The 57,671-nt window shown below is 50.2% G+C and carries 50 protein-coding genes and 1 pseudogene (2 of these 51 only partly in view); 44 read left to right on the forward strand and 7 right to left on the reverse strand.

Going from position 1 to position 57,671, the window contains the following annotated elements:
* From ACFQ88_RS18195 to ACFQ88_RS18235, 9 genes are all read left to right on the forward strand, one after another.
* On the forward strand, positions 1-159 hold the 3' portion of the coding sequence (locus tag ACFQ88_RS18195; RefSeq protein ID WP_379455079.1) for an RbsD/FucU family protein. The gene continues 294 nt to the left of window position 1, outside the view; only the last 159 of its 453 coding nucleotides appear in the window; the start codon falls outside the window, past its left edge; its stop codon occupies positions 157-159.
* Positions 156-1,205 carry an aldo/keto reductase gene (locus tag ACFQ88_RS18200; protein ID WP_379455080.1) on the forward strand — a complete coding sequence of 350 codons (1,050 nt, stop codon included), beginning with the start codon at positions 156-158 and terminating at the stop codon, positions 1,203-1,205. Before ACFQ88_RS18195 ends, ACFQ88_RS18200 begins: the two co-directional genes overlap by 4 nt.
* Positions 1,206-1,289: 84 nt before the next feature.
* Positions 1,290-2,081: a sugar phosphate isomerase/epimerase family protein gene (locus ACFQ88_RS18205; RefSeq protein ID WP_379455081.1), complete on the forward strand. Its 792-nt coding sequence runs from the start codon at positions 1,290-1,292 to the stop codon at positions 2,079-2,081.
* A 15-nt stretch (positions 2,082-2,096) separates the two neighbouring features.
* On the forward strand, positions 2,097-3,065 hold the full coding sequence (locus ACFQ88_RS18210; protein ID WP_379455082.1) for a Gfo/Idh/MocA family protein: 969 nt from the start codon (positions 2,097-2,099) through the stop codon (positions 3,063-3,065).
* Positions 3,066-3,094: 29 nt separating this feature from the next.
* The gene (locus ACFQ88_RS18215) at positions 3,095-4,057 is read left to right on the forward strand and encodes an ABC transporter permease (RefSeq protein WP_239625768.1); all 963 of its coding nucleotides are present in this window, start codon (positions 3,095-3,097) and stop codon (positions 4,055-4,057) included.
* A gap of 17 nt (positions 4,058-4,074) precedes the next feature.
* A complete protein-coding gene (locus ACFQ88_RS18220; RefSeq protein WP_379455083.1) occupies positions 4,075-4,968 on the forward strand; it encodes a carbohydrate ABC transporter permease in 894 nt (297 codons plus the stop codon).
* Positions 4,969-5,020: 52 nt separating this feature from the next.
* Positions 5,021-6,685 carry a type 2 periplasmic-binding domain-containing protein gene (locus tag ACFQ88_RS18225; RefSeq protein WP_239625764.1) on the forward strand — a complete coding sequence of 555 codons (1,665 nt, stop codon included), beginning with the start codon at positions 5,021-5,023 and terminating at the stop codon, positions 6,683-6,685.
* Positions 6,686-6,771: 86 nt separating this feature from the next.
* Positions 6,772-7,770 (forward strand): hydroxyacid dehydrogenase, encoded by a 999-nt coding sequence (locus ACFQ88_RS18230; protein ID WP_379455084.1) that lies wholly within the window; start codon positions 6,772-6,774, stop codon positions 7,768-7,770.
* A gap of 219 nt (positions 7,771-7,989) precedes the next feature.
* Complete coding sequence (locus ACFQ88_RS18235; protein WP_379455085.1) at positions 7,990-8,787, forward strand: putative protein N(5)-glutamine methyltransferase; 798 nt, start codon at positions 7,990-7,992, stop codon at positions 8,785-8,787.
* Positions 8,788-8,852: 65 nt separating this feature from the next.
* On the opposite strand, the gene ACFQ88_RS18240 is transcribed toward ACFQ88_RS18235, so the two are convergent.
* A complete protein-coding gene (locus ACFQ88_RS18240) occupies positions 8,853-9,593 on the reverse strand; it encodes a helix-turn-helix transcriptional regulator (RefSeq protein ID WP_379455086.1) in 741 nt (246 codons plus the stop codon).
* An 87-nt stretch (positions 9,594-9,680) separates the two neighbouring features.
* A pseudogene (locus tag ACFQ88_RS18245) lies at positions 9,681-10,127 on the reverse strand (helix-turn-helix domain-containing protein); the annotation flags it as partial.
* 186 nt (positions 10,128-10,313) lie between these two features.
* Here ACFQ88_RS18245 and ACFQ88_RS18250 point away from each other — a divergent pair.
* Together ACFQ88_RS18250 and ACFQ88_RS18255 are read left to right on the forward strand one after the other, a co-directional pair.
* Positions 10,314-10,463: a hypothetical protein gene (locus ACFQ88_RS18250; RefSeq protein ID WP_379455087.1), complete on the forward strand. Its 150-nt coding sequence runs from the start codon at positions 10,314-10,316 to the stop codon at positions 10,461-10,463.
* 53 nt (positions 10,464-10,516) lie between these two features.
* Positions 10,517-11,563: a DUF1835 domain-containing protein gene (locus tag ACFQ88_RS18255; RefSeq protein WP_379455088.1), complete on the forward strand. Its 1,047-nt coding sequence runs from the start codon at positions 10,517-10,519 to the stop codon at positions 11,561-11,563.
* A 98-nt stretch (positions 11,564-11,661) separates the two neighbouring features.
* Here ACFQ88_RS18255 and ACFQ88_RS18260 read toward each other — a convergent pair whose 3' ends face one another.
* Both ACFQ88_RS18260 and ACFQ88_RS18265 read right to left on the reverse strand, forming a co-directional pair.
* On the reverse strand, positions 11,662-11,961 hold the full coding sequence (locus tag ACFQ88_RS18260; protein WP_379455089.1) for a hypothetical protein: 300 nt from the start codon (positions 11,959-11,961) through the stop codon (positions 11,662-11,664).
* Positions 11,962-12,497: 536 nt separating this feature from the next.
* Positions 12,498-13,418 carry an AraC family transcriptional regulator N-terminal domain-containing protein gene (locus tag ACFQ88_RS18265; RefSeq protein ID WP_379455090.1) on the reverse strand — a complete coding sequence of 307 codons (921 nt, stop codon included), beginning with the start codon at positions 13,416-13,418 and terminating at the stop codon, positions 12,498-12,500.
* Between the two features lie 185 nt (positions 13,419-13,603).
* Here ACFQ88_RS18265 and ACFQ88_RS18270 point away from each other — a divergent pair, with 185 nt between their 5' ends.
* From ACFQ88_RS18270 to ACFQ88_RS18335, 14 genes are all read left to right on the forward strand, one after another.
* Positions 13,604-14,341: an SDR family oxidoreductase gene (locus ACFQ88_RS18270; RefSeq protein ID WP_379455091.1), complete on the forward strand. Its 738-nt coding sequence runs from the start codon at positions 13,604-13,606 to the stop codon at positions 14,339-14,341.
* Positions 14,342-14,525: 184 nt separating this feature from the next.
* Entirely contained in the window at positions 14,526-15,050 is a 525-nt protein-coding gene (locus ACFQ88_RS18275) for a GrpB family protein (protein WP_379455092.1), read from the forward strand.
* A 150-nt stretch (positions 15,051-15,200) separates the two neighbouring features.
* Positions 15,201-16,634, forward strand: coding sequence for a DHA2 family efflux MFS transporter permease subunit (locus ACFQ88_RS18280; protein WP_379455093.1), 1,434 nt, complete (start codon positions 15,201-15,203; stop codon positions 16,632-16,634).
* Between the two features lie 156 nt (positions 16,635-16,790).
* On the forward strand, positions 16,791-18,632 hold the full coding sequence (gene ftsH, locus ACFQ88_RS18285; RefSeq protein ID WP_483875131.1) for an ATP-dependent zinc metalloprotease FtsH: 1,842 nt from the start codon (positions 16,791-16,793) through the stop codon (positions 18,630-18,632).
* 127 nt (positions 18,633-18,759) lie between these two features.
* Positions 18,760-20,490, forward strand: a complete 1,731-nt coding sequence (locus tag ACFQ88_RS18290) for a Rieske (2Fe-2S) protein (RefSeq protein ID WP_379455094.1) — start codon at positions 18,760-18,762, stop codon at positions 20,488-20,490.
* A gap of 334 nt (positions 20,491-20,824) precedes the next feature.
* The gene (locus ACFQ88_RS18295) at positions 20,825-21,814 is read left to right on the forward strand and encodes a cation diffusion facilitator family transporter (protein WP_379455095.1); all 990 of its coding nucleotides are present in this window, start codon (positions 20,825-20,827) and stop codon (positions 21,812-21,814) included.
* Between the two features lie 80 nt (positions 21,815-21,894).
* Positions 21,895-22,401 (forward strand): DinB family protein, encoded by a 507-nt coding sequence (locus tag ACFQ88_RS18300; RefSeq protein ID WP_379455096.1) that lies wholly within the window; start codon positions 21,895-21,897, stop codon positions 22,399-22,401.
* Positions 22,402-22,585: 184 nt separating this feature from the next.
* Positions 22,586-23,470 carry a carbohydrate ABC transporter permease gene (locus ACFQ88_RS18305; RefSeq protein ID WP_239625731.1) on the forward strand — a complete coding sequence of 295 codons (885 nt, stop codon included), beginning with the start codon at positions 22,586-22,588 and terminating at the stop codon, positions 23,468-23,470.
* A gap of 63 nt (positions 23,471-23,533) precedes the next feature.
* The gene (locus ACFQ88_RS18310) at positions 23,534-24,334 is read left to right on the forward strand and encodes a carbohydrate ABC transporter permease (RefSeq protein WP_239635460.1); all 801 of its coding nucleotides are present in this window, start codon (positions 23,534-23,536) and stop codon (positions 24,332-24,334) included.
* 69 nt (positions 24,335-24,403) lie between these two features.
* A complete protein-coding gene (locus tag ACFQ88_RS18315) occupies positions 24,404-26,185 on the forward strand; it encodes a histidine kinase (RefSeq protein WP_379455097.1) in 1,782 nt (593 codons plus the stop codon).
* Positions 26,163-27,767, forward strand: coding sequence for a response regulator (locus ACFQ88_RS18320; RefSeq protein ID WP_379455098.1), 1,605 nt, complete (start codon positions 26,163-26,165; stop codon positions 27,765-27,767). Before ACFQ88_RS18315 ends, ACFQ88_RS18320 begins: the two co-directional genes overlap by 23 nt.
* Before the next feature lie 192 nt (positions 27,768-27,959).
* Positions 27,960-29,300, forward strand: a complete 1,341-nt coding sequence (locus ACFQ88_RS18325; protein WP_379455099.1) for an ABC transporter substrate-binding protein — start codon at positions 27,960-27,962, stop codon at positions 29,298-29,300.
* Positions 29,301-29,336: 36 nt separating this feature from the next.
* Positions 29,337-30,359 carry a Gfo/Idh/MocA family protein gene (locus ACFQ88_RS18330; protein ID WP_379455100.1) on the forward strand — a complete coding sequence of 341 codons (1,023 nt, stop codon included), beginning with the start codon at positions 29,337-29,339 and terminating at the stop codon, positions 30,357-30,359.
* Positions 30,356-31,390, forward strand: a complete 1,035-nt coding sequence (locus ACFQ88_RS18335) for a Gfo/Idh/MocA family protein (RefSeq protein WP_379455101.1) — start codon at positions 30,356-30,358, stop codon at positions 31,388-31,390. Before ACFQ88_RS18330 ends, ACFQ88_RS18335 begins: the two co-directional genes overlap by 4 nt.
* A gap of 112 nt (positions 31,391-31,502) precedes the next feature.
* On the opposite strand, the gene ACFQ88_RS18340 is transcribed toward ACFQ88_RS18335, so the two are convergent.
* The gene (locus ACFQ88_RS18340; RefSeq protein WP_379455102.1) at positions 31,503-32,096 is read right to left on the reverse strand and encodes an NAD(P)H oxidoreductase; all 594 of its coding nucleotides are present in this window, start codon (positions 32,094-32,096) and stop codon (positions 31,503-31,505) included.
* A 175-nt stretch (positions 32,097-32,271) separates the two neighbouring features.
* Between ACFQ88_RS18340 and ACFQ88_RS18345 the strand changes: the two genes are divergently transcribed.
* Positions 32,272-32,643: a winged helix-turn-helix transcriptional regulator gene (locus ACFQ88_RS18345; RefSeq protein WP_239625715.1), complete on the forward strand. Its 372-nt coding sequence runs from the start codon at positions 32,272-32,274 to the stop codon at positions 32,641-32,643.
* A 726-nt stretch (positions 32,644-33,369) separates the two neighbouring features.
* The gene (locus ACFQ88_RS18350; RefSeq protein ID WP_379455103.1) at positions 33,370-35,124 is read left to right on the forward strand and encodes a glycoside hydrolase family 2 protein; all 1,755 of its coding nucleotides are present in this window, start codon (positions 33,370-33,372) and stop codon (positions 35,122-35,124) included.
* Between the two features lie 92 nt (positions 35,125-35,216).
* Here the strand turns inward: ACFQ88_RS18350 and ACFQ88_RS18355 are convergent, their stop codons facing one another.
* Positions 35,217-36,053: an AraC family transcriptional regulator gene (locus ACFQ88_RS18355; RefSeq protein WP_379455104.1), complete on the reverse strand. Its 837-nt coding sequence runs from the start codon at positions 36,051-36,053 to the stop codon at positions 35,217-35,219.
* Between the two features lie 132 nt (positions 36,054-36,185).
* Here ACFQ88_RS18355 and ACFQ88_RS18360 point away from each other — a divergent pair, with 132 nt between their 5' ends.
* The 6 genes from ACFQ88_RS18360 to ACFQ88_RS18385 all read left to right on the forward strand — a co-directional run bounded on the left by ACFQ88_RS18360 (position 36,186) and on the right by ACFQ88_RS18385 (position 44,273).
* Positions 36,186-39,089: a fibronectin type III domain-containing protein gene (locus ACFQ88_RS18360; RefSeq protein ID WP_379455105.1), complete on the forward strand. Its 2,904-nt coding sequence runs from the start codon at positions 36,186-36,188 to the stop codon at positions 39,087-39,089.
* A gap of 108 nt (positions 39,090-39,197) precedes the next feature.
* Positions 39,198-40,481, forward strand: a complete 1,284-nt coding sequence (locus tag ACFQ88_RS18365; RefSeq protein ID WP_379455106.1) for an ABC transporter substrate-binding protein — start codon at positions 39,198-39,200, stop codon at positions 40,479-40,481.
* A 20-nt stretch (positions 40,482-40,501) separates the two neighbouring features.
* Positions 40,502-41,956 (forward strand): LamG-like jellyroll fold domain-containing protein, encoded by a 1,455-nt coding sequence (locus ACFQ88_RS18370; protein ID WP_379455107.1) that lies wholly within the window; start codon positions 40,502-40,504, stop codon positions 41,954-41,956.
* 383 nt (positions 41,957-42,339) lie between these two features.
* Entirely contained in the window at positions 42,340-42,702 is a 363-nt protein-coding gene (locus ACFQ88_RS18375; protein WP_239625701.1) for a cupin domain-containing protein, read from the forward strand.
* A 16-nt stretch (positions 42,703-42,718) separates the two neighbouring features.
* Positions 42,719-43,708, forward strand: a complete 990-nt coding sequence (locus tag ACFQ88_RS18380; protein ID WP_379455108.1) for a Gfo/Idh/MocA family protein — start codon at positions 42,719-42,721, stop codon at positions 43,706-43,708.
* Between the two features lie 133 nt (positions 43,709-43,841).
* On the forward strand, positions 43,842-44,273 hold the full coding sequence (locus ACFQ88_RS18385; protein WP_239625697.1) for an SRPBCC family protein: 432 nt from the start codon (positions 43,842-43,844) through the stop codon (positions 44,271-44,273).
* A gap of 69 nt (positions 44,274-44,342) precedes the next feature.
* Here the strand turns inward: ACFQ88_RS18385 and ACFQ88_RS18390 are convergent, their stop codons facing one another.
* Entirely contained in the window at positions 44,343-45,638 is a 1,296-nt protein-coding gene (locus ACFQ88_RS18390; protein WP_379455109.1) for a 3D domain-containing protein, read from the reverse strand.
* A 195-nt stretch (positions 45,639-45,833) separates the two neighbouring features.
* Between ACFQ88_RS18390 and ACFQ88_RS18395 the strand changes: the two genes are divergently transcribed.
* The 11 genes from ACFQ88_RS18395 to ACFQ88_RS18445 all read left to right on the forward strand — a co-directional run.
* Positions 45,834-47,039: an MFS transporter gene (locus ACFQ88_RS18395; RefSeq protein WP_239625692.1), complete on the forward strand. Its 1,206-nt coding sequence runs from the start codon at positions 45,834-45,836 to the stop codon at positions 47,037-47,039.
* An 85-nt stretch (positions 47,040-47,124) separates the two neighbouring features.
* Positions 47,125-47,613, forward strand: a complete 489-nt coding sequence (locus tag ACFQ88_RS18400; protein ID WP_379455110.1) for a shikimate kinase — start codon at positions 47,125-47,127, stop codon at positions 47,611-47,613.
* A gap of 39 nt (positions 47,614-47,652) precedes the next feature.
* Positions 47,653-48,180, forward strand: a complete 528-nt coding sequence (locus ACFQ88_RS18405) for an NUDIX hydrolase (protein WP_379455111.1) — start codon at positions 47,653-47,655, stop codon at positions 48,178-48,180.
* A gap of 159 nt (positions 48,181-48,339) precedes the next feature.
* A complete protein-coding gene (locus ACFQ88_RS18410; protein WP_379455112.1) occupies positions 48,340-49,695 on the forward strand; it encodes an ABC transporter substrate-binding protein in 1,356 nt (451 codons plus the stop codon).
* Between the two features lie 65 nt (positions 49,696-49,760).
* Complete coding sequence (locus ACFQ88_RS18415; RefSeq protein WP_379455113.1) at positions 49,761-50,546, forward strand: AraC family transcriptional regulator; 786 nt, start codon at positions 49,761-49,763, stop codon at positions 50,544-50,546.
* Positions 50,547-50,573: 27 nt separating this feature from the next.
* The gene (locus ACFQ88_RS18420) at positions 50,574-51,398 is read left to right on the forward strand and encodes a hypothetical protein (RefSeq protein ID WP_379455114.1); all 825 of its coding nucleotides are present in this window, start codon (positions 50,574-50,576) and stop codon (positions 51,396-51,398) included.
* On the forward strand, positions 51,395-53,272 hold the full coding sequence (locus ACFQ88_RS18425) for an FAD-dependent oxidoreductase (protein WP_379455115.1): 1,878 nt from the start codon (positions 51,395-51,397) through the stop codon (positions 53,270-53,272). The genes ACFQ88_RS18420 and ACFQ88_RS18425 overlap by 4 nt, the downstream gene beginning before the upstream one ends.
* Before the next feature lie 235 nt (positions 53,273-53,507).
* Positions 53,508-54,662: a type III polyketide synthase gene (locus tag ACFQ88_RS18430; RefSeq protein ID WP_379455116.1), complete on the forward strand. Its 1,155-nt coding sequence runs from the start codon at positions 53,508-53,510 to the stop codon at positions 54,660-54,662.
* A complete protein-coding gene (locus tag ACFQ88_RS18435) occupies positions 54,655-55,386 on the forward strand; it encodes a methyltransferase domain-containing protein (RefSeq protein WP_379455868.1) in 732 nt (243 codons plus the stop codon). Before ACFQ88_RS18430 ends, ACFQ88_RS18435 begins: the two co-directional genes overlap by 8 nt.
* On the forward strand, positions 55,377-56,543 hold the full coding sequence (locus ACFQ88_RS18440; RefSeq protein ID WP_379455117.1) for an NAD(P)/FAD-dependent oxidoreductase: 1,167 nt from the start codon (positions 55,377-55,379) through the stop codon (positions 56,541-56,543). The genes ACFQ88_RS18435 and ACFQ88_RS18440 overlap by 10 nt, the downstream gene beginning before the upstream one ends.
* Positions 56,544-56,595: 52 nt before the next feature.
* On the forward strand, positions 56,596-57,671 hold the 5' portion of the coding sequence (locus ACFQ88_RS18445) for an MMPL family transporter (RefSeq protein ID WP_379455118.1). 1,069 nt of this gene lie beyond the right edge of the window; only the first 1,076 of its 2,145 coding nucleotides appear in the window; its start codon is at positions 56,596-56,598; the stop codon falls past the right edge of the window.

Raw genomic sequence — 57,671 nt, forward strand, 5'->3', positions numbered from 1 at the left:
GATTTCGTTGATTTTGACTATGTGGAGCGGTTCGCCTTTTACAGCAGAGCGAAGGAGGCTTTTGCCGTTATTGCGACCAGCGACGAGGCGTATAAGGGCAATTTGATTTTGAAAAAAGGCGTGATCCGAACTCCCTCCATAAAGGAGGCGGAACGATGAAAGTACGGACACTTGGAGCTACGGATCTGAAGCTGGGCGTTCTCGGCATGGGGTGCTGGCAATACGGCGGAGGGGCTTATTGGGGGGACCAGTCTCAGAAGGACGTGGATGAAGTCGTACATAAGGCTTTGGACATCGGGATCAATTATTTCGATACGGCGGAAATCTATAATGATGGGGAAAGTGAAATATCGCTCGGGATTGCGCTTAAGGGGCGCCGTCACGAGGCTGTTATCGGCAGCAAGATCAATACGGCGAATGCGCGACCGGATTTGCTGAGGAAGGGCTGCGAGGCAAGTCTAAAGCGTCTGCAGACCGACTATATCGACCTGTATATGCTGCATTGGCCGATATCGCCGTTGGCGATTCGGCATTTTACGACAAACCCCGGATTGATTGCGAGCCCGCCAACCGTCGAAGAGGTATTCTGTACGCTCCGGGAGCTGCAGAAGGAAGGGAAAATTCGCCATATCGGGATCAGCAATCACGGGGTTGCACAAATGGAGGAGGTGCGTGCGACCGGAGTGAAAGCAGCAGCCAACGAGCTGCCGTATAACTTGATATCGCGGGCGATCGAGGAGACCATCCTTCCATATTGCCAGAAGCATCAAATGGGTGTAATCGGCTACATGCCTTTGCAGCAGGGCTTATTAACCGGCAAATACGCCGATCTGGCGGATGTGAAGCCCATGCAGGCAAGGTCCAGACACTTCCATCACAGCAGGGGGCAAGGAACCCGCCATGGAGAGGTAGGAGCCGAAGCGGAAATCAATAACGTGCTGAAGGAAGTGCAGACGATAGCTCGTGAGCTGGACCTCCACATGATTGTGCTATGCCTGGCTTGGGCAATTACTAACAGTGCCATTGCCACGACTATTGTCGGGTCGCGCAACGTGGAGCAGCTGGAGCTGAATGCGCAGGCGGCGTCCGTGGAGCTGAGTCGAGATGTTATGGAGAGGCTGAACCGGGTTAGCGAACCGGTGCTTCGCAAGCTTGGGCCTAGTCCTGATTATTACGAAAACAGGAACCATAATCGGATCCGGTAAAGCCCGTAAGGAAATAAGTGGATATTATATTGTTGACTCAGACTCATAAGAAAAAATATCAAAAAAGCAAAGGATGTGCTCACCATGGCAGATCAATCCGTTTTGTTCTCTGTGTTCACGAAGCCTTGGAAAACCTTATCCGTCTGGGATTTGTGCAAATTCGTTAAGGAACTCGGCTGCGACGGTGTCGAGTTTCCGCTGCGCGACGGCTTCCAAGTCGATCCGGCGAACGCCCATCAGCTTCCGAAGCTTGCAGAGCAATTCGCCGACCACGGGCTAAGCATTTTCAGTGTGGCAAGCGGTACAGACGAGCGAGTGTTTGCCGGTTGTGCGGAGGCGGGAATTCCGATGATCCGGATTATGCCTACGATATCGCCGGAGCTTGGTTATGTAGCTTCCGAGAAGCGGGAACGCGAGAAATTGGAAGCGCTTATCCCACTATGCGAAAAGTATGGGGTGCAGGTTGGGGTACAGCAGCACTACGGCAATTTCGTCACCGATTCTATGGGGATGCTGCATTTGCTCGACGGACTATCGCCTGAATGCGTAGGAGCGATCTGGGATTGCGCCCATGATGCTCTGGCCGGACAGCAGCCGGAATACGGTCTGGATATCATTTGGCCTCACTTAGCCATGGTGAATTTGAAGAACGCTTATTATCACCGGTTGAACGGGCCTGAAGGGCAGAACGCCGAATGGAAGCGATACTTTACGTCCGGGCGTCAGGGACTCGCATCTTGGCCACGGGTTGCGGCTTATCTGCTGCAGCGCAATTACAGCGGAGTCGTCTGCTTGTCGGCGGAATACACGAACGATAAGGACGTGGACCGGCTGATTCGAGAAGACATGGATTACGCGAAGTCATTATTCGCTTAAAGGAGGAACTGCGATATGACGGATAAAATCAGAGTAGCCATTATTGGCGCCGGCCGAATGGCCAATTCGGTGCACTACCCGTCGCTAGCTTATATGGATGACGTGGAAATAGCCGGGGTATGCGATCTGAATCCATTAGCGCTGCAGCAAACGGCAGATCAATACGGAATTGAAAACAGGTATAGCGACTACCGTTTAATGGTAGAAGAAGTCAAGCCGCAAGCCGTCTATGTGATCGGTCAGCCGCATCTCATGTACGACATATGGGTATGGTGCTTGGAGCAGGGCTTAAACCTGTACATTGAGAAGCCTTTGGGTATTACGATACATCAAGCACGGTCGTTAGCCCACTTGGCTGAAAAGAACGGCTGCATCACCCAAGTCAGCTTTCAGCGTCGCAGCTCACCGATGGTCACGAAGCTTAGAGAGGAATGCTTGCAGCGAGGTCCGATTACGCACGCAGTATGCCGATTTTACAAATCCGAGATCAAGCCGTACCTTCATGCCAGAGACCGGATGATGGACGATACGGTGCACTCCATCGACACGGTGCGCTGGATGTGCGGCGGTGAAGTCGTCCATGTGGAAAGCATGACCAAACGGGTTCAGGTGCCGGATATCAACTTCATTTCGGCTACGCTCCACTTTGACAACGGCTCGACGGGCTACCTGATCAATAGCTGGTCCAGCGGACGCCGTATTTTTTCCGTTGAAATGCATGCTCCCAACATTTGCGTAGAGGCCGAGCATGAGACCAAAGGCTTCCTATACGCCGATGGAGATACCCAAGGAATCGAATACGATGCCCGGGAAATGGCGGGGGGCCAGGAGCTGTTCCAGTACGGAGGATTTCTTGCGAAGCATCAGGAATTCATCCGCTGCTTGAAGTCGGGGACATTGCCTTCCTCCCACTTTGGTGACGCATTGAAGACGATGGAGGTAGCGGAGACTATTCTTGCGCAAGCGATGCTCGCCGGCAGATAAATGTTCTATTCCCGTAGGAGGTGGCACCAATGGAAACGGCAAGTACGAAGCAATTGTCCCATGCGGTTCCTATGAGCAGACACAGAAAATTGCTGCGGGACATGGGGAGGGTCTGGCAGCTATATTTGCTGATGGCGCTCCCGTTTGCTTTTATCATTATATTCAAATACGTTCCGATGTACGGAGCTCAAATTGCATTTAAGAACTTCGTCGCAAGCAAAGGAATCTGGGGGAGCAGCTGGGTCGGCTTCGATCATTTTGTCCGCTTCTTTGAATCCTACGAGTTTTGGAACATTATGTGGAACACGATTGCCCTCAGCTTCTATCAGCTGGCTGCAGGCTTTCCGTTTCCGATCCTGCTGGCTCTGAGCCTGAACTACGTCATGCATGAGAGGTTTAAGAAGACGGTTCAGATGGTTACTTACGCACCGCACTTTATTTCGGTCGTTGTCATGGTCGGCATCATCTTTCAGGTGCTTGATCCGCGAATCGGGATTGTTAATGTAATCATCTCCTGGTTCGGATTTGACCCTGTGAACTGGATAGGCGAGGCATCGTACTTCCGCAGCATTTATGTGTGGTCGGGCGTATGGCAGAACGTCGGCTTCAGCTGCATTATTTATTTGGCGGCGCTGGCAAGCATCGATCCTTCTCTTCATGAGGCTGCGGTTGTAGACGGGGCTTCCAAGCTTCGCAGAATCTGGCATATCGATATTCCCGGCATCTTACCCATCGCGATTATTCTCCTTATTCTGGATGTCGGCCGGATGCTGGAGATCGGTTTTGAAAAAGCATTCCTGATGCAAAATCCGCTCAACCTGCGGACATCCGAGATTGTGGATACGTACGTGTATAAGGTTGGCTTGGCTTCGAATATTGTCAATTTCTCTTATTCGAGCGCGATTGGATTGTTTAAGAATATCATCAATCTCATCCTGCTGATCTCCGTGAACCGGCTTGCCAAAAAAATCGGCCAGAGCAGTCTGTGGTAGGGTAGGGGGAATGACGCATGCATCGTAGCATAAGAGAAGCTACCGGTGACAAAGTATTTAACATAGTTAACTATACGATATTATCAATATTTTTCTTATCCATGCTGTATCCGCTAATATATATTGTCAGCGCTTCCTTCAGCTCCTCGGAGGCGGTAATTTCCGGCAGAGTTTGGCTGTGGCCTGTGGATCCGGGGCTTAAAGGGTACGAGGCGGTGTTCAGCAACAAAGCGGTATGGACCGGATTCGCCAATTCGCTGTTCTACACGGTAGCAGGCACGATAATCAATGTCGTGCTGACGTTAATGGCGGCTTACCCGCTGGCGCGAAGAGATTTCATTGGAAGAAACCTGATCATGTTTATTTTTGTATTCACCATCATGTTCTCCGGCGGCCTGATTCCCAACTATTTGCTGGTAAAGGATTTAGGCTTGCTGGATACGAGATGGGCTATGATCATCCCTTCCGCCCTCAGCGTATTTAATGTGATCATTACGCGCACTTACTTTCAGACGAATATCCCTAATGAGATGCTCGAGGCTGCACAGGTGGACGGTTCAACCGACTGGCAGTTTCTCACCCGGATTGTCCTGCCGCTGTCCGGACCGATAGTAGCGGTTATCTCGCTATTTTATGCGGTCAACCATTGGAACTCCTATTTCAGCGCTTTATTGTACTTGAAGGACCGGGAATTATATCCGCTGCAGCTGGTGCTTCGCAGCATCTTGATCCAGAATCAAATCGATCCGAGCATGGTGATGAGCGAAGAGGATTTGGTTGCCAGACAGGGCTTGGCGGACCTGCTTAAATACTCGCTGATCGTAGTTGCTACCGTCCCCGTGCTGGTGATATATCCGTTTGTGCAAAAGCATTTTGTTAAAGGGGTGATGATCGGATCCATTAAAGGGTAAGCGGCAACGGTCTTAAGGGTGAGTGAGCATTTGATTATGGGAGGTCAAGACCATGCGAAAAAGGATAGTGCTGTTGTGGACGATCGTCTTTTGTCTCTCGTTACTGCTGTCAGCGTGCACGTCGGATCCCGGTGAAACAGCCAAGGAGGGTGAGAACAAACAAAGTCCGACGGCAAACAAAGTGAATCCGCCCGGCCAATTTCCCATCGTAAATGAGAAAATCAAGCTGAAGGTGCTTGTCCGCGGCAACAGTCTGGTGGAGAACTTCAACACGAACGGCTATACGAAATGGCTCGAGAATAAGACGAATGTCCAGGTGGAATGGATCGTTACGGATGAGAAGAACTATCTGGAGCAGCTGAACCTGGTGCTGTCAAGCGGCGATCTGCCGGATGTCATCCTGAACATGGGGATCTCTCCCGAGCAGCAGATGGTGTACGGAGAACAGGGAGTGTTCGTCTCCTTTACCGACTTGATTGAGAAGTACGGACCGAATACGAAGAAAATATTCCAGGAAATGCCGGAGGTCAAGGATGCGGTAACGGCGCCAGGGAATAAAGTTTATAGCTTGCCGTATGTCAACGAATGCTATCACTGCTCGATGAATTTTAAAATGTATGTGTATAAGCCATGGCTCGATAAGCTCGGATTAAAGGAGCCTGCAACGCTTGACGAGTTCTATCAAATGCTCAAGGCATTTAAGGAGAAGGATCCGAACGGCAACGGCAAGCCGGATGAGCTGGCGCTGGCTGGAGCTACCGGGACGAGAACTCTCATCGATCCTTTTATTATGAATTCGTTTATTTATGACGACGGTATGAAACGGATGATCGTCAATGGCGGTAAAATCGATGTCGTATACAACAAGCCCGAATGGAAAGCGGGACTGCAATATTTAAATAAGCTATATAAAGAAGGCTTGATTGCTCCGCAATCCTTCACTCAGGACGACGCAGGACTTAAGAAAATCGCGGAAAATCCGGATATTGCCATCGCAGGGGCTATGCCGGCGCATTCGCCGTCGACCATTACGATCGTTGAAGGACCGAGCGGCAGATGGCTCGATTACCAGCCGATAGCTCCGCTCAAGGGACCTTCCGGTAAGCAGACCGCATTCTGGAATCCATATGACAAAATCCGCTCGGGCAACTTCATCATGACCAACACCAATAAGTACCCGGAAGCAACGATGCGCTGGGCGGATGTGATGTATGATTTCGAAGCCAACCTGTACTCCAACTTCGGCGTGGAAAACTCGTCGTGGTCTTGGCCGCAGCCAGGCGACCTGGGCAGGGACGGTCAGCCTGCGAAATACCGGCTGCTCATTCCATTCGGCCGGGTACAGAATGAGGGCTGGGCCCAATACGGCTTGAACTACCGGACGGATAAGGATTGGTATGCAGGTCAGGCGGTGCTGAAGCTGCCGGATAAAGAAAAGATGTACTACGACATTACGAAGAAAAATTATGAACCGTTCAAGCCGGATATCAAGACGCTGGTTCCGCCGTTATTCTTCCCGCCTAGCGATTCCCAAGTGCTCGCCGAGCTGGACAAAACGATCAACGACTATGTGAAAACCATGATCGCCCGATTCGTGACAGGGGATGCGGATATCGAGAAGGAATGGAACAACTACGTGAGTACGCTTGATAAGATGAACCTTAAAAAGTACTTGGAGATTTACCAAAAAGCCTATGATGCACAGCAGAAGAAATAGGATTTGATAAGGAGACCGGGGTAGATGGAGCAATCCGTCTACTTCGGCATTTTCCTCCTGACGGAGATGAGGAGATGGAAGCAAGTATGCGGACCATTTTAGTGCAAATACCTAATAATCAGATCAGCGCTTTCTTGACGGAGGAGACGAAAGCCCAGCTGCAGTCTCTGGGACATATTGAATGGAACCCGTATGACCGCCCCTTCACCAAGGAAGAGCTTGCGGACAGAGTAAAGGGAGCGCATATCATCATCACAACCTGGAGAACTTGTCCGCTGGACGACGAGGTGCTGGAGCATGCAGAGCAGTTGGAGCTCGTTGCGCACATGGCCGGCTCCATTCGCCCGGTGCTGCCGACAACGAAGGTGTACGACCGTGGAATCCGCGTGCTTAACAGCAACTATGCTATTGCCGTATCCGTGAGCGAATCGGTGCTGGCGCTTATTCTTGCGTTGGGTCATCGGATTATCAGGGTTCATGAAATTATGAGCACTGGCGGAAACGCCAAGCTGCCGGCATTGGAAACGTATGAGCTTCGTGGAAAAACGGTCGGTTTGGTCGGATTGGGCATGGTGGCGCGAGAGGTCATCAAGCTGCTTCAGCCGTTCGGTGTTAGCATCCTCGGCTATGATCCGTTCCTGTCGGAGGACAAAGCCGCCGAGCTGGGGGTTCGGCTAGCCTCGCTGCACGAACTGCTGTCATCGTCAGATATTATCTCTTTACATGCGCCGAAGGTGCCGGAAACGTATCGGATGATCGGGGAGAAGGAGCTGTCCCTGATTCGGGCCGGCGCGATGCTGATCAACACGGCCCGAGGCGATTTGATCGACGAAGATGCGCTGCTTGCAGAGCTTCGCAAGAACCGTTTTCTGGCCGGGTTGGATGTATTCTCCGTAGAGCCTCTTCCTCCGGACAGCGAATTCAGGCGGCTCGGTAATGTGATAGCCAGACCTCATCTTGCCGGAGTCAATCCGGACTCACGACTACGGATCGGTACAATGATGGTGGAGGAGATCAGGCGTTTCTACGCTGGAGAACCGCTTGCCTTCGAGGTGAAGCGGGAGCAGCTGGCCATTATGACGTAGGAATGATGGAGAGTGTTAGTGTTTTATTAAAAGGAGGCCGCATATGCGGCTTTTTTGCTTTTGAATCATGCTCGTGAAACCAATATAATAAGGTGAATTATGGAAATGGAGGATTCTGCCGTCGGGACAGTTTAACTATAAGAATTTTTGACATATAAGTCCTCTAACGCTTCCATGTAAACTGGTTTTAGTAAATCTTCAGGTAAAGAAGGATGATATGTGGAATATCGCGAAATAGGAAGCAGCGCTTGGGACTCAATCGTATGGAAGCTGCGGGCAGCCGGATGTGTTTTTGCTGAGGATGAGGCTCGCTTGTTAATAGCTGCATCACAGAATAATACCGAATTAGCCCACCTAGTGGATCGGAGGGCTGCCGGTTTTCCTCTGGAACATATAATCGGCTGGACGGAATTTTGCGGATTGCGAATTGAGCTGGATCCGGGGGTATTCGTGCCCCGTCAGCGAACCGAGTTTCTTGCTAGACATGCCGTATCTCTCACTCAACCGGGAGACGTAGTGGTCGATCTGTGCTGCGGTTCCGGCGCTTTAGGTGCTGCCTTAGCCGCTTCGGTGGAAGGTATTAAACTGCATTCAGTTGATATCGATCCTGCTGCAGTGCATTGCTCTCGTCGAAACATTCCCTTAGACAGAGGCTTGGTATATGAAGGGGATCTCTTTGAGCCTCTGCCTGCTCAGCTTGCTAACCGGGTCAACGTAATGATTGCCAATGCTCCATACGTCCCGACGGAATCGATACAATTCATGCCGGCGGAGGCTCGCGTCCACGAGGCTAGAATTGCCCTTGATGGAGGAGCTGACGGACTGGATGTTCAACGAAGAATCGTGGCGGAGGCTCCTCAATGGCTTGCAAAAGGAGGCTTGCTGCTAGTGGAGACCAGCGAGAAGCAGGCACCGCTAACTGCCGAACTATTTACACAAAATGGATTGCTTCCCAAGTGGGTTCATTCTGATGAAATGGACGCTAACGTCATCATCGGAATTCTGTCGGACAACTGAAGCTGAGAAGCTATCCAACAGGCAAGGGAAGAACGGCTTGAGATCGATTTCTCACAAATAAGAATTCAGCTTCGAAACTTTCTTGGGGATAAGCCTGTCTTTGACTGGAAGAACCGTGAAAAATTATAAATATCGGAAAAGCCGCAGCTGCTAGCAATGTCCGTAATACTGAGAGTAGACATGCGCAAAAGGGTTTTGGCCGTTTCCAGCCTGCAGCGCTGCAGATAAGAGTAGGGCGTAATTCCGCGTTCCTGTTTAAAGATGCGGATGAAATGATCGGTCGTAAGAGACAGGCTTTTGGCCAGCTCGCTCATATCATACGGGTGCTGCGGCTGCTGTTGAAACATGCGGCATAGTTCATCTATCGGTTTCGTATATGCGCCGGAGGATACGGGGGCTTTCGTTTGATACTCCGTAATAAGCGCTCGCAGCCATATTTCCATTTGCGCCTGGTTATTTCTTTCTTCGGCCGCACGAAAGCGATTGAACAGCTCTAGCACGAAATGAAATTGATCAAAATGGCGATGCTCGGGCAGGTCACTCAGTATTTCCGGATTACGCAAGGTGAAATCAATGTAGCGGACATCCAGGCTGGCATGCTCGCTTTGAAAAGCATCGACCTCACTCTTATAATTGATAAAAAATACATCTCCGACACTTAACCGGTAGCAGTTATTACCGAGCTTCATTTGACCTTCTCCGCCCCAAATACTCCACAGGGTAAACCCCGGATGGCAGCCTATGGGAACATTCCATTTCCATTCTGGCACACAGTGCTTACCGTGATGCATTGATACGATATCCATAAGCTTCACTCCGAATTGAATATATCGATTATTCATAAAATACACTGAGAAGCCGGCATTTGCAACCTAATTTATCAATCCGCACAATTACGCTCGGCTATCAACATATTCTTTCCATCGCTTCATGTCCGCTTTTGGAGAGCCGAACATACGAGCATACTCGCGGCTAAATTGCGAAGAACTCTCATAGCCTCCTCGAAACGCTGCGTCTGCGGCATCCGCTGACTCGGATAGTAGCAAACGCCAAGCTTCCTGTAATCGAAGCTGTTTTTGAAACTGAATCGTACTCATTGCGGTGACCTCTTTAAAGTGACGATGAAATGAGGAAATACTCATATGGGCTATTTCAGCGAGCACTTCAATTCGCAAGGGCTTGTCATAGTTTCTAATAATTTCTTCGATACACTCCCTAATCCGGTACGTACTGCTGCCTTCCAAAGTAATCTGAGCAAGCGCAGCCCCATAATGTCCATTCAGAAGTCTATTCAGCACTTCTTTAGTATAAATAGGAGCAAGATATTTCGGCAGATCGATATCCTGCAGGCTCCGATTATGGAAAACGAGCAGGCTAATAGAATGATAGTATAACAGGTTGACCCTATTGAAATGGGTTAACCTGTTTTTCATTTTATGCAATGTGAAAAGGGGATACCTATCCTGGTATCGAATAATGTTGTTAGACAATTTTTTGACAGTTGCGAGCAGGTGGTTATATGATTCGTGGAATCATTTACAGGGGAAAAAAGGCTGCAATTGCTCGACCCTGCTGAAGCGGATCAATATATAGAAGGGGATCGAGGCGAACTTATTTATCGCGGCGGATTTGTTCTAAGTTTTACACCTGAAAAGCCACCTCGGATAGAACGGTGATCTGAAATTGTGCAATCAATTAGAACTAACTTAATGAGAGGAAGGCATAGAAATTGAATAAGTTGGTTGAAATGCAGAAGGCGATCAATGGACTTTCTTTGAACGATGCAAGACAGGTTCTGACAACGATTAAGCTGCAATTGGATCTCGTTGAAATGAACAAGAATGCAAACATAGATCTGTACAAAAACTTGAGGGATATCTACGGCAAGCTTCTAGTTCCAGATAACAAAATATCACGATGGATACCGGATGCAGCCACCACGAAGGTACATATTGTATTCGGCGATTCTTTAGCCGGAAGTCTGAAATTTGCGATTCAGCAGCTGGGATATGAGGATACAAACAAGATTATATGTTTTCGTGAGCAATTTGCTATTGGTCCCCTATGGCAGCTTCATGAGGAATCGGGACAGGCCGAGAGAGGCGGATGGTTCAGAGATCATATTAACTTTGGGGATGACGAGACGGATTATGATTTTGCTGCTATTCATCAAAGCATAACGGAGCAAATGGCCCCAATTCCGGATGAAGCTTCCATAGTTATATGGAGCGGTAAAAATGCTCACGAGCAAGTAGGTTTACGGTATGCTCTTTATTTGCTGAGGAACAGTCCCAATAAAATAGTTCTATTTGATGCTGCGGAAGCTTGCCAACGAAAGTATAACACTGCGGATCGTTATATCGACTATTTGCACGCAGGAGAAATCCCCCCCGAGAAGCTTCAAGCTGTTTGGGGGGAAATCGGGGAAAATGGGGCTATCGCATGGGAAACAAGGCGTAGACTAGAGCGGGAATGGTTAGAGTTCGCCAATCAGCATGAGGTGTTACGCATATGGGATGGAGATCGAGTCCTTAATGTGGATGAGCATCATTTCGATTCTTATTTGCTGGAGACCGTCGAGAAGCTGCACTCCTACAAGGCAAATAACGATTTTATTAAGGCGGCAAGGGTAATAGGCGAGGCGCTCGGATATTGCGATCAATACGTTGGTGACAGCTATTTGGAATACCGGCTGCGGCAGCTTATTTACAACGGATTTTTGGAAATCAAAGGCGTTCCGCGAGCAATGAGGTTTTACAGCGTACGGCGTAGATGAGGGTGTTTCGGTTACCAACGGAAAAGTTAGACGCGGCACCGAGGATGTCAGTAGCCGCGTTACATCTGCAGCGTAAAATAATTGGAGCGGGTCACAGATTAAAGAGGATTGTTGTCCTTCATGAACGTCTTGGCCAAGTTCTCGGCATTCCGGTCCCTTGTATGAGGATCCTCGTAATCTTCCAGAACATCGATAAGATATTCTTCTCCAGGCTTGAACGCTCGGAAAATGAACTGCTCCTTATTTACTATGCGAACTTCGTGACCGCAGTCTTGAAGGCACTTCTCAAAGTCTTGCAAGGTCGGCTCCTGATGTTCCTCCAAATAAATAAGTCCTCTAAGCAGCCGCGTTCCCGTCTTGTTAATAATTTTAAAATGGACGATATGCTCTTGTTTCATTTCTCTATTCCTCCATTAAGCAGTAGACCTTGATATAATCATTTTATTGTACATTAAAGCACATCTACAGACTGTGATTTTTGTTACAGGCAAATCCCAATACAGGGTACCCTTGTTACAGGGAAGAAGACAACGATTTACGATTTTTCAAATTATTGGGTTAAACACTAGAGACCAATGGATGGGTAAACAATGGATTGGATGAGTAATGTGGCTTCCTTTGGTGGGAGTATTGATACTTTATAATTTCTTGATAAGAATGTTCTTACACTTCAGATTCAAAGAGATGTCCGCAAGAAGCAGGAATCTAATCATATCAATTGGATTTTTACTCATTATCTATTTATACGCCTGCCAGCTTTGTATATGTTACTAGAAGCGAGTCCAAACCGGAAAGTTTGCTGTAACGATAGAAGGTAAAACCTTTGATGAAGTTTTGAGGATGCCGATCGAAGAAAAGAGATCGAACTGCGGCTGGTCTACCTGAGAAAAATAGGACTAAAGTTATTGCCGATTCAACAGATCCATGGTCAGACTCAAGAGCTTGAACCTGCCATAGACCCGCGAATCTCTTGAACATCCAGCCTCGGCGGACGTCCGTACATACGGGCGTATTCCCGGCTGAACTGGGACGGGCTCTCGTAGCCTACGCGAAAGGCGGCATCGGATGCCTGCACGGTTTCCGTCAGCATTAAGCGCCGGGCTTCCTGCAAGCGCACGGTTTTCTGGTATTGCAGCGGGCTCATCGCCGTGACGCGCTTGAAATGCTTGTGAAATGCCGACGTACTCATATTGACGGACTTGGCAAGCTGCTCGATGACGAGCGGGCGATCGTATTGCCGGTTAATCAGCTGGATCGCTTGAGCTATACTATGTGCATGGCTGCCGTTGACAGCGAATGGATGAATTAGCGATCCTTGATCGCTTTGAAGCACCCTGTACAGAATTTCGCGGATGATGAGCGGCGCTAGTACCGGAATGTCGTCAGGTGTGTTAAGCAATTGCATAAGCCGCACAATGGCTTCGAGTAATGCGGGAGTTGTCCTGTTCACGGTAATACCGCGGGCGGCTTCCGCTTGAACGGAATCGGGGCGCTTCATCTCCTTCACGATATCCAGAATCACGTCGGTGTCGAAGCTCAGCTTCAAGCTTAAATACGGGATGTCCGGCGCAGCCTCTATGATTCTGCCCACAATGGGTAATTCGACGGATGTGACCAGGTAGGTTGAAGGATCGTAGCGGTAGATTTCATCAGCCAGTGTGGCCGTCTTGGCACCTTGCGCCACGACGCAAATGGATGGCTTATATACGGATTCCAGCGGTTCTGACAGCTGCGTGGCACGCATCAGAAATAAAGAAGGCACGGAAGTGGGGTGCGTACCGTCCGATGGAGCGAAGCGTTCTATCAAGATTGCAAGCTGCTGCAAAGCCTGCTCCATTCGCACTGATTCGTCCATCTATATCAGCTTCTTTCCGGAAAGATTGTCAAAGTTCCTTTTATTATAACGAGACAGAAGAGAATTAGGCAAGAATTGAACAGGTATGTTCTAACGGAGTTCAGCAAACCTTTACTATAATGAGTTTACAAGGCCGAACACGATAGAAGCCTTTCGGCCAGTCTCGAATAAAGGAGAGAACAGAAATGAGCTTACATGGAAAAGTTGCCATAGTCACTGGAGCGTCACGGGGTATCGGACGACAAATAGCGATTCAATTAGCGCAATCCGGCGCAAAGGTAGTTGTCAATTATGCATCGAATTCAGGAAAAGCCGATGAGGCTGTGAACATGATTGAGCAAGCCGGAGGCGAGGCGGCAGCCATCCGCGCCGATATGAGCAGGGTGAGCGAAGTCGAAATGTTGTTCACCAAGACGCTCGAGCGCTTTGGCCGATTGGACATTCTCGTTAACAATGCCGGCATCATGGAATGTACGGCTATAGCGGACGTGACGGAGGAGATGTTTGACCGGCAGTTCGCAGTCAACGTGAAGGGTACTTATTTCGCTTGCCAGCAAGCTATGAAGCATATGGCACAGGGCGGGACGATCATCAACTTCTCGACCTCCGTATCGGGCGCGATGATCCCGACATACAGCGTCTATGCAGCAACGAAAGGTGCGGTCGAGCAGCTAACCCGACAATTGGCGAAGGAATTCGGTCCTAAGGATATTATCATCAACTGCATAGCGCCTGGGCAAGTATCAACCGAGTTGTTCTTGAACGGCAAATCGGAGGAGCTGATTGATTCGTACCGACGAATGAATTCGTTCGGAAGACTTGGTGAGCCGGAGGACATCGCGAATGCAATCGAGCTGCTAGTTAGCGACAAAGCCCGTTGGATCACAGGACAAACGATTCGCGTAAACGGCGGCTTCAACTAATATCACGTACTATAAAGGGATGGACGGTCAACGGTGAGCTGTTGGCGGTTCATCCCTGTTTTTTTGCTGTCCCAATCCTTTTGCGTGTCTCAATTTGTGATTGACACTATTCCTTCACTTTTATATGATGGTGGAATGCCCTGAAAAGAACGAAAAGGATATGTCCACTAAGGAGGTTTATAGGATGAATGTTGTTGTAACGGAATACAGTGATAATTGGGTGCAAAACTATATCGAAGAGTCTCAGCAAATAAGAAGCATTTTCGGCCAGGAGCTAGTTGACATTCATCACATCGGCAGCACTTCGGTGCCAGGGTTAAAGGCGAAACCGATCATTGATATTATGCCGGTTGTAAAAGATATTAAACAAGTGGATTCATTCAATGAACAAATGAGAAGCCTTGGTTACGAATGTATGGGAGAGTTTGGCATGTCAGGAAGGAGATATTTCCGTAAAGGCGGAGACAACCGGACACATCAAGTGCATGTGTTTCAAGCCGATAACGAGGAAGATATTACGCGCCACTTGGCCGTGAGAGATTATCTCCGGACTCATTCCGACGACACGCAGCGATATGGAGAGTTGAAGGAAAGCCTCGCAAGACAATTCCCAAGAGACATAGAAGCTTATATGGACGGCAAGGATACATTCGTGAAAGAGCTGGAGACAAAAGCGCTGAATTGGTATAACGTGAGCAAGGATAGCTAACGTTTACCCGTTGCGTAAATCTTTTTTTACAAATAAAACATGTTCATAGTATTGACATAAATAACTGTTACGATTATTGTAACAGTTAGAGAGGCGATAACTAAATCGCTTATATATAGAGATTTTTCAGGAGAGGGAAGTGGAAACTACATGAAGCAATACAACACGCGAGCCATTATGGCGTCGCTGCTCATCTGCGGCTTCGTTGGCATGTTCAGCGAGACGGCACTCAACATCGCGATCAGTAATCTAATGGACGTGTTCCATATTTCTGCCGCGACCGCACAATGGTTAACGACAGGCTTTCTGTTAACGCTCGGCATTCTGATGCCGATGACGGGACTGCTGCTGCAATGGTTTACGACAAGGCAATTGTTCATCGTCTCCCTGGCGAGCTCCATCGTCGGCACGCTGATCGCGGCGCTGGCGTACAATTTTGAATTGTTAATGGTAGCTCGGGTATTGCAGGCGATCGGAATGGGCTTGTTAATTCCGCTCATGTTCAATACGATCCTCGTGGTCTACTCGCCGGAGAAGCGCGGAGCGGCTATGGGCTTCGTCGGTCTCGTCATTATGTTCGCACCGGCGACCGGGCCAACGGTAGCGGGGCTATTGATTGAATATTTATCTTGGCATTACATCTTCTGGCTCTCGCTGCCGTTCCTGCTGTTAGGACTGTTCGTGGGACTGAAGTATTTGGAGAATGTTACCGAGGTCACGAAGCCTCGCATCGATCTGTTGTCCATCGTATTGTCGACAATCGGCTTTGGCGGTGTCGTATTCGGCTTCAGTAAAGCGGGTGAAGGGGATGGAGGCTGGACCAGTCCGGTTGTGGTTGCATCCATTGTCATTGGGATGATCGCGCTTGTAATGTTCGCGTTGCGGCAAATCTATATGAAAGAGCCGATGATGAATTTACGCGTGTTCAAGTACCCGATGTTCATCGTGGGATTGTTTATGGTATTGTCCTGTATGATGATCATCTTGTCGAGCATGATTATTTTACCGATGTATTTGCAAAACGGCATGAAGCTGTCTGCGTTCGCTGCCGGACTCATGCTGCTGCCAGGCAGTGCGCTGAACGGAATTCTATCGCCGCGGATGGGCCGCTTGTTTGACAAGTATGGTCCGAAGTGGCTCGTTATTCCCGGCCTCTTCATCGTCGCGGCTACGCTTTGGTTTTTCTCCGGCATTACGCTGGCTTCCTCCATCACTTTGATTGTGGCCTTGCATATTTGCCTCATGGTCGGCATCTCGATGGTTTGGATGCCGGCGCAGACGAACGGCCTGAACCAGCTGCCGCCGGAGCTGTATCCGCACGGCACAGCGGTGATGAACACGCTGCAGCAGGTCGCTGGAGCTATCGGCACAGCGGTAGCGATTAGCATCCTTACTAAAGGCATGGAAAAGTACTTGGAGGGATCTTCCGCACCGAACGAGCCGGTAGAGATGGCCAATGCGATGACATTCGCTTCACAGAATGTATTCTTCTTCGCGATGGTTGTAACGGTTATCGGTCTGACCATAGCATTCTTTATCCGCCGCGTCGTAGTCAGCCGTGCGGCAATGGGTGCAATGCACTAATAATATAAGCTTTACTCGAGGGAGCCCTAGGGCTCCCTTTTTGCTGCTTATAATGAACTGAGGTTGAAGTTTTTTTCGGAGAGACTTGGATAGCATGGGGCATGAAGTGTTGGGGAATAATGGTCTTGTACCGTACGAAAGGAGGGTGTAACCATAATGAGTATGAACGAGTTCAAACCGCCCAAGAAGTCCACTTTCTATTATTATGGGATCACCCTGTTGGTGATCTTGCTGATTAATTCTTTTGTTATGCCCGCTATATACAACTATTCCGTGAAGGAAATCGACTACGGGACGTTCTTGCGCATGGTGAAGGACGGTCAGGTTAAGGAAGTGAAAATCGAAAGCACAGTGATTTTCCTCACTCCTGTCAATACGGCCGAGGCTAAGCTCTACAAGACAGGTGTGGTTGAGGACCCGAAGCTGGTTGATCGATTGTACGAAGCGAACGTCGCTTTTACCCGAGTCATCCCTAGGGAAATGTCACCTCTGCTTAATTTCTTTCTAACCTGGATTCTCCCGTTTCTTATTTTTCTTGCCGTGGGCCAGTGGCTCATGAAAAAAATGGCTAACAGGATGCCGGGTGGAGGCAATCCGTTTTCTTTAGGTAAGAGCAACGCGAAGGTGTATGTCGAAGCGCAAACCGGCGTGACATTCGCTAATGTTGCTGGACAGGATGAGGCGAAAGAGGCTTTGCAGGAAATCGTCGACTTCCTCCATAATCCAAAGAAATATACGGAGATAGGTGCCATCATCCCGAAAGGCGCATTGCTGGTAGGTCCTCCCGGGACGGGGAAGACGCTATTGGCGAAGGCCGTGGCAGGAGAATCCAAGGTGCCCTTCTTCTCGATTTCCGGTTCCGAGTTCGTGGAGATGTTCGTTGGTATGGGGGCAGCCCGGGTGAGGGATTTGTTTAAGCAAGCTCAGGAGAAGGCTCCGTGCATTGTCTTTATCGATGAAATCGACGCTATCGGCAAAAGCCGTAACTCCGGCATCGCGGGAGGAAACGATGAGAGGGAGCAAACCTTAAACCAGCTGCTGACCGAGATGGACGGGTTCGACGCGGACAAGGGCGTCGTTATTTTAGCGGCCACCAACCGCCCCGAGACGCTGGATAAAGCGCTGCTGCGTCCAGGAAGGTTCGATCGCAGAGTGCCGGTAGAGCTGCCGGATCTGGCAGGACGGGAAGCCATCCTGAAGGTGCACGCGAAGAAGGTGAAGATGGCGGATGAGGTGGACTTTCATGTCATCGCCAGGGCGACACCGGGGGCGTCGGGGGCCGATCTCGCCAACATTGTCAACGAGGCTGCATTGCGAGCCGTTAAGCTCGGCAGGAGCAAGGTCTCTCAGAACGATTTGGAAGAAAGCGTTGAGGTAGTTATCGCCGGATATCAGCGCAAACATGTCCTTATCTCTATGCAGGATAAGCTCACGATTGCTTATCATGAAGTGGGGCACGCAGTAGTCGCCGCCAAGCAAAGTCACTCAGCACCGGTACACAAGATCACCATCATTCCGCGAACCTCCGGTGCGCTTGGGTACACGATGCAAGTGGACGAGCAGGAAACGATCTTAATGTCCAGGGAGCAGGCATTAGATAAAATCACCACTTACATGGGCGGGCGCGCAGCGGAAGAGATCATTTTCAAACGGATCACATCCGGCGCTTCCAATGACATCGAGCAGGCTACGAAAATCGCCAGATCCATGATCACAAGGTTCGGCATGAGCGAGGCGTTCGATATGATGGCACTGGAAACCGTAAATAATCCTTATTTGGGAGGTGACACCTCGTTGTTGGTTTCGTCAGAGACCGCGGCAAAAATTGACGAAGAGGTGTTGAGCATCATCAAAGGCTGTCATCAAAAAGCAGCAGCCATCTTGGAGGAGAATATAGACAAGCTTCATGAAATCACCAAGTTTCTAATGGAAAAGGAAACGATCACAGGCCAGCAATTCATGGAGATTCTTCGAGACGAGTCAGCCGGCATCGACTAAGTGCGGTGCTGGCTGACTCTGTTTAACCGGATGCGCCTTCGTCTGGAATGAAATCCATTGCCATAAGTGAATATGAATATTGTATACTTAAAAGAGATGGTAAATCATGGTGAGGGAGGCGTATGTGATGAACTCGGAAGAATGGATTAACGCGGGTACTCTGGAGGAGCTGAAGCAAGTGCACTCCAAAATCATCAAAGGAGGCATCGTTGTTTTTTACCACGAGGACGAGGTAAGAGCGATAGACAACCGATGTCCCCATCTCGGCTTTCCGCTTCATTTGGGAAGCGTTTGCAATGGGATATTGACGTGCCATTGGCACCATGCACGCTTTGATATTTGCAGCGGAGGGACGCTGGATCCCTGGGCGGACGACGTACCGGCCTATGATGTCCAAGTCTTGGGCGAGGAAGTATGGGTAAGCTCGAGACCGCGGAACGTCGGCAGCGCCGAGAAGCATAAGCGGCGTTTGAGGGAAGGCCTTGAGCAGAATATCGGCATCGTAATCGCCAAGGCGGTGATCGGCTTGGTCGAATCCGGTGTTCCGACGGATGAAATCGTTCGTATCGGAGTTACCTTCGGGACGTCACAAGGCAATGGCTGGGGAGCGGGCCTGACCATTTTGACAGCGATGAGAAACGTGCTGCCCAAGCTCGATTCATCAGGACAAATTCTCGCCTTGTATCACGGCTTAGTTCATGTTGCCAGAGCCAGCTCCGGCCGGGCTCCCCGTCACCTGCTCGGAGCTTTGCCTTCCTCGCCGGCTCCAATAGAAAGACTGATGGAATGGTACCGCAGCTGTGTTGAGGTACGAGATACTCAAGGCGCGGAGAAGGTGCTATTAACCGCGGTTGCAAATGGCGCAACTTCCGAACAGCTTGCGGACATGATGCTGATTTCGGTGACGGACCACTTTTACTTAGACGGTGGTCATACCTTCGATTTTCATAATAAAGCTTTCGAGGCTCTGGAAAACTTGGGACCTTCGTTAACCGAGCCGATCCTGGCCTCGCTCGTTCCTCTAATCGGTTCACCTACCCGCAGCGAAGAGCTTCATCATTGGCAGGCGCCGGTCGATTTGGTAGCTCCGTTACGTCAGGCTTTCGCAAGTCTCGAGCAGACTGAAGACTCGGTGGCATCCGTTCAGCTTGAGGAGCCAAGCTTTATGGATCAGTTGCTAAGCGATAAGCCGATCGAAACGGTCAATCAGCTTACCCGGCTTCTGCTGGGCGGAGCGGCACCTGATCGATTGGCGCAGCTGATTTGCCTGGCGGCGGCCGAGCGGGTCGTTCGATTCCACACTCAAAATGACTTCGGCGATTGGGTGGCTGTTCTGCATACTCTTACTTACGCGCATGCGGTACACATGCGGCTGCGCCGTTCCAAGGAGCCGCTCCTGAACAGAGCTCTGTATTACGGGGCGATGGCAATTTATCATGACCGATTTCTAAATGTACCGCGTGCACCTGGGCCGAAGCCTGCAAACGGATATAGCTACAATCCGGAGGAGCTGCTTGACCTTATGGACCGCAGGCAACAGGTAGAAGAGGCAGCGGGCTGGGTTAAGGGTTACTTGAACGAACAGCGCGATCCTCAGGCTCTGCTCGGGACATTGGGCTTAAGCCTGCTTCGCGAGGACGCGGAGTTTCACACGTTCCAGCTTTATGAAGCCGTCGTTTCCGAATACGATTGTTGGGAGGCGCGTACCGATGCATTTGCGAAACAGGCTAAGGAGACTTATTTGCTAGCTTGTGCCCGATATTTGGCGGCACATGCTCCAAGCGCGCGAGAGCTGCCGCATACGGCCAAAATAGCGGTGCGTTTGTACCGCGGCGAGAGGCTGTTCGAGGAAGAGTAATCGATCATACAGAGCTGCCCCAGGTTCTTAACACTTGGAGGCGGCTCTTTTTTTTTGCGTTGTGTCTGGAAAAAAGGTTCAAGAAGAGGTTCCAGTCTTCGGCTTATTTTTATCCAACACTTGACAAACAGAAAGATTCAAAACATAATGAATATATGAGCATATGATCATATATTAATTGAAAAAGATTGGGCATCATATGGAGAGAAAAAACATGTATTTCCAATTCTGAAACCATCGTGGATGGATCGCGATTATTGGCTGATCCGACCCGGCTGGAATTTGAAATCTTGTAAGCAATCAGTCATATTGAACACGATTAGGAGGCATTATCATGAGTAAACATCATCAGGACCACAACCACGATCACGATCACGATGACCATAGCCACGAACATTCGCATCACCAGCACGATCACGGCCACAGCCACCACGGTCATCACCATCATTTTGACCCGAACGGCAATAAGAAGGGATTAACCATTGCTTTGATAATTACCGTCGGTATTATGTTTTTGGAGTTTTTCGGCGGACTCCTTACAAACAGTCTTGCTCTACTATCCGATAGCGGGCATATGTTGAACGACGCAAGCTCTTTATTACTAAGTCTGGTTGCTGTTTGGTTTGCTGCAAGACCAGCTTCGCCCAATAAAACCTACGGGTTTTATCGCTTTGAAATTTTGGCGGCGCTCTTTAATGGGATCACCTTGTTCATTGTTGCAGGATTTATTATAAAGGAGGCATACGAGCGTTTTCTGGAGCCTCCGGCCGTCGCCAGCGGCTCCATGATGCTGATTGCCAGCATCGGTCTTTTAGCTAACATAGCAAGTGCCTGGACCCTCATGAGAAAAGGCGATGTCAAAAATAATATCAACCTTCGCAGCGCCTATCTTCACGTTCTTGGAGATGCATTGGGATCGGTGGGAGCTATTGTCGCCGGGTTGATAATGCTGGTCTTTGGCTGGTACATTGCAGATCCGATTATCAGCGTCCTTGTCGCTCTTCTTATCCTTAAAGGTGCTTGGGGAGTTATCAAGCATACCGTTCATATTCTAATGGAAGGTACGCCCATCACTGTGAATCCAGACGAAGTGAAGAAGACTTTAGAAAGCATTGACGGTGTGAAAGACGTGCATGACCTTCATATATGGACGATTACATCCGGCTTGGATTCTCTTAGCTGTCATCTCTTGATCGAGGATAATCAGGATCATCAACAGATCTTGCAGCAAGCGATTCAGTTCATCGCGGATAAATTCAAGATCCAGCATACAACCATTCAAATCGAAACTGCGGCAATTCAACATGAAAATATGAAAGTGTAACGAGCTGTATTTTACTATCGAACGTTTGTACGGTATAATTCGGTTGTGTTTGAAATTTCCTTTGAAGGAGAGATTAGCCAATGTACACAAGCGTAAAAGGATTTCTGGAAGACTGGAAGATTGAAGCTTCTCTTACTCTGCAAGTGCTGGACAAACTCACTGACGCTTCGCTGAAACAGACGGTCTCAGATGCTCAACAGCGTTCCCTGGGTGAGATTGCGTGGCACTTGGTAGGCAGCTTCGGCGCTTTTCTGCATGCGGCAGGTCTGCAATTGGAAGTGCCGGATTTCAAAGAACAGCCGACTTCTGCAGAGGCTATCGCAGCGGCTTACCGCCGCGTTAACGATGCGGCAGCAACGGCTTTGACGGAGCAGTGGTCTGACGCCAAGCTTCAGGAATCACTTCGCTTGTTCAACTTCATCGATACGACTTATGGAGGCGTATTGAGCTTCATGCTCCGCCATCAAATTCATCACCGCGGTCAGATGACAATACTGATGCGCCAGGCTGGACTCGTAGCACCGGGTGTCTATGGACCTAACGAAGAAGAAACCATAGCAATGCGGGCAGCACGGGCGCAGCAATAGGCTTCGCTCTCACGCATAAAGAGACTGACGAACATTCGTCAGTCTCTTTTTTTCGATCAGCCAACGCCTAAAGGCCGTATAATTTTGCTATTAATTATAGATTTCTCTCATTTATTAATGATGCTAAGAAAGTTACCATTTGGTTACCAGACATCTTTGAATAAATATTTGGGAGTGAACTGCAATGGCAAAATTCAACAAATGGTTTGAACCGCTATGGGGGTATATCTTCATTTCACCATGGCTCATCGGTTTGTTCTTGCTCACCGTCGGGCCGATGTCCCAATCTTTCTATTTATCGTTGACGCAGTACAACCTGCTCGAGCTCCCGATCTGGGTTGGCAGCCAAAATTATTATGAGATTGTTGCCGAGGACCGGGATTTCTGGAAAGCGCTTCAGGTTACTTTTACTTATGTCGTGTTATCCGTACCCTTGAAATTAGGCTTCGCCTTAATGGTAGCCTTGCTGCTATTTAGAGCCATTCGCGGCATGTCCGTCTTCCGCGCGATCTTTTATTTGCCCTCGCTCATAGGAGGCAGCGTAGCGATATCGGCCATTTGGCGCAACCTGTTCGGAGGCGACGGCATTCTTAACAAATTATTGGGAGCAATCGGTATTCCGGGAATAGACTGGATCAATACGCCGGAAACGGCGTTGTATACGCTTGTATTGCTGGCCGTGTGGCAGTTCGGCTCCTCGATGGTTATTTTCTTGGCCGGATTGAAGCAAATCCCGCGTGAGCTCTATGAGTCCGCTTCGGTGGACGGCGCTTCCAAGATCCGTTCTTTCTTTGCCATCACGCTGCCCATGCTGACGCCTATTATTTTATTTAATTTGGTGATGCAAATTATCGGAAGCTTTCAAATGTTCACTCAAGCGTTCATTGTCACCAAAGGCGGTCCGATCCATTCGACTCTGGTCTATGCTTTATATTTGTACCAGCAAGCATTCGCGTATTTCAACATGGGGTATGCCAGCGCTCTGGCATGGATCCTTCTCGTTATAATCGCCGTGTTCACTGCATTGATTTTTTGGTCGGCGAAACGGTGGGTCCATTATGAAAATTAACATCGATAGATTTCAAACGATGGGAAGGGGATTCGCGTGAAACAACAAAACTTTTTACAATACATGTTCTTGACACTATGCAGCATCGTAATGATTTACCCCGTCTTATGGCTGGTAGGCAGCTCATTGAAATCGAATGAGGAGATTCCTCTGTCGAATCTGATCCCGCGCGAGTTTCAATGGGACAACTTTACTAACGGCTGGACTGCGATTCCCGGCTTCAGCTTCGGTCATTTTTTCTACAACTCATTCTTCATCGCCGTGCTGTCGGTGATCGGGACGGTATTATCCAGCGCAGTGGTCGCATACGGGTTTGCCCGGCTCCAGTTTCCTTTGAAAACGATGTGGTTCGCCATCCTGATGCTGACGTTAATGCTTCCCACGCAGGTTACATTAGTGCCGCAATATATATTGTTCAAATATTTCGATTGGGTGGGGACGACGCTTCCCTTGATTGTTCCTCATTTCCTGGCGGTAAGCCCGTTCTTCGTATTTCTCATCATCCAATTTATTCGCGGAATTCCGAGAGATTTGGACGAATCGGCCAAAATGGACGGCTGCTCGACACCGGGGATTGCGTTCAAAATCGTTCTGCCGCTCTGTACCCCGGCCTTTATCACTAGCGCCATCTTCAGCTTTATATGGACTTGGGACGACTTTCTTGGGCAAATGATTTATTTGACCGATACCGCGAAGTATACGGTGCCCTTGGCGCTGCGATTGTTTCTGGACAATTCCTCAGCTGTGACCTGGGGGCCGATGTACGCGATGTCGCTGCTGTCGGTGATCCCGTGCTTTATCATTTTTGTCCTTGCGCAAAAGTATTTCGTTGAAGGCATTTCTACAACGGGGATCAAAGGGTAAGGGTTTACAAACCGCTTTGCCGGCCTTATGCTGAGAGTAAAATGGCTAAACAACAGGTGGTTTTTGTACATGAGGAATCCATTTAAAATCTTTTCTTTCCAAGCGACCTTTTTTACGTCATTCATTCTCATTTCCGCACTGTTGATCATGCTGCTCGGGATAACGAGCTATTATATTACGAATCAGGAAGTCGTGGAGCAGACGATCTCCTCGAGGAAGCTGTTGTTGAACGAAATCAACAAGCAATTGGACATTCAGCTGCAGTCCGTCGAGTATGATTCCCTTGTCCTTTCCAGCAACCCGAAGCTGATTCATTATTTGCAGCTTGGCGAGCATTCGTTCGAGAGGATCGGACAAAATGCGGACATAGTAGATATGCTTACGCGCCCCGGCTACATTAAGGAAGGAATTCATTCCGTTCAGCTGTATGCCAAGGATACGGCCGTGAATAAGCAAATTGCAGGCAGCGGTGTGTTCGATTACCGGATCGTGGAAACCAGCACATGGTTTAACGAGATCAAGGATGCCGATTACGCCTGGATCGGCACGCATCCCATCGAAGTAGGAAGCTACACCGCCGATGAACGGCTCGTCATTAGTTTTGCGCGCAAGGTGCTGTCCCCCTCCGGCAAGGAGCTCGGTATTCTCGTCATTAACCTGAAGCTTCCGTTTATCGAAAAAATCGTGTCCGGCAGCGGTTCCGGTGTCAGCCGGTTTGTGCTCGATACGCATCACAGGCTGATTGCAGAGTTTAACGGCGCTCCCAAAAAGTCAGTATCCTACGAGAGCCACAAGGACAAGCTGGACACTGTTCTAACTCAATCGGAATCGGAGCAGTACGCCATAGCCGATCTGGAGAAGAAAGAGCTAGTTATATGGAATAAGCAGGATCGGACGCTATGGCTGACGTTGGATGTCATTCCTTGGGATAATATTACGCAAGGCAGCCGCCGCATCGAAACCGTCATCGTTGTTGCAGCATTCCTCTGTATTTTGTTTGCGATCGTTATGGCGTTCCTGTTATCCAAACAATTTGCCGCGCCCATCCGGAAGCTGATTCATGCGATGAATTTAATGAAGATCGGCAAGCTGGACGTGCAGATCGATAACGATTACCAGAATGAGTTCGGCCATTTGAACGATAATTTCAATCAGATGACAGGACGTATCGATCATCTGCTCGTTCAAGTGGAGGATCAGCACAGACGGAAGCGGGAGGCGGAAATTCAAGTATTGCAAGAGCAGATCAACCCTCATTTCCTGTACAACACATTGGATATGATGAATTGGCATGCGATTGAATCGGGCAACAAGGAGATTAGCCACATGCTGGTGCTGCTCGGCAAAATGCTGCGTATCGGGCTTTCCAGCGGAGCCTCCTTTATCCCCGTGAAGCGGGAGCTGGAGCATCTACATTGTTATGTGGAGCTGCAAAAAATCCGCCACAAACAAACCATCCAGTTTCACATCGATGTTCCGGAGACCATGTACGGCTATTATACGCCGAAGCTGATCATTCAGCCTTTTGTAGAAAACGCCCTCATCCACGGACTTCATTCCCGCGAAGAAGGCATAGTCACGATTGCCGGCTGGGAAGACGAACGAAGCCTGTATTTTGCCGTTGAGGATAACGGAGTGGGGATGGAGGCCGAGGGAGAGCCAACAGGCCGGGAGCACAGCGGGATGCGCAACGTACGTGAGCGAATAGAACTGTATTTCGGTAACAGCTATGGGGTACGAATCGACAGCCGTCCGAATCAGGGCACTACAATCGTCGTATCGCTGCCCAAAATCTCAGAGCCGCCTGGGTCATATGGAGGGAATGAACATGATAAAAGCGGTCATCATTGATGATGATATGACAACGATTCAGGGGCTCACACGGTCCGTTAAATGGGACGGCTACGGAATTCAGGTGGCGGCAACCGCCAGGAACGGCAAAGAAGGTTTGGAGCAGATTCGGGCTCATCGTCCAGATATTATTCTAACCGACATTTTTATGCCATTGATGGACGGAATCTCCATGCTAAAAGCGGTGCGCGAAGACGGCAACATGGCGGAAGTCATTATCTTGAGCGGATACGAGGATTTCAAGTGCGCCCAGTCGGCGGTAAAGCTGAACGTTAACGATTATTTATCCAAACCGGCGAGTCTCGACGACATTGAGCGCGTTCTGCAGGAGACCGTAAGCAAAATTAGAAAAAGAGAGGCTGCTGAGAAGGAAGACAAGGAGCTGCGGGAGCTTCTGGAGACCAATCTGCAGATTACGAAAAAACAAATAGTTAAAGGGCTGCTGGAGCCGGAGTTTTATCATACACCCGTATTTCGCAAGGTATCCGACTATTTGAAAATCGATTTATCGGGCAACTATTTTACCGTATTGCTTATTGAGTTCTTCATCAAACGGGAGCGAAGCTTTAAGCCAAGCGATTTGTCGTTGTTTGCCTATGCCGTCAATAATATTGTCAATGAGCTTACGCAGGACAAGCAAGGCGTGTATGTGGCGGACATACAGCGCAATGTCATCACCGTGATTATTGCGACACCTTCCCGTGTGAAGAAGGAACGTGTCATGGTTCTGGTCAAGCAGATGGCGGAGGAAATGCTGGCGCATATTGATCAGTACCTTAAGCTGCAGGTAGGGGCGGCTATCGGCCCTGTGACGGATCACATTGCGGACATCCCCAAGTCGTATTCCGCAGCCTTCGATTTGCTGGCGGAGCGGAACAATATGCCGGGCCGCCAGCTCATCTCTGCCGAGGATCTTATGGGGCTGCCAAAGCCGGCCGCGCGCCGTCCGATGATAAACTATCAGGCGCTAGCTGATGCCGTTATGGCAGGTCAGAGCGAGCTGGCGGAGGAAAAAATAATAGAGCTAGGCGAGTCTCTTCATGGCGGTACCGCTCCTAGCGTAAGCGTGCTCAGGGAGTTTGCCATCGACATCGTCGGCATATTGGCTCTCGCATTGCACGACCACGGCTTGCAGTTTGAAGATATTCATGCGGGCTCCAACATGTACAAGGAGCTGGAGCAGTTGTACTCCGTTTCCGATTTCACCGGCTGGCTGCGCGATCTTCTGCTCCCCATCTGCGAGACGATGAACCGACGAGGCTCCCAGAAGCACAGAAAAACGATCGATTTCATCATGAGATATGTGCAGCAGCATTATGCGGATGATATTACTCTCGATGTTTTGGCTGAGAAGGTGTATTTGACCCGGAATTACTTGAGCCAAATCTTCAAGCAGGAGACAGGGGAGAATTACAACAGCTATTTGACGCGAATCCGAATGGAAAAAGCGAAGGAGCTTATGCTCGGAGGCAATTATAAGATCTTTGAAATTTCCGGGATGGTCGGCTATAAGAACCATGCGTATTTCAGCCAATTGTTCAAGAAATATTCCGGCTTGAACCCGTCCGAATTTAATCAGTGACTGACCCCGCACCTCTTAAAACAAAGCTGCACCGCATCCCGGCTTTTGTTTTAGGAGTTTTTTTATCTCTATTCGCGGCTGCAACAGTCCGTATTATTTTAATATTTTTTGTAGATTTCTCTTATTTTTAAAAATAGCGCTCATTTTATAATTGATATGTAAGCAAGTAAATTCATAAGGGGTGTGTCAACAATGGCAAGTCTACATGGTTTGACCCGAAAATTGGTTGTCCCGATGATAACCTTAACCTTGTTAGGCGGTCTGGCAGCCGGATGTGTTCCGACGGAGAAGAAGAATCCAAGCGCCGCTGCCGATCCGTCCGGCTCAGGGAAGGTGGAACTGCGGTTTACATGGTGGGGAAGTCAGGGACGGCACGACAGGACGCTGAAGGTTATCGAGAAGTTCGAGCAGCTTCATCCGAACATCAAGATAAAGCCGGAATATACGAGCTTTGACGGATACTGGGAGAAGCTGTCCACCCAGGTCGCAGGAGGCAATGTACCGGATTTGATGCAAATGAGCATTTTATATATTAAAGAGTATTCCGATAGGGGGGTGTTGGACGATCTTGCTCCCTATGTCGGCAAAGAGCTGAAGATTGACGATTTGAACGCCGATGTGGTGAAAAATCAAGGTACGGTGAAAGGCAAGCTTACCGGATTGCCGGTATCCGATAATGCCTCCGCATTAATTTATAACAAGGAAATGTACCAGCAGGCAGGCGTCGAACCTCCGAAGCTGGATATGACCTGGAAGGAATATTTCGATAAAGCGCGCGAAGTGAAGTCCAAGCTGGGTGAAAAAGTATACGGCGCCTTCGACATGTCGAGCTCCATGGAAGCCTATATGTATTATGTGTTCTCTGTCGGCGAGCAAATGTATAAGGACAACCGGCTCGGCTTCACGGATCAGACGTTTAAGAACTGGTTGAAAATGTGGGACGACGCTCGCAAGGAGGGCATCATTCCTCCGGCTACAATGACCGCCTCCTTCATGCCTATCGGCAATGCGGATCCCAATAAGGATGCTCTGATGAGGGGAATCGTTCCTATTATGGGGCCGCAGTTTACAGCGACGTTCCCGGCTTATGAGAATGTCATGAAAGACAAGATCGATATGGTTTCCTACCCGAAAGACAAACAAACGGGGAGCGCTATTTTGCCGGCCATGTTCCTTTCGGCCTCGGCGAAATCGAAGTATCCGAAGGAAGCGGCGATGTTCCTCGACTTTTTCCTGAATTCGAAGGAAGCGGCAGACATTCTGGAAACGGAAAGAGGCATGCCGGAAAATAAAAAAATGCTGGAATACCTGACTCCGAAATTTAACGAGCGGGATAAGAAAATGGCATCCATGCTGCAGCATGTAACGAGCAGCAAACCTTCGATGTACGACGGCGGACCTAAAGGCACGGGCGAAGTGAACAAGCTGTTTGAACAAATTGTACAGAAGCAGCAATTCGGTAAAGCGACGATCGATGAGGCGGCTGCCGAGTTCCGCAAGGAAGCCGATAAAATTTATGAGAAAAACAACTAGCTTCTCAGAGCTGGGAACGAAAGGGGTTAAAGGTGAATGAGAGCTCGCCAGTTTGCGATTATTGGCTGTCAGCATGCGCATATCGGCATATTTATTAGCGAGATGCTTGAGTTGGGGCATACATGCGCAGGAATATACGAGGACGAGAATGCAGAATTGGCACAAAGCATAGCGGAGCAATATGGGATCCCCGTTACAGGCGACATAGAAAGCTTGTTGGGAGAATCCGTAGACGTTGTCGGCTGCGCTTCGATAAACAACAAGAAAATCGATGTCATTGAACTGTGCGAAAGCCGGGGCAAGCATGTGATGGTTGACAAACCGGCCGTTACTTGCGCGAAAGGGCTTGAGCGATTGAAGGCGGTGATCCGCCGGGGCCGGATTCAAGTCGGAATGCTGCTCACCGAGCGGTTTCATCCCGCCATTTATACATTGAAGAGACGGATTGAGCAAGGCGATCTCGGAGACATCGTTACGGTAGGCATGCGTAAGCCTCATCGTCTGGATGCGGCTAGAAGGTCGGAATGGTTTTTCAGTAAAGAGCAGTCCGGCGGCATCGTTGTTGATTTGCTCGTGCACGATTTCGATCTGTTGCGTTGGTTTACCGGCAGCGAGATCGAAGCGATCGACGGCTACATGGGCAAGACGATATTGCCCGAGCACGAGACGTTCTATAACACCGCAAGCCTGCAGGTCGTTATGGAGGGGAGCGTCGTCGCCCAATTATATGCCGACTGGCATACGCCAAGCCGAAGCTGGACATGGGGAGACGGCCGCATCTTTGTGACCGGCACGGAAGGCTTTGCCGAGCTGCGGCTGCAAGGAGATCCGCTAGTCCAAGACGCTGCTGTCCTGATCCAGCTGACGAATGATGCCCCGGCGGCCTTACTATCGCTTGAGCAGCCGCCATGGTCTATCTCGGCCGATTTCATCCGGCGCATGGATGGTCAGCCCTCGATGATTTCCCATAACGACATTCTCAAGACGACGGAGGCGACTATCTTAGCGGACGGGCTTGTTAATGTTATTCATACACAAGAGAGGAAGCTGAGGCCATGAGCCTGAAAAGAACAACCAAATTCGCCATTCTCGGATGCGGCGTTATCGCCGAGGTTCATGCGAATGCAATCCATGCGGTGGAGGAAGCGGAGCTGGTCGCCGTATGCGAATCGGACGAAGGGAAAGGACGGGCCTTCGCCGATAAGCATGGAGGCCAGCTGTACTTGAAGTTCGAGGATATGCTGCAAAATGACGAGATCGAAGTCGTCTGCATTTGTACGCCAAGCGGTTATCATGCCGAACAGACCATTCAGGCTGCAAGAGCCAGCAAGCATGTGGTCGTAGAGAAGCCTATGGCTATTCTCATCGAAGATGCGCATCGGATGATTCAAGAATGCCGGCAGCAGGGCGTTCTGCTGGCGACGATTTTTCCAAGAAGAATGTCTCCTGCGGCACAATATGTCAAGCAGTTCATTGCAGACGGGAGGCTTGGCAAATTAAGCTTGTGCGATGCGTATGTGAAAATATACCGCAGCCAGCAGTATTACGACAGCGCCGGCTGGAGGGGAACGTGGCATATCGATGGAGGCGGATCGATGATGAATCAAGGGATTCACACCGTCGATCTGCTGCAATGGCTCGTAGGGCCGGTGGAGTCCGTCTATGGCCGGGCAAGCACGCAGTTAAGACAAATCGAGGTAGAGGATACCGCTGTATCGCTGCTTCGTTTCCGCAATGGGGCCATGGGAGTTATGGAAATAACGACGACCGTTTATCCTGATCTGGGCCAGCGCCTGGAAATCCACGGTGAACGAGGAACCATCGTTTACAAGGAAGATGACATCGAGCTGCTGAAGGTGAACGGGGAAGCGGTGGAGCTCCCTTCCTTCGAACCGTTTCAAGTGATCCCTGACGGTCACCGGATTCAGCTTCGCGATATGGCTCTGGCCGTTCAAGAACAACGGGCTCCTGTCGTACCGGGAGAGGAAGGAATTCATGCGCTTGAAATTATATTGGGAACTTATGCGTCTTCCAAATTGCAGCGCGAAGTTGAGCTGGGCAGGCATAAGCCGGATCATGCAATAGTCTGAATGACAGACGGCTTAAGGCTGCCGCGTAAACACGCGGCAGTCTATTTTTTGTTAACCGATCGCAGTCAATCATCTCTTTGCTCTGTGTCAATAGAGTCGATAGACGTGGTTCTCATGAATGCACGGCCTTAGAATAGTTGTCATAATACAGTCCGAGATGATAAGCTTGCGTCAGAAGCTTGTCGAATGTTTCTTGCTTTGTATCTAAGGTGTTATATAATATTTCGACTCTGCTATTAGTGACGCCGCAGTATTCGGCCATTCCAACGTTTAATTGGTGGGAGATCATCTTATCGTATTGTCTTTTTGCAAAGTCTTCATTCGAAGCCGCTGCGAGCCCAAGCCATAGGATTTGTTGATGATGTAATGTATTGGAGCCGTAAGCAAAGCCATTGTTCCATACCCGGTCGATATATCCTTTTAGCATAGCAGGGAGACCGTACCACCAAATTGGGAAAATGTAGGCCAGAGCATCATGATTCTTCATTCGTTCGATTTCTGCTTCCACCTCAGGCGAATAGATCTTGCGTTCGATAGAATAATCGGGTTCGTCCTCTTCCCACAATACGGGATTGAATCCGCTGCGATGCAAATCCAGGATCTCCGTTTCGTGCCCCGCATCTCTCAATCCCTGGGTAAATTTGGCTGCTGCAGAAAAGGTTAAGGAATGCACCCTTGGATGCGATACAACGGTTAAGACTTTCATGTACGTCCACCTTCCATTCTTTACTGTTAATCCTCGAATGAGGTACGATCAAATTATCCGGTATACCGTCCAAAAAAGGAAGAACGTACTTTTTTGTGCTATAAATACTAAAAAGTATTATAGGTACTAAAAAGTACCTTTAAAGAACAATGTATTAAAGGGGGCGTGTAATTCTATGGAGAAGACAAAAAACTTCAATATCCCGGCGGAAGCCACATTGGAGGTTATTGGAGGGAAATGGAAGCTGCTGATTTTATGCCATTTGAACTGCGGTCCTGTCCCGCTGAGAACAAGCGAATTAAAGAGGGTCATTCCCGAAATTACCCAAAAAATGTTAACGCAGCAGCTTCGGGAGCTGGAGGAAGACGGCATTATCGTTAGAACGGTATACAATCAAGTGCCGCCAAAGGTGGTCTATGAAATGAGCGAATTCGGAAAGTCGTTGAAATCCATATTGGACCAATTGGAAGAGTGGGGAGAGAAATTCATCCAGCAGAAAGAATGGAACTCCTCTTGTTCGGATCAACCACAAAAGTTTGTCCCTTAAACAAATGAAACAACAACAGCGGCGATCTAAGACTTGCATTCTGGTCATGGACTAAGCCGCTTTTTTTGATTGGTTGTCCAGCCCAAACGCAATTAAAGCCATTCTGTGACTATATCTCCCAATTTAACGTATGCACCGACTTTCGTATCGGCTGTACAATACGCCAATGCCGGCATGCTTGAGGAATGGATCCAGTGCTATCTGTTATTTACCCCAAAAGATGCTCCTGTTTCTTATGATTTCATGCAGGGAGAGGCGATATATTTTGGAGTCGTCAAATTTCCGCTGCGCCTAATTCAGAGTGAGGGAATGAAACTGGTTGAAGCTCATGCGGTGGAAGAACCTAACGAACCAGCTGCGCTGCCTCCGCTTATTATTGAGTACGAGAGGGCAAATTTTATTCTAACCTGTAAAAAGAGTTATTCGCTGCTTTGAAGCAAAGTAAAATCAATGCTTTTCCAGCCGTTATCGTATTGAAGGGCACAGCCGATTATAAACTATTTATGAAACATTTTGGAACCGTCCTCTTTTTTGTTGATAACGGATCTGTCTGTAAATATCCATATCCGCTCCCGCGTAGATCGCGGGCTTTTTCATTATCGGTTCGATGTCTTTTTTCCTCACTATTTGATCCTTTTAATACATTTACTGCTTCGCTCGGGAAGGATTACTATTAAGCTGTATTACTCGGAAGCTAATAAATACATACCGAAAGGAAGTAACGCAATGCACATTCCAAGACCTGAATACCCGCGTCCGCAGCTTGTTCGAGCGGAATGGATTAATTTGAACGGAACATGGGAGTTTGAAATGGATTTTGGACGGACCGGCAGACAGCGCGGCCTCCATCAAACGGAGCGGCTGGAGCAGTCAATCCTCGTGCCCTTCTGCCCGGAAAGCAGTCTATCGGGAATCGGGTATACCGATTTTATGCCTGCAGTATGGTATCGCAGGACGTTTACGCTGCCGAAGGCTTGGTCAGGCCAGCGCATTCTGCTGCACTTCGGAGCCGTTGATTATGAGACGGAAGTATGGGTTAACGGCGTATCGGCGGGAACGCACCGGGGCGGCTACAGCTCGTTTCAGTTCGATATAACGAAGCTGGTTCAAGAAGGAGACAATGTCATTACGGTGTGCGCTGAGGATGATGTGCGAACAGGGCTGCAGCCGGGAGGCAAGCAGAGCGGTAAATATCATTCGTATAATTGCTACTACACGCGGACAACCGGTATTTGGCAAACGGTATGGCTGGAATGCGTTCCGGAATTCCATATCGATTCGTACCGTATCGTAACGGATCCGCTCAACGGTCAGGCGAACCTGGCGATACGCTTCAATGGGAGCTACAAAAAGGGTCTATCGCTGCGCATCGACGCTTATTACAACGGAAAGCCTGTAGGCAGCCGCACTGCGCAAATCGGCAGTCATCAGCTGCACACGCAGCTGTCGCTGGACGAAGTACATCTGTGGGAGCCGGGGAACGGAAGGCTGTATGACCTGTCCTTTACATTGGAAGAGAATGGCCATGCATTCGACAAAGTAACAAGTTATTTCGGACTGCGGGATATCACCTTGACCGATAAAGCGGTATTGATCAACGGGCGGACCGTCTTCCAGCGTCTCGTACTAGATCAAGGCTTCTATCCGGACGGCATCTACACGGCGCCAACGGATGAAGCTCTAAGCCGCGATATTGAGCTTGCTATGGATTTGGGCTTCAATGGAGCCCGGCTGCATGAGAAAATATTCGAGCCCCGCTTCTTGTATTGGGCGGACAAGCTAGGCTACCTGGTATGGGCGGAACACGCCAACTGGGGGCTTGACATTACTACGCCAGCGGGACTTCGGAGCTTTTTGCCGGAATGGATCGAGGGGATGGAACGCGATTTCAATCATCCGTCTATTATCGGCTGGTGCCCGTTCAACGAGACGTGGGACCGAGACGGAACGAAGCAGGATAATGAGGTGCTGCGCATCACCTACGAGGTGAGCAAGAGCATTGATCCGACGCGTCCGGTGAAGGATACGAGCGGCCATTATCACGTAAAGACGGACATCTTCAGCTTGCATGATTATGATCAGGATCCCGAATCGTTCGCAGCCAGACTGGAGCCGATGAAGAACGGCGGCGAAGTGTATGTACGGCATCCGAAGCGGCAAAAGTACGAAGGACAGCCTTATCAGGTAGCGGAATACGGGGGCATCTGGTGGGACCCGGCCCAATCTCACGAAGAAGGCTGGGGGTATGGCGACCGTCCGAAAAGCGAGGAGGAGTTTCTTGCCCGGTATGAGGGCCTTATGACGGTCATCCTGGATAACCCGAACATCAGCGGTTTATGCTACACTCAGCTCTATGATGTAGAGCAAGAGGTGAACGGGCTGTATACCTACGATCGCAAGCTGAAGTTCCCGAGGGATGAGATCCGCAGAATCAATATGAAGCCGGCTGCTATTGAACGGACGGAGCCGTCCGGCAGCTAATGAGAAGCCTCCCTGGCAAGGGAGGCTTTCTTGCAGCAGCTGTGCTAGCCGCGTAGAACGGCAGTTATATGAAATCGCTTACTTTAATGCGGCTAATGATGCTCCTGCTCGCTGAATTGACTGCGGAACGCGGTGGGGCGCATACCGATTTTTTGCTTGAAGAGATTGGAGAAGTAATGGGGGTCGGAATAACCCAGTTGCTCGGAAATTTCGTTGACCGTCAAGTGGGTCTCGATCAGCATCAGCTTGGCCGATTCCACTTTTTTGGTAAGAACATAATTGTATATCGTGGTTCCCATTTCCTTCTTGAACACCCGGTTCAAATGCTTGGCGGATAGGCCCATCTCCTTAACGAGCTGCTCTGTATGAAACGGCTGCAGCATCTGATTGTCCAGGTGCAGCTTGATCTGCCGTACAAGGAGAGGTAACAGGTCTCCGCGGTTTCTTTGGATTTCCGATAAACGGATCACGATTTGCATGAACAGCTGCTGCAGGGCTCCTTGCATCTCCTCGATCGTTTTGCTCTCGGCCCAATCAATCCCTTGCCGGAACAACGGTTCCATGTCCGCGTCCGGGACGATAATGGTGGAGAGAAGCCGGTAAGCCTCGAGAACATTGAGCGCCCATTGGCTGTGTACGTTATACCATATAAATACCCATGGCTCCTCCGGCGTCGCTTCGGATATCACCTCATGGAAGCAGCCGCTGCGCATAAGGAAGACATCGCCTTGCTGCACGCGACTGGTTTGTGAGTTCACGCGAATTTTCCCGCGACCCGACAGCACGCAGCCGATGACCGTAATGGTGGAAATCCTTCTCACATTGCGGTACTGAGGAGTGCAGTAATTAATGCCGATGAAAGGCACACTGATGGGGGGAGGGATTTCGCCGATAGTCGGAAAATGATAGATAGGCCCGTATTTGTCCATAATCCTCACCATTCTACTGAAAATTGTATTCCTACAAAGGCAGTCAGCCCGTCTCTTAGGAGTAATGAATGTATTGTAACACAACCACCCTTAGAGGAAGAAGGTGTATATAGATTGAGGGGAAGAGGCGTCATGCCGGTTATAGTGTCGTTGCTTGCCATAGCTTACTTGCTGTGGCCTGAAGGGAGCCTGACAACGAAGGATGGAGGAGATGCTGAAATGAGCACGATACCGTTTCAAACGGACGCAGCTCACGCGGTTATTGATATCGATACGAGGAGTGAGAAACCGATCCCTTACGGCATGAGAGGTGTAAATAATGAGACCAGCAACAAAGAGGCTTTCATCAATCATAAGCAATTGATCGATGAGGTGAACCGTTACGGACGTCTCGGCTTCATTCGCTGGCCGGGCGGGACGAATTCCGATGTGTTCAACTGGCGGACGGGGATGCCGGATATCGATTACGGCGCATTTTCCTTCGGACCGGACGGCACGATTCATGGGCCGCATACGACCTTTCGGCTTGGCCAAGCCAAGGGCGGAGAGCACATCACAGATTATGTGGAGCTTCTTCGCAAGACTAACACCAAGGCAATGATCACGGTCAATACGACGCGCCAAACGGCAGAGCAGGCCGGAGATTTGGCCAAATATTTATATGATAACCGCGTCCCGGTCATCTATTTTGAGCTGGGGAACGAAATCATGTTCTTTACATCAAGCAGCGGCAAAAATACGGCGTACTACAAGACGGCATCGGATTATCTGGATAGGGTTCGCGGCCACTTCGATGCGATCAAACGCAATTATCCGGGGGCGCAGGTTATCATTTCCGTGGCCAACAGCAATAAGCCTGAGATGGCGAAGGCGTTTGACAAGGACGTATACCAGTATCCGGACCCCTACTGGGATGGTATAACCTTTCACCGCTTTGAAGGCGACGGAAGAACGGTTGCGGAAGCTGTAAAAAGCGCCAATAGCGCATTGGAGAAGCTCGTACCGCTTATCGACACGAACTACGTGCCGCATTTGCAAAAGCAAGATACGCCGATTTATTTGGGGGAGCAAGGGGTCGCACTGGGCGGCATTCTTGAGAGCACGCAATATCATGGGATTTATGTCGCGGAATCGATTTTGCGGCTATCCACCCACCCGAATATTACATACTTGGCGGGCTACCGGCTGCATAACGGGATTTTCAATACAAATGCGGCCCGAGGCGGAGCCAATGCTTCCCTGCTCATGGAGGACGCGTATCAGCGGGGAGAGACAGTCGATCCGTCAACGCTTGCGTACGACAGCTATTATCATGCGTCTTCCGCCGGATTGCGGGTTGTCGACGGGGCGGTGAACTACAGCTCGGCCGTATGGCGAGCACAGGTGACGGGCGGAGCCGAATCGCCGAAGGCGGAAGGCAGCATGCCTGCGTTATATGCTGCAGCATACAAAGGAGAGAACGGGACGCGGTACCTCGTCATTACGAACAAGTCGGCTCAGGAACAACAAGTGTCCGTACAAATGAACGGCAAGCCGGTACTTGCGGCCATGAAACAAACCTATACGACCTCAAACGACCCGGCTGCACGCAATACGGCGATACAGAAGGAACAGGTTGCCGTTCGCAGCGAAGCTACCGGGAATCCGGTTACCGTTGCTCCATACAGCGTTACTCGCTTGGAGTGGGACGGTGAAGCGCCCGACGCACCTCGGGAAGCTTGGCTGTATGCGGCGGAGCCCGGCCATGGCTCGGTTCATCTGCAATGGTACGCAATCCCGAATGCATCGGGCTACAAGATAAAGTACGGCACCGAGTCAAAGGCTTACACGTATACGATCAACGCCGGACAAGCGTTGGAGTATGACATTTCCGGATTGACGGAAGGACGAACCTATTATTTTTCCGTCGCGGCTTATAATGAAAGCGGGGAAAGTCCGGCATCGAACGAAGTCCCCGTTATGCTATCTGCTCCGGATATCCCGCTGCTGCGCCACGCCTATGCAGAGCGTTCAGGCAAGGTCGTGCTGGAATGGCAATCTGTCGCAGGAGCTGCTGGCTATCGGATCCTGTACGGCAAAGCGCCCGGAGTGTATGCCGGAACGATAGAGGCCGGCAACAATGCCGGTTGGCTGGTGAGCGGACTAGACAACGACACCCGCTATTATTTCTCCGTAAGGGCCTATAATGCATTGGGCGAGAGCCGGAATTCGACGGAGCTGGAAGCCGTCCCGAGGAGTCTGCTGCCGCTTGCTCCCCGCGATCTGTCGATCAAGAAGGAGGACGGGCCATCCATCTCGATGCAATGGAAGCCGGCGCGAACCGAGGTGGAGGAGCATCACTTTGAAGACGGGACGGCAGGGCCGTTTCATGCCGAAGGGTGGAACGTGGAGCCGCACCCGGATCGCAGCCGGAGGGTGAACGGCTACCGCGCTCAAGAAGGCGGCAGCGAATTTGCCGTGTGGTCGAGTACTCCGCAAGGGAACTATGAAGGGGAGGCTGTCTTGGAATGGACGGACGGAGTGCAGACGGGGCAAGCGGGGATCGCCGTGCGCTTCCTCGATCAGGACAATCATATCCGGTTTGTATACGACCGAACGGATAAGCAATACAAGCTGATTAAAGTAGCGTTGGGCAAGGAACAGGTGCTTGCAGCGAAACAAGCAAACGGCGATCCATTGAGACTGTATCTGTTCCTTACGGTCGACGGAAACCATATTTATGCCAAGCTGAATAATGAAGGCACCATTCTGCGGGCAACGGACAGCTCGCCTGCGGCGGGGAAGTTTGCTCTATATAGCAGCGGTACCGGCGCGTGGTTCGATTCGGTCCGAATGTACTCGCCAAATACAAGAACATATACCGTATACAGAAGCATTCAACAGGATACAGGCTTCGAAGCGATTGCCATGGGAATTAAGGACACGGCATTTACCGACAGCGGGCTGCCGGAAGGAACGCGGTATTATTATAAAGTGAAAGCGGTTAACGAGCTCGGTGAAAGCCATTCGTTCTCCAACGCCATCCGCAAAAATTAAATGCTGCGCGATGTCCGGAATGCTCACTTTTTCGTCCGATAATTGTATTCAAACGAAGCGTTTCGCCATGTATGATCATTATGACAAAAAAATAAGGGGTGTTTACATATGAAAGGTAACAAAGCGCTGATCCTCGCGTCTGCCGCAATATTGGTTATGACCTCTGCATGCACGGGCTCGAATACACCGAAGCAAGCAGCTCAAACAGAAGAGAACAAAGAGCCGATCAAGCTTACCGTCCTTCAATATTTGCTCAACGTGACGGACGAAGACTTCAGCAAGCTGATAGCGGAGCCGGTAAAAGCGAAATTCCCGCATATTACGATGGAGCTGGTACGTAAGCCGGCCAACCAATCTTTTGAAGATATGCTCACTGCCGGGACGTTTCCCGATATGATGCTTCAGGCCAATTTCGATATTTATAAATACACGCCGATCGGTCTTGCCGAGGATCTGACGGCCTATATCAAGAACAGCGGCCTGGACATGGCGAAATTCGAGCCGAACATCATTCAAACGTTGAAAAGCTACGGAACCAAAGGCGAATTGTATATGCTGCCTCTTTACAGCAATCCTGCGGCTTTATATTACAACAAGGATATCTTCGACCGGTTCGGAGTTCCTTATCCGAAGGATGGCATTACCTGGGATGAAGCGATCGGCCTCGCCCGCCAATTGAGCAGAACGGACGGCGGGCAGCAGTATTACGGACTTGACCTGATCGCCGCCCCCCGTATCTCGGCCTCGTTGATGCTTCCGCTTCACGATCCGAATACCGGCAAAGCTGTGCTGACATCCGACAGCTGGAAATCCTATTTCGAGATGTACAAGTCGATCAAGGATATCCCCGGCAACCAGACGAAAGGCATCTTCAACGACTTCGAGAAAAACAAGAATTTGGCTATTATGGTCGCATATAACCGTCTCAATCAGCTGGAGGAGCTGCATCAGGCGGGAACAGAGCCGAACTGGGATATCGTTACGTTCCCGAGCCGCAAAGAAGCTCCGCTGGTGAAGGAAACCGATGTATCGGGCCTGCTGCTGTCCACCAAGAGCAAGCATAAAGAAGAAGCGTTCAAGGTCATGGCCTTCTTGGCTGAGAAGGAGAGCCAGGCTCGCATGGCGCGAAGGGGATTGATCCCGGTCATCAATGATCCGGAAGTGACGAAAGATTTTGGAGCGGACATGGCGTCGTTGAAAGGAAAGAACGTGCAGGCTCTGCTAAAAATGAAGAGCGGTCAAAATCCGCCGCCAAGCCAATATGAGGAAATCATTAAAGAGGTCATCAATAAATCGATGGTCGAATATTTGAAAGGAAAACTGGATACTAACACAATCTTGAGACAGGCGGAAGAGGAAGCTAATAAAAAAATCGAGGAAGCCAAAAGATGATCAGTGAAGGAGACAATCGCATGTCCAGATTGATACAGCCAGAAGCCGCAGGAGGCGCTCCCGCCTATTTCATGGGATACTTCAGCTCCGGGCCGAACCAAACCCACAAGCAGGAAAAGCTTCATTATGCCTATAGCCGGGATGGACTTCACTGGTATGAGCTTAACGAAAATCGCCCCGTGTTCGGTACGTCATTGGGAGAAGGCATACTTCGAGACCCGTTCATTGCCAAAGGCGCCGACGGTAACTGGCATATGGTGTTCACGATCCGTCCGAGGGGAGAATACATAGGCTATTGCCGTTCAAGTGATCTGATTACATGGGAAGACGAGAGGAAGCTCCCGGTCATGAAAGGCATAGACGATTGTATGAACAGCTGGGCGCCGGAGTTCACATACGATCCAGAGCGCAACCAATATCTGATATATTGGGCATCCAGCTGCGGACAAGATTTGGGCAACAGCAAGCATTATTCTGCCTGGACGCCTGATTGGATTACATTAACGGAGCCGTCGCTGTTCTTTGATCCCGGATACCAGACCATCGATGCATCGCTTGCTGAGCATGAAGGCAAATATTACATGGCGGTGAAGGATGAAAGCGTAGTATACGACCGCAGCGTCAAGCATCCTTGCCGCAATGTTCTGGCTGTTTCCGATCGGCTCGAGGGGCCATATACGGTCGAAACGGGTTTTCGGACACCCGACTACACGGAGGGGCCGGAGTTTTTGAAGCTGGAAGGGACGAACCGTTGGCTGCTGTTCTACGATTATTGGTCCTACGGCAAGTTCGGCATCATGGAGACAACCGATTTTCGCGAGTGGAGAGAGCTCGGTGAGGACGAGTTCCGCATCCCATACCGTGCAAGACATAACACCGTCTTCCCGATAAGCGAGCCTGAGCTGGCGCGGCTTTTGGATAAGTATGCGCTATTGGCGCAATATGGTACGCCGACGAATGCACCTGTACGACTGGCTGCAGAAGAGCCGGAAGGATTCCTGCACAGCGCCTTCTCCTTGCGAACGATCGTCATGCAGTTTAGTCCGAACCAGCTTGCAGGAACCCAAGTATTGTTTGACGAAGGCGATAGCAAGAATGGCATGGCATTGAGAATTCGCGAAGGAGGGCTCGAAGCGGCGGTCGTATCGGAGGGAGAACGGGTGATGCTTCAGGCTCCCGTAGATGCGTCGGCAGGCGGCAAATGGCGCCATGCTGCTCTCAGCTTTGCCGAGGGCACAGTCTCCCTGTACCTTGACGGGAGGCTGGCTGACCGTGTTCGTGCCGGTTTCGCCATCGTCGGTCCGCATACCGGAGCTGGAGGGTATGGCGGGCGCTTCGGCAGCGATGCGTTCGGAGATACACACGGCAAGGATCCTTTCGACGGAGAGATCCGCCAAGTGAAGCTGTATTCGGTTCCGCTGCAGGAAGCGGACATTGCGATGATGGCCAAGCCCTTGACGGCTGCCGTCCTGTAATCAAAAAGCCTGAATTGTCACTATGACAATTCAGGCTTTTTTTACCACAATAAAATTTAAAAGATTCCGAGGTCATCGGATGTAAAAATTCTATTTGGCGATAAAAACAACCTCTTAACGCGGTCGCTCCTCTGTGAAAGGACGTCGATAGACGTTTTTCTCATATCGATTTTTCACAAATGATCGTCGGCTTTTCACATTTACTTTCCCAAGCGTCCGGCATAAGCTTGATATATGCAGCTTGGCTTTCTGAGCTCACCACGACAGATATCGATTTTTCATAATCATAGTGAGTGGATGTACGCTATAGCTGAGTCGGGAGCGGATTTATATCCCTTTGCCCCTGACTAGTTTACATAACAAAATTTGAAGGAGTGTTCGCAATGAGGACATATCGATTGAACCAGTTAGCCGATGTGACAGAGGGTCATATTTTGAAAGGTATTATGCCTGGGGAATACTTATCATACGGGGGACTTGCCTTTGAGAAGCCGGGAGCACGTGCGCATACGAACGATGGTCCTGGAGGGAAGGATTATCATGTGCATGAGGATTGTGAAGCGTTCCTTATTTTACAAGGGAAGGGCGAGGTCGAAATCAATAAAGAGCATTTTTACCCTGTCAAGACCGGGGACGTTATCATTATTGAGCCAGGCGAGGACCATCATCTTATTTCAAGCGTGGAAGATCCTATTGTCGTCGTATGGTGCCATGCCGGACCGTCACGAAACAAAAATCAATTGTAACTAGCAGAAAGAGAGGATGAGCTATATGAAGGCGGTTCTGGTCGGTTTGGGAAACTTTGGTTCAGGATGGTACAAAAGACTGAAACGCCATGCGGGCGTTCAGGAGATCTGTGTTGTTGAAACGAATCCAACGCTCCGGGAAACGATTGATCCGGGTACTCCTTTTTATCTGAATTTGGAAGAGGCAATTCAGAGCGAAAGACCCGATTTTGTGATTAATGTTACACCTCCTCACATTCATACAGCCATTAACGAAATTGCCTTCGCACATAACTTGCCTGTGCTGTGTGAGAAACCGATATCGAACGATATTAGGGATGCGCAATATATTGTAAGCCAAGCCGAACAGAAGAACATCCCGTTCATGATTTCCGAGAATTACCGTTTCTTTGCGCCGGTACGGAAGGCGAAGGAGCTGCTGGACATGGGTATCATTGGACCGTTGTCGTCGGTACACATCGAATTTGACCGCTATCATGTTGTCTCCATCCCCTATTTTGGCAAGATGGCCAATGGACTGCTGGAGGATGTCACGATTCATCATTTCGATATGATTCGTTATTTTACCGGCCAGGAGGCAGTCAAAGTATTCGCTATTAACAGCAACCCGCCCGGAAGCTGGACGGAGACGACGACGATTCACCTCACTGCGTGGCTGGAGCTTGACGGAGGAACCATAGTAGATTATCACGGCAGCATGATGGCAAAAGGTAAGCAGACCGAATGGTATGGCGATTGGCGTTTCGAAGGGGCCGAAGGCGCAATTGTTATAACGAGTAACCGGGTGCAGCTCATGAAGGATGGCAAGGACGAAGAAGTATACACCTTTGACGGGGTAGGACAAATGCTGTCGCTGGATGAATTTCTTGCAGCATTGAAGGAACGGCGGGAGCCAAGACCAAGCGGCAGCGACTATTTGAAGTCGCAGAGCCTGGTGCATGCTGCGGGTGTGTCGTCGAGGATGGGGAAAATAGTTACCGTAGAAGAAGCACTAAGAGAAATGTAAAGAAATAATAAAATAGCAATCTATAAGAAATCTTGCTGCCGTTTACATGCTATAATAGATCCTATGTAAGACGAATGAATGACTCTTGTCGGTATTTTCAGAGATTCATAATTTCTTATTAGGAGGCAATATTATGGCAGCAGCTAATCCCGTTACAATCACCGTGGAAACCATCGTTCATAAACCAGTTGAAAGCGTATGGAAATACTGGACGGAACCCCAACATATCATGCAATGGAATAATGCTTCCGACGACTGGCATACGCCGCATGCCGAGAACGATCTGAGGGTCGGCGGTAAATTCGTCTCGAGAATGGAAGCGAAAGACGGCAGTTTTGGATTTGATTTCGGTGGAGTGTACGACGAAGTCAGCATTAACGAGAGCATTGCCTATTCGTTGGGCGACGGCAGAAAAGTGAAGGTCTCCTTTATTCGCCAAGACAACGACACGAAAATCGTTGAAACGTTCGATGCGGAAGAAACCAACGCCGTTGAGATGCAGCAAGCCGGATGGCAAGCAATTTTGGATAACTTCAAGAAATACGCCGAAGGCGTGCAAGAATAATATATAATGCAAAGCGCATGCCGATTACGGCATGCGCTTTGTAGTTCAATCGGGAAGCCTTTATTACGATCAGGACAGCACGTATACAGTGACGCCTTTCTGCAAGCCGAATTGTCGCGCTTCCTCCAAATTTTCGAAATATACATCCAGGCGGCTGCCTGTGATCGCAGAGCCTGTATCTTCAGCGGTACGATATCCAATCCCGTCGATATACACCTTGGTCCCGAAAGGAATGATGGAAGGGTCCACCGCCACCGTCCGTCCTTCTTCCACATGGGCGCCGCTTTTGGTCACGCGATAAGCCGGATGCTCCGGTGTTTTGCCGGTAGATTCATAGCCTGCCGTGTATGCGGTCAAGGTGGCATTTAGCACTTGGCTGACAACAATTTCGCCTTCGCCCTCAGGCAGCTGAAAGCCGGGAATATACAATAACTGGCCGGCGCCGATTTGTTCCGGATTGGCAAGCTGGTTGTTCTCGGTCAATTCTTTTAGACTGGTACCGAACATTTTAGAAATTTTGTAAACCGTATCCCCCTTTTGAATTTGATACCATACGCGCTGAGGAACTGGGGGATGTACAGGCTTGTTCTGCGGGCTATCCGATGCGATTACATTGCTTGAGCCACCCATACTGCTCTTTTCGTTCGCCGCTGCATCCGCACGTTTGGGCTGATTGCAATAGGCTTGTACATCCGCTGCTGCCGAGGCAGTGGAGCCTCTCGCCGTCAACTGATTTAAGACGGGCTCGGAGGGCCGACACACCTGACGAACCTTGGAGCGCTTGATGAGCTCCAGCGCTTCCGCCCGCGTAATCGGTTCCGCTCCCCGGTAGCTTTCCAAGGAGAAGGAGTCATCCTTGCCGCTGGCCAACTCGTTAGCCATGACGAAAATAACGGCGTCATCCCCCTGATAAGAGTAACCGTAAGCACCCGCCATAATTTCCGCAGCATTCAAACGCGAAAGTGGTGTGTTGCGCTTCTCTACATTGCTTATACCTACCACCGGATACTTAAGCTTGGCCGCTTGTTCATACAAAGAATCCGCCCAATGTCGTTGTTCTGGGGAAGCGGTATCGTTGGAAGACGGTCCGCTTGCAGAAGAGTAAACCGCCTCGGTTACTGGCGTGGAGCGAAACAGCATAGCCAGAAATTCCGCTTCCGCTACCGGCTGGTCCGGTTGGAAGGTACCGTCCGGGTACCCTTGAGCAATATGATTTTGAACCGCCCAATCTATCGCTTCCATAGCCCAGTGATTTGCCGTGTCTGCAAAACGGGTGGAAGCCGAGGCTTGCGCAGCCGGAGCTAACACGGAGCTTATCAGCAGTAAGCCCGAAAGCGCGGTGGGGACCATTTTTGCTGCGTTCATAGCTTCTCCTAACTAAAGACGATTTGCCGTTAATAAGATTCGTCGATTATTGTAATGGAATATTTTGGGTCAGTCAATCCTCTTTCCGATACTTACCTTCAGGTTACTAAATGGATTTCATTACACTCCTTGTCATCCTCTTCCTTATTGACTATGATGAAGGATATATCCATGACATAGGGCGGAGTGATCACATTGGCAGACGCTAAGGCAAATTATCGAATCCCGCTTTTTTGCGCCGTGACCTTGCTGTTCTGGTTTTCCATGTATACGTGCGTTCCGATCTTGGCTTCATATGTAGAGTATCTTGGCGCTTCCCACCAAATGGCCGGCTTTATCGTCGGCATGTACGGGCTCAGCCAGATGCTGCTGCGCATTCCCGTAGGTGTGCTTTCCGACCGTTATCACAAACGCAAATTGTTTATCGTATTCGGACTGTTGTTCTCCGTATTGGCCGGACTCGGCATTCTGATCACACAGGAGGTCACCTGGATTCTCATCTTGAGAGCGCTTGCGGGAGCAGCGGCGGCGACCTGGGTGGATTTCACTATTTTGTTCGTCAGCTACTTTAAGAAAGAAGACACGACTCAAGCGTTGGGGACGTTGTCCTTTTACAATTCCATGGGGCAAATGCTCGGCATTCTTCTCGGCGGATGGTTCGCGGACCGGTTCGGGTGGGAGTCGTCATTTATCATCGGCGCGGTGGTAGGGGCGATAGGACTCGTCGGCGCATTGTATCTGGTCGAGAAGGTGGAGAAGGATGCGCAGAAAATTACCTTCGAGGGTGTTCTGGAGGTAGCGAGGGACCGGAAACTGCTCACCGTTTCCTTCTTGTCCATTCTTTTTCAGGTGCTGACCTTCGCGACCGTGTTCGGCTTCACACCTGTGTTCGCCCAGTCGCTTGGAGCTACGAAGCTGGATATGGGACTTCTGACGTTCTTTTCCACGTTCCCAACCGCATTAGCCTCCTGGTTCGGGGGAAGGCATTTGGCGCAAAAGCTGGGCGAGAGGAATACAATCATAGTCGGATTCGTCATCAGCGGAGTGTTTACAGTGGCAATTCCTTTTACTCCATCGCTCTGGGTGCTGATGCTGACGCAAGCTTTGGCGGGCTTCGGAAGAGGCTTCACTTCTCCCGTGCTGATGTCCTTGAGTATTAAGCATATGGATACCGGGAAACGGGCGACAGCCATGGGCTTCTATCAGGCGATTTACGGTTTAGGAATGTTCGGGGGACCCTTATTCATGGGAGCTGCCGGGGATTGGCTATCCTTGGAGGACGGCTTCCTGATGGTCGGCGCCCTCGGCTGCGTCACATCCGTATTGGCATACCTGCTGCTGAACAGGGCGGGGGCGGGAACGGCTGCGCCTCATCGGGGGTCAGGCGCCCTGACGAAGTGATCGAAGCAGCGTGACTGCATACCGCAGCTGTACCTGATGAATGAAAGCTTCATTAATTTCCAACTTCAACAAAAGTGAGGGTCTTATGAACATCGTGCTTATAGGTATGTCCGGAGCCGGTAAGAGCACCTTAGGTGTGCTGCTTGCCAAAGCTTTGGGAATGGATTACGTAGATACCGATCTTGTTATCCAGCAGCAGGAAGGCAGGCTATTGCAAGAAATCATCGATCATGACGGTATCGAAGCGTTTATGGAAATTGAAGAAAGCATTGTGTCTGAGCTGCAGCGAGATCATTGCATCATATCCACAGGCGGAAGCGTCGTTTATTCCGATAAAGCTATGAATGCTTTAAAACAGGGCGGACAGATTATTTATTTGCATGTATCGTACGAGGAAATTGAGCGGCGACTTACCAACATAACGACCAGAGGTATTGTGATCAAGAATGGAAACAGTCTGAAGGACGTTTACGATGAAAGAGTCCCGCTCTACATGAAGTACAGTGATAAAACTTTGGATTGCACAAACAAAGAGATAGAGCATTGCGTTAGTGAACTGTTAGAGATGCTGTGAGCATGATTTTATTGAACTAGATAAGCTGGGGGACAAGGAATGGAATTAATCAAAATAATTACGGATAGTGATATTGTCGGCGGTGAACCCGAATTGCTGGATTCCGTATCACGTTATAGCGCGAGAGGCATTGTAGTGGATGAACAGGGTAACGTTGCCATGATGTATATGTCGAAGCTGAAGCTTTACAAGCTGCCTGGCGGTGGTATAGAGGATGGCGAACAGGCACAAGACGCGTTTTTGCGCGAGATTATGGAAGAAACCGGTTATGAAGCTGAAATATTTCATGAGCTGGGATATATCGAGGAGCATAAGAAGAGAAATGATTTTATGCAATATTCCTACTGCTATGCAGCCAAAGCCAATCATAGCCCTCGTAGCGCAATGCTTAGCGAGAACGAACAGCAGCTTGGGATGACGGTTACTTGGATGACACTGGACAAAGCATTAGAAGTGATGAATGATTCCTTACATAGTAATGACTATTCCACTGGATTTATGATTTTGCGTGATACAACGATACTTGAGACATATCAAAGCACCATGAATTCTAATGTAAAAGCTTGAGTGATCAGGCTTTTTATTTTTTTGTTTTGGCTGGAAAGCGCATCAGCTTATTATCCATATTAGTTAGAGGTATTCTCCATTTACTCCCTAAAACGGATGATTATAATTAGTGGTGAAAGGGTTTTCAACCGCGTATTCATTCAATTAGGGGGAATGTCGATGTATCCATTGACAAAGGGGAGTATCGGTTGCATCACGGCAATTTCGATCGTATTATTGTCCGCATGCACAGGCGGCGCTCCCGCCGGGAATCCAACCGCAGAAAATCCTTCGGCAAAAGAAGAAGCGAAAAACATCCAAGACGCCAAGCTGGAGCAGGCGGAGCTGCTGATTCTATCGAAGGTTGCTTCCATCACGCAGGAAGAATTCGAGCGTACGATCGCTGAGCCCATTAGGGCCAAGTTTCCGCATTATAAGCTGAAATATATCATTGAGGGAAAAGAAACCAGCCTGCAAAGCATGATGGTTTCCGGTCAAGCGCCTGACATTACGATCACTTCGCTTGCAGGAATGCAATCCTCCCTTATCCCCCTGGGGCTTGAGTACGACTTGACCGGCTTGATCAAGAAATATAACTACGATATGTCTCGGATCGAGCCTTCCACCATGGAATCGTTGAAAAATGCTACCTCCACAAGTGCCATTTACGGATTGCCCAAGTATCTTAATACTGTCGTTCTCTTTTATAACAAAGATATTTTTAAGCGATTCGGCATTGCCTTTCCGAAGGACGGCATGACGTGGGAGGAAGTCACCCGACTCGCCGCCAGCTTGACCCGTTATGAAGACGGAACCCAATACCGGGGCATGTCGCTGTTTTACAGCAATATGATCTTGGAGAACCAATTGTCACTGCCTCTGATTCATCCTACGGAGGAAAAAAGCTCCGTCAATGTGCCGGCTTTCCAAAAGCTTCTCATGACATACAAGGCCATTTACGACATTCCCGGAAATAAGCCTGAGGGAGATATTACGCCGGATAAAGAGCTGACCGCATTTCATAAGCAGAGAAATGTTGCGATGGTGGCTTCTCCGATGTCAGGCTACGGGCGGTTCGAGAGCGATCCGGATCTCGATTGGGATATGGTGGCCGCTCCGACATTCCCCGATGCGCAAGGAGTCGGTTATCAGCCCAACACCATTTATTATTTTATCAGCAATGTGAATAAGAAAGCCGAGCAGGCGTTCCAGGTGGTTACGGAGCTGCTATCCGATGAAGTTCAGCTGCAGGCGAACAAGGAAGGCAGACCAACCATCCTAATGGATGAGAAAATCCGATCGAGTCTCGGCAGCGGTCATAAGCTGTTCAAGGACAAAAATTTCAAAGCCGTCTTTTACAACAAATTCGCTCCGATGCCGCAAGCTAACGCCAAAATGGCGCCACTGGTCAATGCATCCTCTATTCTACAAGGGGAATTCGCGGCCATGATAAGCAAGGGAACGGATGTGAATACGGCACTGCGTCTGGCAGACGATAAGATCAACCAAGCCATTCAGACGGCGAAAAACAAATAAACTCTTGGCTGGGAGCGTGGTATGTCATCGAGAAAGAGTATCTTCACCAATTTTTCCCCAAAATTATGGACGTGGTGCACCGAACCGTCGACTTTTGGGAGGGAACTGAATATTGCGCGGTTCGGCCTTCAACGAATGTTTACAATCTGGCTTTTATCTACGAGGGTGAGGGTACGCTCAATCTGAATGGAGAGAGCTATGAGCTTGGGCCGGGATGTATCTTTCATGTCTCACCGGGAATGCGGATGGAGCTGAAGTGCTCCCGCGATAAGCCGCTTCATTATTTCGGCGTACATTTTCATCAGCTGCGTGTGCAATGGGAAGGAAGCGAGGTGCAGACTACGGTTACGGTGACACCGCTGCCGTTAGCAAGAATGCTCTACTTGCCAGGACATTCTGTCCATGGGCAGGCAGCGGCGTTATACGATGGCTGGCATTCGAAATCGCCGGGCTATGAGTGGCAGACGAAGCTGGGCCTGTTCCAGCTGCTGGATGAACTATGCTCCGCCGTAATCGAAGTGCGGACACGGGAGGAGAGCTCTTATCGCGCCATGGACAACAGCGTAAAGTACATTCGGCAGCATTATGCCGAGCCCATAAGCCGGGAGGTGTTAGCGGAGCATGTGTCCCTATCCGTCAGTCATTATTCCGCCCTGTTCAAAAAAGTAATAGGGATCAGCCCGCTGCAATTCGTCGAAAAGGTTCGAATCGATCATGCTAAGACCATGCTCACGGGCTCATCCAAGCCGATCAGCGAGATCGCCAGAGAGATCGGATATAACGATCCGTTGTATTTTACCCGCGTATTTACGAAGGTGACCGGAATGGCTCCCCGTGAATACCGAGGATAATTAGTAGAGTAGAGGAGGAGAGAGATTATGCACGAGGTGGAGCGATTCCATGTCTTAATCGTCGGGAGCACGTTCGCAGGGCTTGGGTTAGCATCCAGCCTGAAGGAGAAGGCCCTCGTTGTGGAACGAACCGGGTCGGTCGGAGCAGAATTTATCGCTGCTTTCCGCAATGCTAAGGTGAATTTATCACAAGAGGTGTCGCCGATAACGAATACGCTGATGAGCGAAGCGGTGCATCGAAGCGTCATCGGCGGAGAGGGAGGCATTCACTGGCCGGCGTTTGCGCCGCTCTTATATCGAGTGATATCCAGCGAAAAGCTTCCGGTGCGCTTCTTGACCCGCGTAATTGATACGGCTGCGCTGCCGGACGGAGGCTACGAGGTCACCTTAATGGGAGCTGCAGGATTATCCAAGGTGCAGGTGGACACCATCATAGATACTACGAGCTTTTGTGAGACAGCCCCGGATTCGGCAGGACGACAGCTGCAGGGCAAACGGCTCAATGCCATGATTCATCGTCCGGAGAGCACGCAAAATCCACCTTCCATAACGGAAGGCTTCACGATCTATCAAGGGCGCTTTGCATCGGAGTGGGTCGTCAGCTGTCCGCTGGAGCTTGATGACGATTGGCATGCAGCAAGGGAGAGGCTGCTGTCGTTCTGGGAAGCACGGCCGGAATCGTTGAAGCCGTGGAAGCTGGCTACTATTGCCGACGCGTTCGATGTATCTTTACCTGCGAAGACATTCGTACTGTCACCGGGCTGGCTATGGCATCCTTCGGCTGCGTATGCGGATCCTATTGCCGCATTTGAAGCGGGAGTTCAATTTCAAATGGAGGTACCGGCGATATGAATCTTTCCGAGCGGTGGAACGGCAGACTTGTACAAACATCGTGCAAGCCCGATTTTAAAGATATGTATGATGTTATCATTGTGGGGTTAGGTACAGCAGGCGCCATTGCAGCCATCCGGGCGGCGAAGCTGGGATTGAAGGTGCTCGGCTTGGAACAAATGCACGGAATGGGCGGAGCCGGAACATTGGGCGGCGTGACCGGCTATTACTTTGGAACGCGCGGAGGAATCTACGAAGAGGTGGATACTCGGACGGCGGAGCTGGAGGCTGCTTCCTTTCTCAAAGCGGGAGGCGTCAATGCCAATGCCAAGAGCATCGTTCTGGAGCGGGAAACCGCATCAGCCGGCGCCGCCTTTCAATATGAGGCTATCGTCCTTGGCGTGTACATGGAAGGACGCGCTGTCAAGGGGCTGCGGTGGATAGGGCCCCATGGCATCCAAAGCGCAGGCAGCCGCGTCATTATCGATGCGTCGAGTGAGGCCGAGGTTTGCGCTTTGGCAGGCTGCGAGGTGCGCAGGGGGCGTTCATCAGACGGTCAAGTGCAGCCGTTTTCCAATGTCGTGCAGCTCCTGAAAGATCACCGCATCCACCATTTTTACACGGATTCGGGATATGTCGACGCCGCAGACCCGGAAGCCTTGTCCAAGTCGATTGTACAATCCGCTCTTCTAGAAACACACTTGAAAGCGGAGTACCGGGATGATGAGGGACGGCTGTTGAAAATTATGCCGCAGCTCGGGCTGAGAGAAGGAAGGCTTATCGTTGGCGAGGAGACGGTCACCTTCGGAGACTTTATCGAAGAAAGGTATACTTCGGAGCCGCTCTTTTACGCATACTCGAATTTGGATAATCACAGCAAGGACGTTGCCTTCGAGAGCGAAGCGCAGCAGGATTGGTCCGTCGTCTCCAGTCTGTGGGGGCTCAACTTCACGGTTCCCATTCCGATAGGCACCCACATACCGCATGGTACCGAAGGCTTGCTAGCTGCCGGCAGAAGCATCTCGCTTGATCATGATCTCGCTAGCTGCATCCGCATGAAACGGGATATGCAGAAGAGCGGAGAAGCCGCTGCCGATATGGCGTATCTAAGTATAACTAAGAACTGCTCGCTAACAACCATTCCCTATGCGGAGCTGCGGTCCTTATTGGAAGAAACCGGTTGTCTGGAGCAGGGGAGGAGCGTGGAGTTTAAAGACAGCTCCACTAAGGTGAATCAAGATTACGCTGTCCGCAAGTGGCTGACAGACCCTGCCGAGATCCGGGAGGCTCTTGCCGGTACCAAGCCGGGTATTGCCATTTGGTCGGCGAAGCGTCTCGGAGCTCAGCTGGTGCCCCAGCTGCAATCCTGGCTATCGAGCGACAAGGAGGAACACCTGCCGAAGCACAGTGCGATGGCCCTCGGATTAATCGGCGATGCTGCAGCGATCCCAATGCTTAGACGCATCGTTCAGGAAAGGGACATGTTTGTTCCGCATACGAGCCGCAAATACAACCAAGTGCGCGGCTATGCAGCAATTTACCTGCTAGGCAAGCTCAGGGATAAGGGCATCGTGCAGGAGCTGCTGAAGATTATCCGTGACCCGGCGGAGCTGCCGCAACTAAATCCGGAGGAACGGAACTGGGAGTTTATATCCGATCCGGAGGAGCTGTATTTTCAGTTTTTTTCGTTCTCCGTTATGGCTTTGCTGCGAATAGCGGACGTGCATACGGAGCTGCGAGAGAGCATTGGTGCTGCGATCCAAGAGCGTCTCCATGACCCTGAGCTTCAATTAAAAGTATCATTCAAGGGCTCCAGGGTTATCAAGTACTCGATGCTTGAACGAATTGAAGAGATCGTAGATAAACACCTTCAAAGCTGGGGATCGCCCGCGTGAAGTGGTAGGAAGGCAAGAGAAGCATTGCAGACGGCCGCGTCTGGATGCTTCTTTTCGTTTATCCAGGAGAGCAGGCAAGGGGTTCTTCTCTCTTTATAGGAATCTATCTTGCTCCATTCGTCATATGAATAACAACTTGCGAATAAGAATGATAGCAGCAGGAGACATGTCCAAACTATACAGAGGATGTAACAATGCAGCTGAAACAATTTGCAGGAGAGGATGGTATCAGGGTATGGAGCATGGAGATTCCAGCATCGCAATCTTAGGAATAGGTACAGCCGTGCCGGCTTATCGGCTTGAACAGGCGGAGACATCTGCAAGGTTAATGGAGGCTTTGAAGGACAACGCGGATTCCGCGCGCTGGGCGAGGAGAATTTTCAAGCAGTGCGGTGTGGAGACCAGGTACACCTGCGAGCCGAACCTGCTGGAGCCGGCTTCGAGCTGCCGTTACTTTCCAAGTTTATCCATAGAATCGATACCTTCTACCGCCGAGCGAATGCAAACATATAAAAGGGAGTCCGTACCGCTTGGCTTAGAGGCAGCAAGAAAAGCGCTGGCAGACGCCGAGGTTAACGTTTCAGAAATTACTCACCTGCTGACGGTCAGCTGCACAGGCCAATTTCTTCCAGGTATGGATACGGCTTTGGTCAAGCAGCTGGGGTTGTCCGATACGGTGAATCGGATCCCGCTGCAATTTCTAGGCTGCGCTGCAGGGCTTAAGGCGGTTTGTCTCTCGAAGCAAATCGCTGCAGGGCAACCGGGCGCTAAAGTGCTTGTTGTCTGTGTCGAGCTGTGTACGCTCCACATTCAACCTTCGGCGGAGCGGGAAGCTCTATTCGCCGCTTCTTTTTTCGGTGATGGTGCATCTTCTTGTGTTATTGGCGCCGCTGATCGTGAGCATAAAGGGATATTTCAGCTGGGCAAGGAGCATTCGGCCCTTCTGCCTGACTCGGCCAACGATATGGTATGGGAGCTGGGGGATTACGGCTTTGACCTATACCTTTCCCCAAGTATTCCGAAGCAAATAGCCGGCTTGATTCCTGCAGAGGCAAGGCGGTTATTGGAAGGAGAGCCTGACCCGCAGCTATGGGCGATCCACCCCGGCGGACGCGGCATTGTCGAGGCTCTTCAGGACGTGTTCGGGCTTACAGACGAGCAGACCGAGCCCAGCTACTCCGTACTGCGCCATTACGGCAATGTATCCTCCGCGACCATTTTGTTCGTTCTTGACGAAATGAGAAAGGGACTGGAAACCCGCCGTTCGGGAGCCGCAGACGGCATAGCGATGGCATTCGGTCCGGGCCTTACAGTCGAGATGATCCGGATTGTATATGTCCCGGCCGTTAATCGCCAAGAGGAGCTGCTTGCGGGTAAACGAAGTGTTTAGCCGGCTGCGTCAGCGGGCCGAGGAGCCTGAACTGATGGACGACTTCTCACAAGGGGGAGAGGAGCTCCGCGAAGCGCTGCAGCATCTGCGCAGGCTGAATCGGATCTTTGCGGCATCATCGCCCACACTGTATGGTGTGAATCGATTATGGCAAGCAGCGGACAAGCCGGACCGTTTGTCCATTCTGGACATCGGCTCGGGCTCCGGAGATGTGAACCGACGGCTTCTCCGGTGGGCTGATGTGAACGGAATTGAACTCAGGATCACCTTGGTTGACGTAACCGAAGAAGCTTGCGAGGAAGCGAGAAGATTCTTCCATAAGGAACCGCGGGTACAAGTCTTGAAACGCGATTTGTTTGATCTGCCGGAAGGCGCTGCTGATATTATTACCGGGACGCAATTTGTCCATCATTTTGAAGATCAGGAGCTGGCCCGCGTTGTAGAGCACATGCTCAAGACGTCCCGACTGGGCGTCGTAATCAATGATATTCATCGGCACTGGATTGCATGGACTGCGGTGTGGCTTACAGCGCGATTGGTGTCGAGCAACCGATACATAGTACACGACGGTCCTTTGTCCGTGGCTAAAGGGTTTCGTTCGGCCGATTGGATTCGTCTCGGAAGTGAGCTCGGCATCCCCGAGCTGTTCTATCGCTGGAGGCCGTTGTTCCGTTATGCCGTCGTCCTAAGCAAGCAGGGGGCTCATTCCAATAGATGGAGTTGAATGCGATGCATCGCCAATATGATGTCGCGGTGCTTGGGGCGGGAATAGCCGGAAGCGCCGTGGCCAAAGCTTTAGCTGATCGGGGATGGGAGACGGTGCTGATCGATCAGCGCCAGTTTCCGCGGCATAAAGTATGCGGAGAATTTCTGTCTCCGGAATCGCAAGCTATACTGCGCGCTCTTGGGCTGCATGAAGCGGTACAATCGCTTCAACCGAGCCGGATTAACCGGACACGGCTAATCCTGAATGGCGGTGATGCGCTGGAATTGGCTATGCCAGGAATCGCCTTGGGAATAAGCAGACACTCCATGGATTCGATGCTTCATAATGAGGCGGTCAAAGCGGGGGTAGAGCTGCAGACGGCAACGACCGTGACTTCCGTTCTCCCGCGAGACAAGGGGTATACGATCCAAACGAAACAGAATACAGAGCCTCGTACCGTAATGGCACGAGCCGTTATTGCCGCATGGGGAGCCAGCCGCCGTTCGGGTCTGCCCGGCCCGAGTCCGAATTCGACGGCAAAGAAGTACATTGGCATAAAATCTCATTTTAGCGGTGTGGAAGCGGAGCCTGTTGTAGAGCTTTATTTTTTTTCTGGTGGTTATATCGGCGTCTGTCCTGTTGAGCACGGGATCGTAAATATTACTGCGCTGGTGGAGCACGATGCATTTCAAGGACATGCTGCAACGATAACAGGGCTGATCGAGGCCGCCGCCCGGAGGAATCCCGTGATCTGCCAAAGGCTGTCCCAAGCTGTGCCGATTCCCGGAACTCAAGCGGCTGTTGCTCCGGTCCATCTAACCCGCAAGCCTCTCGCATGGGATATCCTTCCCAGAGTGGGTGACGCGATGCTTATGCTGCCGCCGCTCTGTGGAGACGGGATGTCGATGGCACTGCGATCGGCTCAGTTATGCTCTTCATTTGCAGATAGCTATTTGCACGGGAATCTGTCGCTCAGCCAATGGAAACACGAATACTCTCAATCCATTCGCCGAGAATTCCTGGGTCCACTTCGTTGGGGTTGGCTAATACAATCACTGGTCAATAAGCCCATACTCTCCACTGCTGCGCTGCGCCTAGCCAGGATGACGCCGCGAGTTGCTGATCGATTGCTTCGTGCAACCAGACTAAAGGAAATCGACTTTCTAGAGCTCTAGAGCATCCGCCTATGTATTTACCTTCGCAATCCGTACAAAGAGGAGCATATCCATGGGATACCGCAAGCTCGCCTTCCTCTGCCTTCAATATCCGAAAACCATCATTATCATTTGGACCGTGTTTTTGGTCTTATTCGGGGCATACGCCCACAAGCTTCCATCGGTATTAAAAAATCACGGTTTGCTGGCTGACGAATCCTATGCCAAAGTGCAGCAAATCGTATCCTCCGAATTTCATATCCCCGATGATCCTATCATTCTCATCTTTGAGAAAAAGGAAACCGTAACTCCCGATCAATTCCGGCGCTTCATCGAAAAGGCTCTGCTTAATGTGAAAGGAACGGACGATCTGACCGACATCATATCGCCATTAGAGCGGCCGGGAATGCTTAGTGAAAATCATGCTTACGCGCTTCTGGCGTTGCAGAAGACCTCCTATGATTTGAAGCCGGTGATAGACGATATTCATCGACGACTGCCTAAAGCTGCAGGAATTTCCGTAAAAATTACGGGGAAGCCGGTAGTCCAATCCGATGTCAATCAAGCGAGCCGCAATGACCTCGGAAAGGCGGAACGGATCGGACTCCCAGCTGCGTTCATCATCTTGTGGATCGCCTTCGGCGGAGTCGCTTCCGCCATGCTTCCCGTTATTATCGGAGTGGTCAGCGTTACCGGTACTATGGGATTGATGTATTGGATAGGGAAGGAGCTGGAGCTGTCTAATTTCGTCCTGAATGTCATTCCGATGGTCGGTTTGGCGCTAAGCATCGATTTTGCATTACTGCTGGTCAGCCGGTTTCGTGAAGAGCTGTCACGGCATCCCCTGGAGCAAGCTCTGATAACGACCATGCAAACGGCCGGAAGATCTGTTGTGTTCTCTGCCGCCGCCGTGCTTCTTGCATTGGCCGGGACGCTGCACATTCCACTGCCGATCTTTACTTCCGTCGCTCTCGGCGCTATGGTTGTATTGCTTATTTCGGTTTGTTTAACCTTGACGCTGCTTCCGGCTCTTTTTACGTTGCTATGGCCGGTTATTCAGGCGGAAACCATGCCGCTGTCATCTATCAGCAGATCGAACATTTGGTACACCTGGTCGCAGTATGTGATGCAAAGACCCGTTCGAATGGG

Origin of the sequence: Paenibacillus sp. NPDC056579, from assembly GCF_042793215.1 — a bacterium.
Taxonomy (GTDB): domain Bacteria; phylum Bacillota; class Bacilli; order Paenibacillales; family NBRC-103111; genus Paenibacillus_S.

Excerpts from the sequence above, each read along its gene's own strand:
- ACFQ88_RS18200 (WP_379455080.1), top strand. The coding sequence starts at position 156 with ATGAAAGTACGGACACTTGGAGCTACGGATCTGAAGCTGGGCGTTCTC.
- ACFQ88_RS18205 (WP_379455081.1), top strand. The coding sequence starts at position 1,290 with ATGGCAGATCAATCCGTTTTGTTCTCTGTGTTCACGAAGCCTTGGAAA.
- ACFQ88_RS18210 (WP_379455082.1), top strand. The coding sequence starts at position 2,097 with ATGACGGATAAAATCAGAGTAGCCATTATTGGCGCCGGCCGAATGGCC.
- ACFQ88_RS18215 (WP_239625768.1), top strand. The coding sequence starts at position 3,095 with ATGGAAACGGCAAGTACGAAGCAATTGTCCCATGCGGTTCCTATGAGC.
- ACFQ88_RS18220 (WP_379455083.1), top strand. The coding sequence starts at position 4,075 with ATGCATCGTAGCATAAGAGAAGCTACCGGTGACAAAGTATTTAACATA.
- ACFQ88_RS18225 (WP_239625764.1), top strand. The coding sequence starts at position 5,021 with ATGCGAAAAAGGATAGTGCTGTTGTGGACGATCGTCTTTTGTCTCTCG.
- ACFQ88_RS18230 (WP_379455084.1), top strand. The coding sequence starts at position 6,772 with ATGCGGACCATTTTAGTGCAAATACCTAATAATCAGATCAGCGCTTTC.
- ACFQ88_RS18240 (WP_379455086.1), bottom strand. The coding sequence starts at position 9,593 with ATGGATATCGTATCAATGCATCACGGTAAGCACTGTGTGCCAGAATGG.
- ACFQ88_RS18260 (WP_379455089.1), bottom strand. The coding sequence starts at position 11,961 with ATGAAACAAGAGCATATCGTCCATTTTAAAATTATTAACAAGACGGGA.
- ACFQ88_RS18265 (WP_379455090.1), bottom strand. The coding sequence starts at position 13,418 with ATGGACGAATCAGTGCGAATGGAGCAGGCTTTGCAGCAGCTTGCAATC.
- ACFQ88_RS18270 (WP_379455091.1), top strand. The coding sequence starts at position 13,604 with ATGAGCTTACATGGAAAAGTTGCCATAGTCACTGGAGCGTCACGGGGT.
- ACFQ88_RS18275 (WP_379455092.1), top strand. The coding sequence starts at position 14,526 with ATGAATGTTGTTGTAACGGAATACAGTGATAATTGGGTGCAAAACTAT.
- ACFQ88_RS18280 (WP_379455093.1), top strand. The coding sequence starts at position 15,201 with ATGAAGCAATACAACACGCGAGCCATTATGGCGTCGCTGCTCATCTGC.
- ftsH (WP_483875131.1), top strand. The coding sequence starts at position 16,791 with ATGAGTATGAACGAGTTCAAACCGCCCAAGAAGTCCACTTTCTATTAT.
- ACFQ88_RS18290 (WP_379455094.1), top strand. The coding sequence starts at position 18,760 with ATGAACTCGGAAGAATGGATTAACGCGGGTACTCTGGAGGAGCTGAAG.
- ACFQ88_RS18295 (WP_379455095.1), top strand. The coding sequence starts at position 20,825 with ATGAGTAAACATCATCAGGACCACAACCACGATCACGATCACGATGAC.
- ACFQ88_RS18300 (WP_379455096.1), top strand. The coding sequence starts at position 21,895 with ATGTACACAAGCGTAAAAGGATTTCTGGAAGACTGGAAGATTGAAGCT.
- ACFQ88_RS18305 (WP_239625731.1), top strand. The coding sequence starts at position 22,586 with ATGGCAAAATTCAACAAATGGTTTGAACCGCTATGGGGGTATATCTTC.
- ACFQ88_RS18310 (WP_239635460.1), top strand. The coding sequence starts at position 23,534 with ATGTTCTTGACACTATGCAGCATCGTAATGATTTACCCCGTCTTATGG.
- ACFQ88_RS18315 (WP_379455097.1), top strand. The coding sequence starts at position 24,404 with ATGAGGAATCCATTTAAAATCTTTTCTTTCCAAGCGACCTTTTTTACG.
- ACFQ88_RS18320 (WP_379455098.1), top strand. The coding sequence starts at position 26,163 with ATGATAAAAGCGGTCATCATTGATGATGATATGACAACGATTCAGGGG.
- ACFQ88_RS18325 (WP_379455099.1), top strand. The coding sequence starts at position 27,960 with ATGGCAAGTCTACATGGTTTGACCCGAAAATTGGTTGTCCCGATGATA.
- ACFQ88_RS18330 (WP_379455100.1), top strand. The coding sequence starts at position 29,337 with ATGAGAGCTCGCCAGTTTGCGATTATTGGCTGTCAGCATGCGCATATC.
- ACFQ88_RS18335 (WP_379455101.1), top strand. The coding sequence starts at position 30,356 with ATGAGCCTGAAAAGAACAACCAAATTCGCCATTCTCGGATGCGGCGTT.
- ACFQ88_RS18340 (WP_379455102.1), bottom strand. The coding sequence starts at position 32,096 with ATGAAAGTCTTAACCGTTGTATCGCATCCAAGGGTGCATTCCTTAACC.
- ACFQ88_RS18345 (WP_239625715.1), top strand. The coding sequence starts at position 32,272 with ATGGAGAAGACAAAAAACTTCAATATCCCGGCGGAAGCCACATTGGAG.
- ACFQ88_RS18350 (WP_379455103.1), top strand. The coding sequence starts at position 33,370 with ATGCACATTCCAAGACCTGAATACCCGCGTCCGCAGCTTGTTCGAGCG.
- ACFQ88_RS18355 (WP_379455104.1), bottom strand. The coding sequence starts at position 36,053 with ATGGACAAATACGGGCCTATCTATCATTTTCCGACTATCGGCGAAATC.
- ACFQ88_RS18360 (WP_379455105.1), top strand. The coding sequence starts at position 36,186 with ATGCCGGTTATAGTGTCGTTGCTTGCCATAGCTTACTTGCTGTGGCCT.
- ACFQ88_RS18365 (WP_379455106.1), top strand. The coding sequence starts at position 39,198 with ATGAAAGGTAACAAAGCGCTGATCCTCGCGTCTGCCGCAATATTGGTT.
- ACFQ88_RS18370 (WP_379455107.1), top strand. The coding sequence starts at position 40,502 with ATGTCCAGATTGATACAGCCAGAAGCCGCAGGAGGCGCTCCCGCCTAT.
- ACFQ88_RS18375 (WP_239625701.1), top strand. The coding sequence starts at position 42,340 with ATGAGGACATATCGATTGAACCAGTTAGCCGATGTGACAGAGGGTCAT.
- ACFQ88_RS18380 (WP_379455108.1), top strand. The coding sequence starts at position 42,719 with ATGAGCTATATGAAGGCGGTTCTGGTCGGTTTGGGAAACTTTGGTTCA.
- ACFQ88_RS18385 (WP_239625697.1), top strand. The coding sequence starts at position 43,842 with ATGGCAGCAGCTAATCCCGTTACAATCACCGTGGAAACCATCGTTCAT.
- ACFQ88_RS18390 (WP_379455109.1), bottom strand. The coding sequence starts at position 45,638 with ATGAACGCAGCAAAAATGGTCCCCACCGCGCTTTCGGGCTTACTGCTG.
- ACFQ88_RS18400 (WP_379455110.1), top strand. The coding sequence starts at position 47,125 with ATGAACATCGTGCTTATAGGTATGTCCGGAGCCGGTAAGAGCACCTTA.
- ACFQ88_RS18405 (WP_379455111.1), top strand. The coding sequence starts at position 47,653 with ATGGAATTAATCAAAATAATTACGGATAGTGATATTGTCGGCGGTGAA.
- ACFQ88_RS18410 (WP_379455112.1), top strand. The coding sequence starts at position 48,340 with ATGTATCCATTGACAAAGGGGAGTATCGGTTGCATCACGGCAATTTCG.
- ACFQ88_RS18415 (WP_379455113.1), top strand. The coding sequence starts at position 49,761 with ATGGACGTGGTGCACCGAACCGTCGACTTTTGGGAGGGAACTGAATAT.
- ACFQ88_RS18420 (WP_379455114.1), top strand. The coding sequence starts at position 50,574 with ATGCACGAGGTGGAGCGATTCCATGTCTTAATCGTCGGGAGCACGTTC.
- ACFQ88_RS18425 (WP_379455115.1), top strand. The coding sequence starts at position 51,395 with ATGAATCTTTCCGAGCGGTGGAACGGCAGACTTGTACAAACATCGTGC.
- ACFQ88_RS18430 (WP_379455116.1), top strand. The coding sequence starts at position 53,508 with ATGGAGCATGGAGATTCCAGCATCGCAATCTTAGGAATAGGTACAGCC.
- ACFQ88_RS18440 (WP_379455117.1), top strand. The coding sequence starts at position 55,377 with ATGGAGTTGAATGCGATGCATCGCCAATATGATGTCGCGGTGCTTGGG.